The following is a 57,671-nucleotide window of genomic DNA, read 5'->3' on the forward strand; positions in this document are numbered from 1 at the left end:
GAGTACGGCGAGGGCAAGGAAGCGGATGCCGTCGACGCATGGCTGAAGGAGTACGGCGACCAGTTCGACTGGACCGTCACCAGCTGACCCGCCCTACGCAAGCGCCTCTCAGAGGTTCGCTCCGGTCGCACGTCCTGCCGCTTCCCGGTCCGCCGGGCGACAGGAAGTGCGACCGGAGCTTCTGCGTTCCGGGACCGGAGCGCCGTGGTCAGAGCGGGAGGACGATCGCGACGATCAGACCGCCGCCCTTGCGGGCGCGCAATCGCACCTCGCCGCCATGGGTCTTCGCGATGCTCTGCACGATCGCGAGCCCGAGGCCCGTCCCGTCGGGGCCGGCGGAGGTGCGGCTCGCATCGCCGCGGTAGAACGGCTCGGTGAGCAGCTCCACGGTGGCGGGAGTGATCGGCGCCCCGGTGTTCTCGACCTCGATGATCGCGCGTCCGCGCTCACGTCGGCACCGCACCCACAGTTCGCCGCCGGGCTGGTTGTGGCGGATGCCGTTCTCGAGCAGGTTGCGCACCGCCCTGGCCAGCAGCACGGCGTCACCCTCGACCGTGAGTGCGCGCAGATTCGTGTGCACCGTGATCTCCTGCGCGTCGAGGTCGTCGACCTGGTCATCGATGAGTCCGCTCACCTCGACCGGTTCGACCTCGTCCAGTCCGGTGCGGGCACGAGCGAGGGCGAGCAGAGCCGTGATGAGGCGCTCACTCTGCTCGGTGGCCCGCAGCGCCCGCTGCATGTTGGCCTGCAGGTCTGCCGGCACCGCTCCCTGTTCGAGGGGGATCTCCAGCGCCGTCCTGGTCGTGGTCAACGGGGTGCGCAGCTCGTGCGAGGCGTTCGCCACGAAGCGGTCCTGCGCGGTGAACGCCGACTGCAGCCGGTCGAGCATCCCGTCGATCGTGTCGCCCAGCTCCTTGATCTCGTCGTCGGGGCCCGGCAGGTCGAGCCGGCGTCCGAGGTCGCGCTCCGAGATGTCGCGCGCCGCGGCCGTGACCTCCCCGATGCGGTCGAGCGATCGCCGGGCGAGCCAGAACGCGATCGCGGCGGCGACTCCGGTGAAGGCCACGAGCACCACGATCGACCACAGCAGCAGACCGCTGCCGACCTCGTCCGCGAGGAACGTCGACTGCTGCAGCACTGCTCCCTCGACGGCGTCGATCGCCACGGTCTGCATCGGAGTGGCCACCTGGAAGTCGGCCGCGTCGGCGGTCTCGGCGAAGTACGCGCATCCGGTGCTGGTGGCGCCGTAGAGCAGACCGCTGCTGCCTTCGAGCGGCGAGATCCCCTCGACACCGGTCCCGTTCGTGGCGGGTGTTCCCTGCGGGAGCTGCGTGACCGAGAGCGACGGCACACAGGTCGCGGCCGTCGTGTCGATAGCGGAGGCGAACAGCGACTGCACCACCAGGTACTGCACCGTGAGCAGCGCGGCGCCCGCGGCGATGAACACTCCGGCGATGATGATCACCAGCCGGGTGCGAAAGCTCAGGCGTCTCATTCCGTCCCCACTCGATAGCCGTGCCCCGCCGCGGAGTGGATCACCGCGGGCGAGCCGAGCTTTCGTCGCAGCGTGTGCACCACGATCTTGACCACGCCGCGGGTGCGCTCGAGAGGTTCGTCCCACACCTCGTCGAGCAGATCGTCGGCGCTGACGTAGCCGCCTTCGGCTGCGAGCAGAGTCTCGAGCACCCCGAACTCCTTGAGGGTGAGCCGGATCGGCGTGCCGTCTCGCTCGACGACGCGCCGCACGACGTCGAGGCGCACGCCCGCGAACTCCAGGACCGCACTCGCCCGTGTCGACTGTCCGCGACGGCCGAGGGCGCGGAGGCGTGCGAGCAGCTCGACGTACGCGAACGGCTTGGCGAGATAGTCGTCGGCGCCGAGGTCGAGCCCCTCGACGCGGTCGTTGAGAGTGCCGGCCGCCGTGAGCATGAGGATGCGCGCCGGATACTCCTGCGCGACGAGCGTGCGGCACACGGCATCGCCGCTCAGCACGGGCAGGTCGCGGTCGAGCACGATCACGTCGACATCGTTCGACGCGGCTGCGGTCAGGGCGCTCGCCCCGTCGCGGGCGACATCGACCAGATACCCCTCACGGCGCAGACCGTCGGCGAGCGTGTCGGCCAGGTCGACCTCGTCTTCCACCAGCAGCAGTCGCATGGCACCTCCCGTCTCCGAGGGTGCGCGCTGCGCGGTTAGTTTCCGGTTAGGCGCCGTCATACCCACAGCAAACCACCGCATCCGTAGAACTGACTGCACGTCGCGGATGAGCTGCGACCGCGAGAAAGGGAAAGTCATGTTCGACTCGAAAGCACGCCGTTCCATGGTGGTGATGCCCGCTGTCGTGGCGCTCTTCGCGCTCTCCGCCTGCACCGCGCCGTCCGGGGACGACAAGGCGAAGGACGGCGCCAACGATGCGGCCGCCGCACGATTCGTGACGTGCCTCACCGGTGAGGGTCAGACGGCGAAGATCGTCGAAGGCGGCCAGGTCGGTCTGCTGATGCCCGAGGTGGCCAGTGGTGAAGGAGGGATGGGCGCGCTCAGCGACAGCTCGGCCTCGCTCAGCGCCGGTGAAGGCGAGGAGATGCCGATGACGATGATCTTCTCGGACGACGAGGGCACGTGGCTCGCCTCGACCGCGGCATCCGGCTACCCCGAGGAGGGCGGTCAGCGCGCCGCCTGGGAGAAGTGCGAGGAGGAGGTGCCCGAGTTCACGCAGCCGGAACCCGACATCTCGATGAAGGAGGGCGCGCAGACGCAGATGATCTCGCCGGAGGAACTCATCGAGGCGGGGCTCGCCTTCGCCTCGTGCGCACGGGACAACGGCTTCGCGGACTTCGCCGACCCCGACGCCGACGGCATGCTCACGCTCCCCAAGGGCATCACCGAAGACGAGGCCCGCACTCTCTTCGAGGCCTGCGCCGACACCGCGGGCGACATGCCTCCGATGTTCTCGCCGGAGAGCGTCGAGTCCGTCGACTTCGACTTCTTCGCCCTGATCGGCGAGTTCTTCGAGGGTGGATTCAGCGCGGCCACCGTCATGCCCTCCGGGGGCGACGAATGAGCCGTCGACTGACGAAGGTGCTGGTGCCGGTCGGGGTCCTGCTCATCGCCGCGGCGGTGGCGCTGGCGGTGCTGCAGCCGTGGAGCTCGGTCGCCGAGTCTCCCGACGACAGCAAGAAGCCCGTCACCGCCAAGGCCGAGCTCACCACCCTGACCTCCGACCTGCGCCTGAACGGCAACCTGAGCTACGGAGCATCCATCGCCCTGCCGGGGCGCGGCGGAACGATCACGCGCCTGCCGACCGCGGGAGACGTGATCGGCGTCGGCCAGGCGATCTACGAGGTCGACGGGAAACCGGTGATCGCGATGCGCGGCGATCGTCCGTTCTGGCGCGACCTCGGCGTCGGCGTCGAGAAGGGCCCCGACGTCCGTCAGCTGGAGCAGGCGCTCGCCGACCTCGGATTCGGCAGGAACATGACGGTGGACGACGAGTTCACCGCGGTCACCGAGACCAACGTCAAGGCCTGGCAGAAGTCGCTCGGGGTGCCGCAGGACGGCATCGTCAAGCTGGGTGACGTCGTCGCGATCACCGCCGCGTCGGTGCGCGTCGAGTCGGTGAAGGCGCAGCTGGGTGACCCGGCGGGCACGAGTCCGCTGAAGTACACCAGCACCACCCTGCGGGTCGTCGCCAAGCTCACCGATGCGCAGGCACGCGAGATCCTGCCCGCCACGCGGGTGACGGTGATCCTGCCCGATGGCACGGAGGCCCCGGCCACGGTGACGGCCGTCGATCCGGGCGGACAGCCGACCGAGAAGGAGGGCGAGACCACACCGGCCACCGCGAACGTGGAGTTCGACGATCCGGCCGTCGCCGGGGGCATCGGCCTGCGCGCGGTCAAGGTCGTGTTCGCGACCTCGGAGGTGAAAGACGCGCTGGTCGTTCCGGTGACCGCCCTGGTGGCGACGACCGACGGCGGTTACGCCGTCGATGTGCTCCGAAAGAGCGGCAAGATCGAACGCGTGGCGGTCGAGGTCGGTCTGATCGCCGACACCAAGGTGCAGGTCACGGGCGGCGACCTCGCTGCGGGCGATGCCGTGGTGGTGGCGCAATGACTCCGGACACCGTGGTCGAGCTCGTCGACGTGATCAAGGAGTATCCGGGCAGCCCGCCGCTGCGCGTCCTGCACGGCATGAGCCTCGCGATCGAGAGCGGCGAACTGGTGGCCGTGGTCGGAGCATCCGGATCGGGCAAGAGCACGATGCTCTCGATCATGGGCACCCTCGACGACCCCACCAGCGGCACCGTGCTGATCGACGGGACGGATGCCGCAGCCCTCGCCGAACGCGAGCGGGCGGTTCTGCGCGCTCGCCGCATCGGGTTCGTGTTCCAGCAGTTCTTCCTGCTGCCGGCCCTCAGCGCGGTCGACAACGTCGCACTCGGGCTCCTCTATTCGGGAGTCCCTGCGGCGGAGCGCTCGACGCGTGCGGCGGCGGCCCTGGAACGGGTCGGACTCGGCGCCCGCATGAAGCACCGGCCCGGTCAGCTCTCCGGCGGCGAGCAGCAGCGGGTAGCCATCGCCCGGGCGATCGTCGGGAATCCGTCGGTGCTGTTCGCCGACGAGCCCACCGGAGCGCTCGACTCGACCACGGGCGAGCGCATCCTCGAACTGCTCACATCGATCGCCGACTCCGGCACCGCGGTCGTGATCATCACGCACGATCCGCACATCGCGGAGCGCACCCAGCGGCAGGTCAGCATCCACGACGGACGCATCGTGAGCGACACGGGCTCACCGGAGAGAGAAGAGGTCGCGGCATGAGGCGCAGAGGAGAGCGGATGCCGCGGCTCAGCGTCGCGGACAGCATCCGTACGGCACTCATCGGCCCGCGCAGCCGCAAGATGCGTACGGCCCTGTCGGCGCTCGGCGTCGCGGTCGGCATCGCGGCGCTCACCGCGATCACCGGCATCGCCGCATCGAACCAGGCCGAGCTGTTGTCCAAGCTCGACGCCCTCGGGGCGAACATGATCGTGGTGCAGCCGGGGTACGGGCCGGACAACAAGCCGGTCGCGCTGCCCGAGACGGCCGCCGGGATGATCGAGCGGGTGAAGGGGGTCGAGCAGGTCGGGGTGCTCGAGAAGGTGCCCGACGACACCGGCGTGTACCGCAACGACCTCATGCCGAAGAGCCAGGGCAACGGATTGACCGCCTACGCGGCGAGCCCCGACTTCCTGGCATCGGTCGAGGGGTCGGTCGCGAAGGGCTCGTGGTTCGACGAGACCGACCGATCGCTGCCGGTGACCGTGCTCGGGTCTGCGGCGGCTGCGCGGATGGGCATCACCGAGCCGGGCGTGCGGGTGTGGATCGGCGAGCAGTGGTACACCGTGATCGGGATCCTGGACTCGGCAGGCCTCGCGGAGTCGATTGACGCGAGTGCGTTCATCGGCGATCACTGGGCGGCCGAGCATGTGTCGGCGAAGGGCGATGACACGATCGCCTCGATCTATGTGCGCATGGCAGACGGGGGCACGGGCGAGAAGGTCCGTGATGCGATCGCCCGTGCGGCGAATCCGTCTTCCCCGTATGTGCAGGTGACCGGACTCGGCGACCTCGCCGGGGCGCGGGACACCGCGGATGACTCGTTGTCCGGCCTCGCGGTCGGACTCGCGGCGATCGCTCTGCTGGTCGGAGGGATCGGCATCGCGAACACCATGGTGGTGGCGGTGCTGGAGCGGCGCGGCGAGATCGGACTCCGAAGAGCGCTCGGTGCGCGTTCGGGGCAGATCGCGGGTCAGTTCGTGGCGGAGGCGATCGTGCTCGGCGGCCTGGGGGGCCTCGCCGGACTGCTGCTCGGCGCGGCGGGGGTGTTCGTCTATGCCGGCATCCAGGGGCAGGCGGCGACGATCCCCCTGGTCGTGCTCGTCGGGGGCCCGGTCGTGGCGCTCGTGGTGGGAGTGATCGCGGGGCTGTATCCGGCGATCAGCGCCGCGCGGCTGTCGCCCACGGCGGCGTTGCGCACGGTCTGAGCGCGCCGGTCTGAGCGCGCCGGCGGGAGGAGATCTCGCGTTCGGGAGGAGATCTCGAGCTCGAGGCTCCTCCCGACGCGGAGAACTCCGCCCCACGCCTGGCCACCCGCGCGGCAGTCTCAGGCCTCGGCGGTCACCAGAGGGTCGGGCTGCTGGCGGGAGACGACCCCGGCCGACTCGACCTCGAACCCGTTGCGGATTCGCCAGGGGGCAAGCGAGTTTGGACTATCTTGCATCCGAATACAAGTCCTGGGGATGGCCTCAAGGAAGCACCAGCCCCAACCCTCAATGGGTACCCAAGATCCGCTCGTACTGCTTCGCGAAGGATTGGACTTGCCAGGCTGGAAGTCCGATTGACAATGCGATACACAGTTCGTATAAGTACTACATGTCGGGTCCGCGTTCGTTCGTTCAGCACATGATGACTGACTTCTCATGACCTCGACAAGCAAATGGGGACCGATTCGGCGTGTGCCACCACGTCGCTACATCGCCGCAACGCTCTGGATGGTGGCTCAAATCGCAGTCGCGTGTGGCGGCATGCTCCTCATCTATCTCACGGCAATGAGGATGGATGGGTGCGTTTCGTCGTGTAGGGATGACATCGCCAATTTTGCAGCGGATGGCCTGGAGGTTGTACTGATCGTCCTCGTCGTCTTTCAAGCTCTGCTGTTTGTCGTCGCTTTGCTGAGGAGGGCGTCGCCGCACATCATTGGTGCCGTGACCATTGGTTTGAGTCTTATTGCAATCACGATCGCATATCTGCTCATGGTCTCCGCGTACCCGGTTCCGTCCTGAGCGCTTGGCACCCGCCGAGCGCGGCGAAACGCCCCGGCAGGGTCGAATGACCCGGTCGGAGCGTCCCGTCTCGCTGGGCGAAGATCAGCTGACCTTCTTCCGGTAGGAGATGATCGCGAAGACGTAGGCGACCACGAGGATGCCGACGCACCAGGCGAGAGCGACCCAGATGTCGTTGCCGACGGGCTTCTCGGCGAACAGCGCCTGGATGGTGTTGACGATCGAGGTGACCGGCTGGTTGTCGGCGAACCACTGCACCGGAGCCGGCATGGTGTCGGTCGGCACGAACGCCGAGCTGATGAACGGCAGGAAGATCAGCGGGTACGAGAACGCGCTCGCGCCGTCGACCGTCTTGGCGTTCAGGCCCGCGATGATCGCCAGCCAGGTGAGCGCCAAGGTGAACAGCATCAGGATGCCGATGACTCCGAGCCAGGCCCAGAAGCTCGCCCCGGTGCGGAAGCCCATCAGGAATCCGACGCCGAAGATGATCGCCAGGGTGATGGCGTTCGCCGTCAGAGACGTGAGCACGTGGGCCCACAGCACGCTCGATCGGGCGATCGGCATGGAGTGGAACCGCTCGAAGATGCCGCTCTGCATGTCGGTGAACAGCCGGAACGCCGTGTAGGCGATGCCGGATGCGATCGCGATGAGCAGGATGCCGGGGAGCAGGTAGTTCACGTAGTTGTCGGTGCCGGTGCTCTGCTGGAGGGCACCGCCGAAGACGTACACGAACAGGAGCATCAGCGCGATCGGGGTGACCGCCGTGGTGATGATCGTGTCGGGGCTGCGGAAGATGTGCCGCATGGAGCGGCCGGTGAGTGTCGCCGTGTCGGCGGCGAAGTGCGTGGTCATGCTGCGTCCTCCTTCTTTTCCGAGGCCTTGGGGCCGATGAGGGTGAGGAAGATCTCCTCGAGGGTGGGCTGCTTCTCGACGTACTCGACCTTCGCGGCCGGAAGCAGCTTCTTCAGGTCGGCGAGCGTGCCGTTGGCGATGATGCGGCCCTCGTGCAGGATCGCGATGCGGTCGGCCAGCTGCTCCGCCTCGTCGAGGTACTGCGTGGTCAGGAGCACCGTGGTGCCGGTGTTCGCGAGTTCCTTGACCACGTCCCACACCTCGATGCGGGCTTCGGGGTCGAGGCCTGTGGTCGGCTCGTCGAGGTAGATGACCTCGGGGTGTCCGACCAGGCTCATCGCGATGTCGAGCCGGCGACGCATGCCGCCGGAGTACGTGCCGACCTTGCGGCCACCGGCATCCGTCAGGCGGAACTTCGCCAGCAGGTCGTCGGCGACCTTTCCGGCGTCTGGCAGGTGCCGCAGCTTCGCGACCAACACCAGGTTCTCGCGTCCGGTGAGGATCTCGTCGACGGCGGCGAACTGTCCGGTGAGGCTGATCAGTTCACGCACGCCGACCGGGTTCGCGGCGACGTCCACACCCTGCACGGTCGCCGTGCCGGCGTCCGACTTCAGCAGGGTGGAGAGGATGCGCACCATGGTGGTCTTTCCGGCGCCGTTCGAGCCGAGGAGGGCGAAGATGCTGCCCTTCTCGACCTCGAAGTCGACGCCGCGCAGCACGTGCAGATCTTTGTAGGACTTCTCGATGCCGCGCACCGAGATGGCGGGGTTCGTCATGACTCGTTCTCCTTGTTCTTCGCGTCGTCGAATGCCTTGATGAGGCGCGTGCGCTCCTTGTCGATCCACTGCCGTCCGCCGTACGCCGCTGCGTAGTTCTCGGCGAACTCGACGGGGTCGTCGCCGACGATCGCGCTGACCGGGGTGCCGTCGATGGCGGCGCGCTCCCACAGATCGGCGATGTCGAGGAACATCTGCACGATGGTGTCGCCGTCGGTGACGCCGCCGTAGTACATGTTGTAGCGCTGCTGGGCCTTCGCCACCTCGCGGTAGGGCTCGGGCAGGGCGTTGATGCGGGCCTGAGCCTGCTTGTACTGCTTCTTCTCCTCGAGCGATCCGGTGATTGCTTCGATCCACTTTGCGGCCATGATCAGTTCTCCTCGTTCGGGGTGGTGCTGTTGTCGGTGTTGGTCTGCTTCAGCTGTGCGATGTGCTGCGCGAGGAAGTCCCAGGTCTTCCAGAACTCCTCGAGCTCCTGCTGGCCCTGTGCGTTCAGGGTGTACACCTTGCGCGGCGGCCCCTTCTCGCTCGGGACCTTCTCGACGTCGACGAGGTTCTTCTGCTCGATGCGCACGAGGAGTGCGTAGATCGTGCCCTCGGCGATGTCGGTGAACCCGTGGTCGCGGATGCGTGTGGTGATCTCGTACCCGTATGCCGGCTGCTCGGCGAGGAGGGCCAGAACGATGCCCTCCAGAGTGCCCTTGAGCATCTCGGTCATCTGCTTGCCCATGAGGTCCTCCTTTCGTTTCGGTTGGTACTCAGTGTTGCTGGGTACCGGTACAAAGTAACACTGAGTACCGGTACTTAGCAACACCGAATACCAAACCTTTTCGGAGGGTCGCTCGAGAGGCTCGACGCCGCTTGATGAGAGCGCGCCAGGGGGCGTGACGGATGAAGTCAGCTGCGCAGGTACGCGAGGACGGCGAGTACGCGCCGGTGGCCGCTGTCGCTGGAGGCGAGGCCGAGCTTGGCGAAGATGTTGCCGATGTGCTTGCTCACGGCGGTCTCGGTCACGAAGAGTCGCCCGGCGATGGTGCCGTTGTCGAGTCCTTCGGCCATGAGGCCGAGCACCTCGCGCTCGCGGGGCGTGAGGGTCTGCACCGGGTCGTCGGCGCGACGCCGGCTCATCAGCTGCGAGATCACCTCGGGGTCCATCACCGTGCCGCCCGCGGCCACGCGGCGCAGGGCGTCGACGAACGATGCGACCTTGCCGACGCGCTCCTTGAGCAGGTACCCGAGGCCATCGGCTCCGGCCGCCAGCAGCTCGCCGGCATAGCGGTCCTCCACGTAGGCCGACAGCACGAGCACGGGGAACCCGGGGCGGCGGGCGCGGGCCTCGGCTGCGGCCTTCAGCCCCTCGCTCGTGAAGGTCGGCGGCATCCGCACATCGACCACCGCAGCATCCGCCTCGTCGAGCCGGGCGAGGAAGTCGACGGCGTTGTCGACGGCCGCCACCACCTCGAACCCCTCGCTGCGCAGCAGCAGCGCCAGTCCCTCGCGAAGCAGGGTGTCGTCTTCGGCGATCACGATCCGCATGGCAGCTCCGCTCTCAGGATGGTGGGTCCGCCGGCCGGACTCGTCAGCTCCAGCGCGCCCTCGAAGGCCTCGATGCGGCGGCGGATGCCGGCGACACCGCCGCCAGGGCGCTCGATCGCTCCACCCACGCCGTCGTCTTCGACCGTGATGAGGAGGATCTCACCCTCCCGAGCGACCCGCACCGCGGCCCGCGTCGCCTCGCTGTACTTGCTGACGTTCGTCAGGGCCTCGGCCACGACGAAGTAGCTGGCCGACTCGACGGCGGCCGGCACCCGTCCGACGGCGTCCGCCTCGATCGTGCACGGCACCACGCTGCGCCCGGCGAGCGACGCCAGGGCGCCCTCCAACCCGAGCTCGTCGAGGATCGGCGGATAGATGTCGTGCACCGTGCGGCGGAGCCCGGCGAGCGCATCGGTCGCCGCATCCTGCGCTCGCCGCAGCGGTTCGAGCACGTCGCCGCCGGTCTCCTGTGCGCGCTCGGCGATCCCGAGCATCATCACCACGTTCACCAGACGGTTCTGTGCGCCGTCATGCAGGTCACGCTCGATGCGGCGCAGCTCGGCCGCATGGGCGTCGAGCGCGGCGGCACGGCTGAGGGTCAGGGCATCGACGCGTGCGGCCAGGCGTGATTTCTCGGGGGTGGCGAGCAGCTTCGCCGACACGAACGACACCAGATGTGCGACGGCGGGGATGAGCAACACCGACAGGATCGCGTATCCGAGTGCGACCAGCGGCTGGGTCGCCGCGAGTTCCCACGATGTGACCGGGTAGGGCGAGCCCACCGGGTCATCGGCCGGAACGAACTGCCAATAGTAGGTGACCGCCAGCGTGTTCACCGCGGCGATGGGGAGCGAGATCGTCAACAGGGAGACGAACAGCACCGGAAGCCCCTGCACCGCCAACCACAGGGTGTCGCGGCCGGTGGCACGCGAGAGTGCGAAGCGCAGACGGTCGTCGATGGTCGAGGCCGGTGGAAGCACCCGGCCGATCGGCGTCAGCTCCTCCCCCCGGTACGCGCCGACCCGGCGACGATTCACATCGGTCCACCAGTGCAGCCCCCGCACGACCTCCGGCATGAGCAGCACGCCGCCGGTGATGATCATGAAGGGGAGCAGGACGATGCCCAGGCAGAGGAACACCACGGAGGCGATCGAGACTCCGGCCTCGACGGCCAGGTATCCCCACGCGCGCAGCCAGCGACGCCACCATCCGTCCTTCACTCTCACAGTCTGCCCGAGTGGTCGCGACGGCACGGTATAGCCAGCACCACCATCGATGCGGCAGGAGGCGGGATGGGATGCCGGATCGCCCGTCCCTAGCGTCGAATCATGACCTCCACACCACTCGCCCCGGCCGTCGACGCACGGCCCTCCGAAGCGCTGCGGCTGCAGTCCGTCGTCAAGACCTACGGTTCCGGTGCCAGCCGCGTCACCGCTCTGCGGGGCGTCGACCTCGCCATCGCGAAGGGCACCTTCACCGCGATCATGGGTCCTTCCGGATCCGGCAAGAGCACCCTGTTGCACAGCGCCGCCGGCCTCGATCGCCCGAGCAGCGGCACCGTGCGCCTCGGCGGGACAGAGATCTCGGGTATGAAGGCGCGCCAGCTCACGGCCTTCCGCCGCGACCACGTGGGATTCGTGTTCCAGGCCTACAACCTGCTGCCGGCCCTGAACGTCGAGGACAACATCACGCTGCCCCTGCGGCTCGGCGGTCGTCGGCTCGAGGCGCCGTGGTTCGACTTCCTGCTCGACGCCGTGGGTCTCACCGAGTTCCGTCGCCGTCGTCCGTCGGAACTCTCCGGCGGTCAGCAGCAGCGGGTGGCGATCGCACGCGCCCTCATCACCCGGCCGCATGTGGTGTTCGGCGACGAGCCGACCGGTGCCCTCGATTCGCGTTCGGGCAAGCAGGTGCTCGACCTGCTCGCGCACACGGCTCGGGAGCTGAATCAGACGGTCGTGGTCGTGACGCACGACCCCGTGGTGGCCGCGCATGCGGATCGCACCATCTTCCTCGCCGACGGTGCCTTCGCGGGATACCTCGACGGCGCCGACCCGGCGCAGATCAACGCCCGCATGAGCGCATTGGGGGAGTGGTGATGTCGGGGTCGCTGGGTCTGGGCCGACTCGTCGGCGCCGATCTTCGCCACCACCGCGGGAGCTTCGTCGGAGTGGCGGTCGCGGTGTTCGTCGCGAGCGCACTCGTGACGGGCCTCGGCGTGCTCGTCGAGTCCGGAATGCGCGGAGGCCTGGCGCCCGAGCGCTATGCCGCGGTCGACGTCGTGGTCGGTGCGCCGCAGCAGGTGGATGTGCCCGAGGACCTCCCCGTCCCCCTGCGGGAGCGCGCGCCGCTGCCCGCCGACGCGGCGCGTGACATCGCCGCGCTTCCGGGAGTCGAGCGCGTCGTCGCCGACGTCACGGTTCCGCTCGTCGTGCGGGCGGATGCGCAGGCAGACGTGCAGGCGGATGCGGATGGCGCCGCCGTGGTCGAGGCGCACCCCTGGCCGACCACCGCGCTGACCGGCTTCGAGCTGCGTGAGGGGCAGGAGCCCACGGGGGCGCACGAGGTGGTCGTCACCGTCGGCAGCGGTCACGCCGTGGGCGACACGGTCGTCCTGGCCCACGGCGGCGTGCCGTCGGAGTACCGCGTGGTCGGCGAGGTCGCGGCTCCGGTCGCACCCGAGCGCGGCGCGCATGTGTTCCTCAGTGAGCGTCGCATCGACGAGCTCGACCCTCACCAGGGTGCCGTGCAGGCACTCGGCGTGTTCGTCTCGGGCACGGATCCCGAGCAGACGGCCGACGCGATCCGCGAGACTTTCCCGGGCCTGATCGCCCGCACGGGTGATGCCCGAGGCGACGTGGAGTTCCTCGACTCGGGCGCCGCACGGTCCACGCTCGTGGCCATCGGCAGCGCCTTCGTCGGCACCTGCATCCTCGTGGCGATGTTCATCGTGGCGGGCACCCTCTCGTTGTCTGTGCAGTCACGCCGCCGCGACTACGCCCTGCTGCGGGCTGTCGGTGCGAGCCCCTCCCAGGTGCATGCGCTCGTCGCTCGCGAGGTGCTGTGGGTCTCGACGGTCGCCGTGCTGCTCGGCATCGTGCCGGGATACCTGCTGTCGACCGTTCTGCAGTCGGCCTTCGTGGCCGGGGGTGTGATCCCGGGCGACTTCGCCCTGGCATTCAGTCCGCTTCCCGCGGTCGGAGCGGTGCTGCTCGTGCTCGCCTCCGCCTGGGGCGCCGCGCGTATCGCGGCAGCTCGGGTCGCGAAGCTCGATCCGGTCGAGGCTCTGCGCGAGTCGGCGACGGGTGCTCCCGCCATCGGCCTGCCGCGCATCATCACGGGAATCGTGCTCGCCGCCGCGGGCATCTCGGTCTCGACCGTACCGCTCGTGGTGCGCGGGCAGATCGCTGCAGGTGCGGCGGCCGGCGCAGCCATGCTGTTGATCATCGCGCTCGCCGTGCTCGGCCCGTGGCTGGTGTCGCTGAGTGTCCGACTGATCGGAACGGTGCTGCGTCGGCTCTCCTCCGCGGGCTTCCTCGCGTCGGCGAACGCCACGGCGAACAGCAGGCGCCTCGCCTCCGCGATCCTGCCGATCGCTCTCGGCATCGGCCTGGGGCTCGTGCAGATCGGGGCGCCGTCGATCATCGCGGCCGAGGCGGCGACGCAGGCCAGCGCCGGTGTCACCGCCGACCTGCGCGTCACAGCGCCCGCGGGGCTCTCGCCCGACATGATCGACACGATCCGCGAGACACCCGGCGTGACCGAGGCGTCGGGGGTCGCCCTCAGTGCGGCGGTGGTGGACTCCTTCGATTTCGAGGGCAAGCTCGAGCGTGACGAGCACGTACTGCAGGGCATCGATCCGAAGAACATCGCGGACAGCCTCGATCTGCAGGTGCGGGAGGGGACGCTGGCGGAACTCGACGGCACCGCCACCGTTGCGGTGAGCACGGATGCCGCGCAGGCGCTGGGTCTGGACATCGGCGGCACGGTCGTCGGACACCTGGGCGATGGTTCGCCGTTCGAGGCCACGGTCGTCGCGGTGTACGAGCGGGGCCTCGGCTTCGGCGACCTCACGATGGCAGCCGACGCGGTCCGCGCCCACACCACCACCGGTCTCGATGCCTTCGCGCTCGTGGCGGTCGACGAGGGCGTGACAGACGAGGTCCGGGCCGCGCTGGGTGCGAGCGGACTGCTCGTGAGCGACGGGTCGGGGCAGGCCGCCGCAGGTGCGGGTGCGCAGTCCCAACAGGGGTGGGTGAACCTCATCGCCCTGCTGGTGATCCTCGGCTACATCGCGATCGCCGTGGTGAACACGCTCGTGATGGCGACGGGCGAGCGCTCGCGCGAACTCGCCCTGCTGCAGCTGATCGGATCCTCCCGCGGCCAGGTGCGCGCGATGATGCGGATCGAGGCCGTGCTCGTCGCGGTCATCGGCATGGTGTTCGGAGTCGTGGTCGCGATCCCTCCGCTCATCGGCGTGAGCATGGGCATCTCCGGGCAACCGCTGCCCGTGCTGCCGGTGCTCGGGTCGCTGGCGATCATCGGGGCGATGGGTGCTCTGGCCCTGGTGGCGATGTGGATCGGGACCGCCGCGACCATGCGCACGCGTCCGATCGACGAGATCGGCTCGCGCCAATAGGCGGAGTCGGAAGGGGCGCATCGGAGTCACCGGTGCGCCCCTTCTCTCGTGGGGTGAAAAGACGGGGTGAAAACTCCGGGGTCGACGGGATCGCCCGTCGTGGGCCGGGCAGGCTGGCGGTGGCCCGTGCCGGGTTCACCATGCCCGAATGGTGCTCGGCGGTCGCCTGAGGGGGCGGGGGTTTCCGTGCGCGAGTGCGCGCCGGTGAAGCGATGAATGGGGAGACAGTCATGGCGTTTCGTGTTGCCCGCGAGGACCGCACATCCGATGGCCTTCCGTCCGAGCGGCGCAGCCGCTGGCGGGGCCGTGCGAGAAAGCTGATCGGAGGGGCCGTCAGCACGGCGCTCGTCGCCTCGTCGATGGTCTTCATCGGCGGGACGCTGACCGCGGCTCCCGCGGCGGCGGCTGATCCGTTCCTCTGCACACCCGGAGCGGTGTATGTGCAGAGCGCGACCGAGGTGCGCGAGTTCGTCGTGAACGAGCAGGGCGGCACGCCCGGCAACGGCGGCACGCTGGGCTCCACCACCCTCGGCGTCGACCACTCCAACAACGCCCTCGGAATCTCTTCCAGCGGCCAGTACGCGTACACGGTCACCAACGCCGCCGGAACCAAGACGCTCGCCAAGCATGACCGTGTGACCGACGTCACGACCCGCACCACGTTCTCGCTGAACTCGACGGTGCTCCGCGGCGCCGTGCACCCCGACTCGGGCGTCTACTACTTCGCCAGCGGCACGGTCAGCGGCGCCATCAACCTGTACGCCTGGAACGAGGGCGTCACGCCGCAGACCTACGTGCAGGTCGGCACGCTCCGCCCGAGCACCGGAAGCAGCGCGTTCGGCGCCAACGGCGACATGGCCTTCAGCGCCTCGGGCCAGCTCGTCCTGGTCGCGGACAACTTCATCTACTCCGCCGACCTCCCCAAGACGCTCGAGCCGAGCACCGCCACCATCGAGGCCAAGCAGGTCCACGACATGGGTGCCGGCGTGCAGGGCAACGGCATCGCGTTCGGAAACCTCGGCCACATCTTCGTGTCGGTCGCCGGCGCCGATCCGAGGATCATCGAGGTCGACCTTCCTCGTGGACAAACGGTCAACTCGACGAAGACCCCCGGCTTCGCGCCCACCGACATGTCGAGCTGCACCTTCCCGAACACCCTCACCCTGAAGAAGGACCTCCCCGAGGGTCGGCACACGGCCACCGACCAGTTCGCGCTGCGCGTCCAGTCGCCGGCCGGATACCAGGTGCCGCAGACCGACGCCACCACGCGCGGTGAGCGCACCGGCCTGCAGCCCGACTACGCGGGACCGGTGTTCACCAACCAGGGCGACACATTCCGCCTGTCGGAGGCGGCATCGGGAACGACCGACCGCACCCGCTACGCCGAATCGCTGGACTGCGTGCAGATGAACCCCGACGGATCCACGACCCCGGTGGCCGTGACCGCCTCCGGTGAGGTGAAGCAGCCGGCGGGTTCGCGCGGCACGGATGTCACCTGCACGTTCACGAACGTCCGCCTCGTACCCGGCCTCGCTCTGCGCAAGACGTCCGATCCCGCCGATGGCCTCGCCGTGCAGGCCGGCCAGCGCCTGACCTACACGGTTGAGGCGGAGAACACCGGCAACACGCGCCTCGACCCCGTGCGCGTGACCGACGACCTGTCCGGCGTGCTCGCGTTCGCCGAGTACCAGGGCGACGTCGCCACGAAGATCGACGGCACGCCCGTCGCATCCGGGGCTGCGACCGTCACGGGCGACGACCTCGCCTGGACCGGCGCCCTCGAGCCCGGCCAGGTGATCACCGTGACCTACTCGGTGATCGTCGATGACGGCGTCGAGGGCGAGCGGATCGCCAACAGCGTCACCGCCTCGGGCACCCCGCCCGGCACTCTCCCTCCGCCCGTCACCCCGCCCGTGACCACCGAGCACCCCGTCGCGGGCTTCACCGTCGCCAAGACCTCTACCCCCGCCGCGGGAACGGTCGTGGAGCCGGGCCAGACCATCCAGTACACGGTGACCGGGACCAACACGGGCGCCACCACGCTGAACCCCGCGTCGATCGCCGACGACCTGTCCGGTGTGCTCGCGCACGCCGCCTACAACTCCGACATCTCGACCTCAGTCGCCGGCACGACGCTCACCACGGGCGCGGCGACCATCACCGGCGACGATCTCGCCTGGACCGGCTCGCTCGCGCCCGGACAGGCCGTGACGATCACGTACTCCGTGACCGTGGATGCGGAGGCCTCGGGGGAGATCCTGAAGAACTCCGTCACCGGCACCGCGACACCGACCACCCCGAAGCCCGGTGACCCCGAGGGGCCGGAGGTGCCGGGCGAGCCGATCGTCCCGCCGACCGTCACCACCGAGCACCCGGTCATCGGGTCGGGCTTCACGATCAGCAAGTCCGCCGATCCCGCCTCGGGCACGGCCGTCTCGGCTGGCGACACCATCACCTACACGATCACCGGCACCAACACCGGTGACACCGACCTCGAGCCGGCCCGGATCGTCGACGACCTCTCGGGTGTGCTCGATGACGCCGGCTACAACGACGACGTCACCGCAGACCGCGGCTCCGTCACCGTCACCGGTTCCACCCTCACCTGGACGGGCGACGTGCCCCGCGGTGCATCCGTCACCATCCGCTACTCGGTGACGGTCGACGCCGGCGTCCAGAAGGCGCTGCTGCACAACGTGGCCAACGGTACGGCCACACCGCAGATCCCGGTCGACCCGACCGACCCCGACGGTCCCACGACCCCCGGGAAGCCGATCATCCCGCCGGCCGTGGAGACGAACCACCCGGTGGTCGACACCGGCTTCGAGGTCTCGAAGTCGGCCGACCCGGCCTCCGGCACCGCTGTGCGTGCGGGTGACACGATCACCTACACGATCTCGGGCGTCAACACGGGCAACACGAGGCTCGACCCGGCGACCATCGTCGACGACCTCTCCGCCGTGCTCGCCCACGCCCAGTACGGTGGCGACGTGAAGGCCTCGACCGGAGCGATCGTCCTGAACGGCACCACGCTCACCTGGACCGGAGCACTCGCACCCGGAGCCCGCGTCGACATCACCTACACGGTGACGGTCGATGCCGATGCGACCGGGGTGCTGCTGCGCAACACCGTCACGGGCGAGGGAACTCCCCTCATCCCGGTCGACCCGACGGATCCGGGCAGCCCCACCACGCCCGGCAGCCCGGTGACGACGCCTCCTTCGACGACGGAGCACCCGGTCGCCACACCCGGCTTCACCGTCACGAAGTCGGCCGACCCCGCCACGGGAACGCGCGTCGACCCCGGCAGCGTGATCACCTACACCGTCACCGGAACCAACACGGGTGACACCGTGCTCGACCCGGCCTCGATCGCCGACGACCTGCGCGGTGCGCTGGCCCACGCGTCGTACAACGACGATGTGAAGGCCACACGCGGGGACGTCACCGTGGCACGCGGTGCCCTGGAATGGAGCGGAGTGCTGCGCCCCGGCCAGGACGTCGTCATCACCTACTCGGTGACGGTCGACCCGACCGCCGGCGGCGAGACGATCGCCAACACCGCGACCGGCACGGCGACTCCGCTGATCCCGACCGATCCGGGCGACCCCGGCAGCCCCACCACGCCGGGTACGCCGATCACCCCGCCGCCGTCGACCACGGAGCACCCGGTCAACGAGCCCGGCTTCACGTTCGCCAAGACGGTCGACCCGGCAGCGGGCACGGCCGTGGATCCCGGTGACGTGCTCACCTACACGCTGACGGCCGTCAACACCGGGCAGACCGCCCTCGACCCCGTCGGCATCACGGATGACCTCTCGAAGGTGTTGCCGTACGCGTCGTACAACGACGATGCCGCGGCCGTGATCGGCGGGTTGCCTGCGGGCGCGGTGACTGTTGCCGGCGCGAAGCTCAGCTGGTCCGGCGCGCTCGCGGTCGGACAGACCGTCACCGTCACGTACTCCGTGACGGTCGGCGCCGACGGCGTGGGATCCGTGCTCGAGAACAGCGCGAGTGCAACCGCGACCCCGCCCGGGGGATCGGTCATCACCCCGCCGCCCGGCATCACGACGAACGCCGTGAACGTGCCCGGATTCTCCGTGTCGAAGAGCGCCGACCCCGTGGCGGGCACGGCGGTCGACCCCGGCAGCGTCATCACCTACACCGTGACCGGCGTGAACACCGGTGAGACGGTCCTCGATCCTGTCGCGATCGCGGACGACCTCTCCGGAGTCCTGGCGCATGCCGACTACAACGGCGACGCGACCGCCAGGATCGGGACCACGGCGGCGAACGCCCCGGTGGTGACCGGCGACCGTCTGTCGTGGACGGGCGTGCTCCAGGTCGGCGAGACCGTCACCCTCACCTACTCCGTGACCGTTCAGGCGGATGCAGGTGGCACGATCCTCGAGAATTCGGCTTCGGGTTCGGCGACCCCGCCCGGCGGTGTTCCCCCGATCGAGACGCCTCCGGCGACGACCGAGCACCCGGTCAACGAGCCCGGCTTCGAGCTGCGCAAGTCGGCCGATCCCGCCTCCGGAACGCGGGTCGACCCCGGCAGCGTCATCACCTACACGGTGACCGGCGTGAACACCGGTGAGACGGCGCTGGCGCCCGTGAGCATCAGCGACGACCTGTCGGGTGTTCTGACCCACGCCGCCTACAACGGCGACGCCACGGCGACCATGGTCGACGGATCCGCTCCCGCGCCTGTCGTGGATGGCGACGAGCTCACCTGGACGGGCGCGCTCGCCGTGGGGCAGCGCGTCACGATCACCTACTCGGTGACCGTGAACGGCGACGCGGGTGGCGCGACGATCGCGAACAAGGTCGCCGGCACCGCCACCCCGCCCGGTGGTGGGGAGATCACGCCCCCGCCCGTGACGACGGAGAACCCGGTCGGCACCCCCGGCTTCACGTTCCTCAAGACCGTCGATCCCGGAACCGGCAAGGCCGTCGCCACGGAGAGCGTCGTCACCTACCGGCTCGTCGGCACGAACACCGGCCAGACGGGGCTCGACGAGGTCGTCATCACGGATGACCTCTCCGGAGTGCTGCCTCACGCCGATCTCCGGGCCGGTGCGACCGCCGTCATCGGCGACGGCACGGCATCCGCACGCACGGTGGCCGCTCCCACGGTAGACGGCACGCAGCTGCGCTGGTCCGGCAGCCTCGCCGAGGGCGAGACCGTCACGATCACGTACTCCGTGATCGTGCACGCCGGCGCCGCCGGGGCGAACCTGCGCAATGTCGCCGTGGGGACGGCCACGCCTCCCGGAGGTGAGACGGTCACTCCGCCGACGAGCGCGACCGAGAACCCGGTGCTGACGCCGCTCGCCCTCACCGGTGGTCTGCTGGCCCCGTGGGTGCTGGCGCTCGCGATCGCTCTGCTGCTCGGCGGTGCCGTGCTGCTGATCGTGCGTCGTCGCCGCTCGCAGGCCTAGCGGTCACAGGAAAGGCCTCGCCCGTCACGTGCGACGGGCGAGGCCTTCCGTGTCTCAGTCGGGCAGCAGGCCGTGGCGGGCGGCCTGCTCCATCGCCTCGGCACGGTTGTGGGCGCCGAGCTTGCGGTAGATGCTGCGGAGCTGGGTCTTGAGGGTGTTCGGCGAGACGCGCAGCTCGTCGGCGATCGCCGGCAGGGGAGCCCCCGACGTCAGGGCGCGCAGCACGACCTGTTCCCGGGACGACAGCCGGGGGCGGGTCGCGAACGACGGCAGCGCCGAGCGCAGCGGGAAGGGCGCGCGACCGGTCGGGTCGAGGTCGGCCCGCACGGCGCCGAAGTCCTCTGCGCTCAGGAGCACGAGCGGCGTGGTGAGCCCCCGGTCGGTGAGTTGCACGCTCAGCGCCTCGCTCGACGGCTGCGCGGCCGCAGGAGACACCCGGTGCAGGGCGGCGCTGTGCACGGCCGATGCCTCGGCGCGTTCTCGGGCGGTCGAAGGCCGCAGACGGGTCTGGCCCAGAAGCCGGACCACGTCGGCGGCCTTGCCGTCGATGAGGGCTAGGCGGGCGCGCTTGAGGACCGTGCCGAAACGATCGGGGACGGCATCCCGCTGCATGATGCTCCTGGCCGCGCTCACATCGCCGAGTGCGAGGTGCAGGAGCATCCGCGGGCGCGATAACGCGTGGCGCACGTGAGCGGCACCCGCCTCTTTTCCTCGCAGACGTGCGAACGATTCCAGGCGCTCGAGTCCTGCGGCGGCGTCGCCCTCGTGCAGGGCGATCCACGCCTCCACGGAGGCCATCGTCGTCCAGTGCTCGCTCGTCGCCCGGTACGGCTCGAAGAAGCGGATGTGCTGCTTCGCCGCAGCGAGGTCACCGTCCTCCACCGCCAGCATCGCCTCGGCCACACGATAGAACGTGCCCCGATAGCTGTCGACGAGCGCCGGGTCCCAGTCGCCGTCGCGGATGAGGGCGACGTAGTGCCGGGCATCGGGCAGATCCCCGTTCAGGGCGTGGACCCCGGCGAGGAGGCAGATCCCCTGGAAGGCGGTGGCGCTTCCGTGGGACGCGGCGAGGGCCGCGGCCTGCTCCCAGAGGTGGACGGCGTCATCCTGCTGTCCGCCGTAGTAGAGCGAGATGCCCAGGTGCGTGCACAGGAGCGGCATGTCTCGTGCGTACTGCTGCCACTGCGACTCGGGCGTCTCGTGGAACAGGGCCAGCGCCCGCGCGGCGACCTGAGCGGCACGCTCCGGTCGCCCGATGGCGCGCAGCGAGGCGCTCTCGGCGGCCCAGATGAAGATCCGCTCCGTCGCCGAGAGGGTGGTCCGGCGGGCGTTCGCCGCCGCCACCGCCGTACGAAGCAGCTGGAGCCCGCGCTGGCGCCGGAGCCGACTGGGTTTGAGGCACATCCCGAGCAGCATCGCCACGAGAGGCTCCTGCTTGAGGCGTGCGACCGGCACGTCGCCCAGCAGCTCGATGACGGCCTGTCGATCGCGGTGCAGCAGACGGTTCCACCCCGACATCGTGACGTGTGTCGCCAGGCGCAGGTCGTCGTCCTCCAGGGCGAGGCGCAGCCCCTCGAGCGGCATGTCACGGCGCACCGCACCTTCCGCCGCGACGCGCCTCAGGCGGGGGACCTCGTCCGGGAAGGTCCGACGCAGCTCACGGCGCAGCATGCCGCGGGTGAGCGTCGCGAGAGCGAAAGTGCTGCGCCCGTCGGTCGCCCAGCGACCGAAGCCGAACGTCTCGGCCTGGTCGAGGGCCGTCGCGATCTCCGGATCTCCGGTGAGTGCGATCGCGAGCGGAAGGTCGACGGAGTCGGTGACGCTGATCCGCAGCAGCCCCTGCAGAGTCTGCGGGTCGAAGGCGCATTCGGCGAGCCGGTCCTGCAGGTAGTCCTCGATCACGGTGGTCGCGGCGCGCAGCGACGCGGCATCCGTTCCGGCTCCGCGCAGTGCCAGGGCGCGGATGAGGGCAGGGAACCCTCCCGTCGCCTCCTGGACGGCGATGGCCGTGTCCTCGTCGACCTCGAGCGCGCGCCGGATCTCGTCGGTGTCGAACATGAGGTCGGCGGGAGCGATGAGCATCGTGTCGATCACGAGATCGAGTCCCTCGCTGTCGAAGGGGCTGGGGCGGTTGGTTGCGACGATCAGGCGGGTCAGTGGGGTGGCGGCGACGGCGCGGCACAGAGCGAACACCCCCTCGCGGTCGACGTCCGCCGCATCGTCGAGCACCACGACCAGAGGACCGTCCGACCTGCGCAGCCGCGAGGTCACGGCCGCCCAGCCTTCCTCCCCGGCGTCGGTGCGTGCGGGATCAGTGCGGGGAAGGGCCCTCAGCAGCGCGTGGGCGAGGGCGTCGCCCGTCGCGATGGCCGGCGACACGGTGACCCAGACGACACGGGACGCGGTGGTGGACGCCCATTCGACGAGGGCGGTCGTCTTGCCCGAGCCGGAAGCGGAACGGATGAGCGTCAGCGGAGTCTCGGTCTCGAGTGCGGCTCTCAGTCGGGGGCGGTTGACGGCGTACGCCGACACTCGCGGTATATGTCCGTCCCCCTGCGCGACAAATGCCGACACCGTACCTCCCCAGGTCCCCACCTCTACGATATTCCGAAATCCCGGAGTGGCAAGCTACGGGCAGGAGCGTCGGAGCATACCCGGGGGAGGAATGTGGTCCCCGCCGTCGCGTCGCGTCAGCGATCGGACGAGTGGCGCCACGGAGCCGTGAGCCGTGACCAGAACCTCGGAGTCGTCGAGGTCTCGTCGGGTGCGGGCAACGCGACGGCGAACTGCACGATCTCCTCGGCTCCGTGGTGCACGACGCGGTAGAGCGCGGTGCCGATGAGCACGCCGAGGGCGATCGACATGACCGAGATCAGAGCCGTCGCGAAGTCGGAGAGTCCGCCGTCGGTCGCGACCGCCTCGGTGAGCCCGACCAGGCCGGCCGCACCGGGGACCAGCAGCCAGAACGCCGGGAGGAACGTGAGCTGCGAGGGGGCGCCATGCCGGAGGGTCGCGATCCACAGCACGACCGGGGTCATCGCGACCGCGCCGACGAACCCGCCGACGGTCGCTCCGACGAACTCCGTTCCCGCCCACTGACCCGCATAGGCGACGACGAGGGCGAGGAGCACCCATCCGAACGTCGAGGGCGGGGCGGAGAAATGCAGGTAGTTTCCGAGGGCGAACACCAGGATGCCGATGAACGCCACCCACCACGGCAGCGGCGAGCCCGCGTCGAGGGCCTCGTATGACGACGAGTCGACGCCCACGACGGTGCCGGCGGCCAGGATGCCGAACGCCAGCAGAGCAAGTTGCACGAAGCCGTAGACCAACCGCGAGGCGCCGGAGATCATCTGCCCGGCGGCGAGCTCGACGGTGGCGCTGGTCAGCACGCCGCCGGGAAGAAAGGTGACCAGCGGGGCGATGAGCAGCCGGATCGGGTCTCCGATCTCGATCACCTCGGCCAGCAGGAAGACGGCGGTCGCGCACACGAACGCCGCAGCCACCGGCATGATCAGCTGCAGTGTCGGCGAGCGGACCAGTTTCAACAGGCCGATCCCCGCTCCGAGGATGAAGGCGACGATGACGCCCTGCCAGGTCGGGGCGAGCAGGAGTGCGAGTCCGGTCGTCAGCACCGCGTGGCCGAGGGTTCGGGTGATCCAGCCGAGCCTCGGCCGCATGGCCCCGATCTCGTTCAGGCGCCGAATGCCGTCCAGCGGCGGGATCGCACCGGTCTTCGCCTGCGCTATCAGCTCGTAGAGGGCGGCGATCTGGTCGAAGCGGAACGAGGCGTTCGTCGCCGAGCGGATGGCGACACGGGACTCCTCCGACTCGCCGCTCTCGATCAGGATGATCGTCGGCAGCACCACGAAGTCCGCGTCGTCGCCGCCGTAGGCCGCCGCGACCTCGGTCATGATGTCGCGGATGCGGTCCACCGACTCGGCAGAGGCGTTCATGCCCTGCGCCAACCCCAGGAGGAACTGTCGCAGTGTCGCCCGCTCGACGCTGTCGGTCATGTCGTGGACGACTGCTCGGCTCAGGTGAACAGGAACGAGAGCGGCACGCCGACGATGATCGCGACCCCCACGTAGATCAGGTTCGGCAGCTGGAACGAGTGGTCGAAGACGAACTTGCCCATCTTCGTCGTGCCCGTCTGGTCGAAGGCCACGGTAGCGACCTGGCTGCCGTTGGCCGGCAGCGTGTAGATGCCCATCGCCGCCGGCCACAGCCCCACCAGGAGAGAGGCGGGCAGGCCGATCGTGATGCCGATCGGCACGATCGCGTTCGTCGCGCTCGACTGGCTGGTGGTGAGCATGGCGACCGCGAACAGGGCCAGGGCGAACAGCAGCGCCCCGAGGAAGGCCGACGATCCGGAGACAACGGAGCCGAGGCCGTCGACGATCAGGGTCTGGTTCGCCGCGACGAAGGTGTTGGCGAGCCAGGCGATACCGAAGAGCGCGATGGCTCCGACGATGCCGGCGGGGAACGTGGGCTGCTTGGGCACATCCGCCGCCTTCACCTTGCAGAAGACGAAGATCAGGGCGGCGATGATGCCCATCACCACCTCGATGATGACCGTGACGCTGAGGCGCACCGGATCTCCGGCGTCGTCGGTCCCGATGACCGGACGCAGGTTCTCGAACAGGCCGAAGAGCACGATCACACCGACCCCGGCGAGGAACAGCGAGGCCGAGAGCACGGCCGTGGGAGGCAGCTTCTTCTCGTGCGCATCGGTCTCCGGCGGCTTGATCTGGTGGTCGGCGAGGCGCTTCTGGAACTCGGGGTCGTCTTCCAGGTCTTTGCCGTGGCGCATCATGACGAGCGCGGCGACGAAGAGCCCGACGATCGATGCCGGCCACATGATGAGCAGGAGTCCGCCGAGGTCGACGCCCTGCGGGGCGAGCAGCACCACCATCGAAGCGGTCGCGGCCGAGACGGGGGAGCAGAGGATGCCGACCTGCGAGGCGACGGCCGAGACCGAGAGCGCCCGTTCCGGACGGATCTTCTGCTGGTACGAGACGTCGTAGATGACGGGCAGCAGCGGATAGAAGATGTTTCCCGTGCCGGCGCCGACCGTGAACAGGAACGACATCGCCGGGGCGAGGAACACGACGGACTTCGGTTTGCGTCTGATGACCTTCGCCGCGACCGACACCATCCAGTCGATGCCGCCGGCCGCCTGCATGGTGGAGGCGGCGGTGATCACCGTGATGACGATGAAGACCGCATCGACCGGGGCGTTGCCCGGGGCCTCGCCGAAGAAGAAGATGAGGATGGCCACACCGACCAGTCCCCAGACGCCCAGGCCGATCCCGCTCGTGCGGGTGCCCATGTAGATGGCGCCGATGACGACGATCAGCTCGGCGATGAGGATCCACACGTTGTCGTTCATGACGACGGCCCCTTCACGATCGGGGCGTTCCCGGTGAGCACTTTCGTGGGCAGCTCGGTCTCGACGATCTTCCCGTCGATGGCCTCGACGCGCAGGGCGAGGGAGTTCTCGACGGGGCTGACAGCGGTGATGAACTCGGAGTTCTCGAAGTGCAGCGACTGGAGGTTGCCGACCGCGTACCCGGTGGAGAGCTCGCCGCTCAGCAGGGAGGCGTGGAAGAGCGGGCGGCGCTGGTCCTCGGCGTCGTAGTGCGGGCAGAAGCTCCCGTGCAGGAACCCGAGGCCTTCGGGCAGCACCTGCAGGGTCGGACCGTAGCTGTCGGTGGTGCCGCCCTCGAACCAGCAGATGCCGCCGGCGCTGCCGCCCGTGAACACCACGTTCGAGTCGGGGTCCTCCCACATCTCGCGCATGATCTCGTCGAGGCCCTGCCGCTTCCACACGTCGAGCATGTTCGCCGTGTTGCCGCCGCCGACGTGGATCACGTCGAAGCCCTTCACGAAACCGGCGAGATCGTCGACCGCGCGGTGGAAGAGGGGAAGGTGATGCGGAGCGCACTTGTCGGAGTCGTACGTGGCGTAGAAGCTCACGATGTACGCGGTGTCGTCGCCCGTGGCGGTGCCGACGAAGAGGACCCGTGGTCTCTCTTTGCCGGTGAGCCCGAGGATGTAGTCGTGCGTCGGGTCGTTCCGACGCTCCATCATGGCCTTTCCGGCCCCTGTTGCCACCACGTGAGACATGCCCCCACCTCTCCGACGACTGCGAATGCGCTCAACCTAGTGCCGCGCTGAGCGTCGCGTCCAGAGGTCTTTCGTCCACGGAGGGCGAGGGTGTCTGAGTGCCCTATCCGTTCAGTCGGGCGGTCGCGACGAGTCCCTCGAGCAGGGCGAAGGTGCGTGCGCGTGGTCCTTCGGGGCGGATGCCGAGGCCGTGCGCGAGTTCGAGTGCGAGGGCGGCGTGCCCCTCGGTGTTGGGGTGGAACGGATCGTTCATCAGCCCCCACGGCACAGCGCCGGCACCGAGCTCCGCGAACCGGGCGTACTGGTCGATGAGGATGACGTCCTCGCCGGCGGCGACCTGGCGCACGGCCTCGGCGAATTCCCCGATGCGCGCCCGTTCCGGGGCGTTGCGGATGTCGATCGCGGGCGGTGTCTGCAGCACGGGGACGGCGCCGAGCTCGCGCACACGGGCGACGAAGTCGCGCAGCGAAGCGGCGTAGTCGTCGGCCGTGATGACCTCGCGTGGTCCGCCGTCTGAGGCGTCGTTGGTGCCGATCATGAGGGTGACCACGTCGGGCCGCCATGACGCGACGCGGCGGTCCCAGTCGCCGAGGAGGTCGACGATGCGGTTGCCGCTGATCGCGGTGTTGAGCACGACGTCTCGTACGCGTTCCAGTTCGCCGCGGATCAGCTCGTGCAGGTGCTCCGGATAGCTGCGCCCGCCCTGCGTGTGCACCAGGCCGTGGGTGATCGAGTCGCCGGTGATCACCCAGTTCAGCGGTGCGGGTCCGGCGAGCGCCGCGGCGATGCGGTGCAGGTCGGATGCGGCGGAAGCGGATGCAGGGGACTCGGCGTTCGGCACGGCTCCGAGCCTATCGGCCGCGTGCGAGGTCGAACGTGCGAGGTCGAATGCGCTGCGGCGGTTTCGAGGAAAGGCGGCGATCTCGCGTCGTCCGTAATCGATCGCGGCGATCGTCGTCTTACCCCGGAGGGCTCGGTCGGGGCGATTGCGCGGACATGAACCGCGGTCCCGGGTGGCGGGGTTCCCATCTCGCCACCGCTTCCCCAGGTAGCCGACCCTCGTGCGGCGGGCTCCCCTCGCCCGCCGCACATCCCCTCCCGCCCCGGCACCAGACGAGACCTGTACGGCGCGACCGGTCACGTATGCCAGAACGCCGATATACGAAGGCGGATGAGCGCGGGGGAAGCATGTCTCCGCGGGTACTGTCGGTGCGGATCCGAGGCGTCGTCGTGGACGTTATGAGCGCCCAGCTCACGCTCGCGCGGCCCCGATCGAGGAGCGTCACCCGTCGCGCGGGGACCTCCGTCTTGGAGCTCCGCACCATGCGCTTTTGTCGGATACCTCAAAATCCGCGAGCCCGTCGTAGTGCCTTCACGGTTGCTGAGTCCTGTCTCACACAGCGTGCCAAGTCTCTGGCCGCTGCCCGCCACCGGAGGAACCATGTCGAACGACCCACCACCCGCCCGAACCCGGACATCGCGAGCCCGGACATCGCGGGCGCCGCGCCTCGCGCGCGCCGCAGGGGCGAGTCCCGTCGGGGGGAGGCGTTCGCACGCATCACGTCAGTAGGACGACCGCCCGGGGTGGGTTCGCGAGCCGACGCGGCCGACGGATTCCATCCGGTGCGAAGCACACAGGACGACTGCTCTCCGCACGTCCTGGCAATGCCCTTGGGGGAAAGGGACGATATGAGCCATCGCTACACAGACGTCGGCCGAGACGGGGACGCCGACCTCCTCGCCCGCGCGAGAACCGGAGATCAGCGCGCCTATGCGGAGCTCTGGCGGCGCTATGCGCAGATCGCCAGAGCCGTCGCCCGCACCTATTGGTGGTCTGCCGATTCGGACGACCTCGTCGCCGAGTCGTTCACGCGCATCTACCAGGCGCTCCAGGCCGGAAAGGGGCCGAAGAGCGCGTTCAAGCCGTACCTCTTCGCCACGATGAGGAACCTGGCGATCAGTTGGGGGCGCGCCCGCCGGGAGATCCCCATCGAACACATCGAGACGGTCGAGGACCCCGCCTCGACCGATGCCGCCGCAGATGCCGATTTCGATGCCTCCCTCGTCTCGAAGGCGATCCTCGCCTTGCCGGAGCGCTGGCAGGAGGTCCTCTGGTTCGGAGAGGTCGAGAACCTCTCGATGCAGGAGATCGGAAAGCGTCTCGACATCACGGAGCGCGCCGCGGCGGTGCTCGCCTTCCGAGCCAGGGAGGGGCTCCGCCAGGCATGGATCGCCGCGCATCTGACCGACCGGGCTCCGGCATCGAAGGAGTGCCGGTGGACACTGGGCAAGATCGGCGCCCATGCCCGTCGGCGCCTCACGGTCCGTGACGACGAGCGAGTCCGCGCACACCTCGAGCAGTGTGGGGACTGTCGCGCGAGAGCCGACGAGGCGCGTCAGGCGAGCTCGAGGATGCTCTCGGTCCTCTTCCCCGCCGGGATCGCGCTCGGTGGGGGCGCTCAGGTGTGGGAATCGCTCACCTCCGTCGGCGCGTCCGCGACGGCTGCCCCGATGCCGGTCTCGGTCACCGTGCCCTTCGCCTCCCTCGCCACGGCGAAGGCGGGCCTCGTGGGCATGACCCTCGTCACGACCGCGGCTCTCGGACTGGGCATGGTCAGCTCCTTCGTGAGCAACGATGTCCTGGTCTCCACGGCGTCCGCCTCGCAATCGGAAGCGGGGCTGCCGACTCCCGATCCGGCGGCCCCGCCGACCGCGCCCCCCGACCCCGCCTCCTCGACGGAACCCGCGCCCGCCCCCACCGCAGCCACCCCGGCTCCGGAGGTCGCTCCCGTGCCGGAGGCGCCGCAGAAACCCGCTCCGCCCGCCGCTGCTCCTCCGGTCGGGGTCCCTGCCGCGCCGGTGATCCTCTCCATTCCCTCGCAGGTGTCCCGGACGCAGTGGATCTACGCCTCGGTGAGATGCGAGGCGGGAGCCGATCTCAGCGTCTCCGCCTACGGCGTGACGATCGCCACCGGTACGTGCGCCGCCGACCAGACGTGGCAGGCCGCCATCGACGTCAGTTCCTCTCCGGTGCCCTCGGGCACGGCGATCAGCTTCGCGTTCGCGCAGTCCAACATCGCCGGAATCTCGGGCAGTACGGCGGCGGAGGTGGTCGTCGTGGATTGATGTGCGCCCCACGCGTAATGCCCGGGGAGATTCTCCGTCCAGTACGCGTGCGGCACTCTCGCGGTGCCCACGGACGACCAGGAACTTTGAGAGGAATCACTTTCGACATGTGGAAAAGATCGGGCTCGCTCATGCTCGGAATCCTGCTCGCCATGGGGGCGGTCGCGGTGAGCGCGGCCCCCGCCTCGGCAGCAGGGGCCGCCACCATCACGGATGCCAAGACCGGCACGTTCACTCTCGCTGACGGCACGGTCGCGACCGCGACCATCTCCGGCGACGGCGGGCGCACCTTCACCGCGAGCGGGCAGTCCCTCAGCGACTGGAGTGGGACCGACGCCATGTACGCCGACGGCGTCTCCGCCAAGGATCTCCCTGTGCTGACCGTGATGTCCGCGCAGAACTGCGGCACCGCGGACCGATGCGGAGAGGGCCGGATCACGATCCGCTTCGATCGTCCGGTCGACGACCCCGCCATCCACATCGCCGAGTTCGGTGCCGGCACCGGTTCCTCCGGCGGGTGGGCGGTGGCGGACGGCATCCGCTTCGTCTCGGCCGACGGCGGCGCCACCGCCGCGAACGTATCCGCCGGGGCGACCTTCGTGGACGGCGGTGACGGCTACCGCCGCGGCGACATCGGGATCAACTGCTCCGCGCCGAACCGACCCGGCGGTTGCGGGAGCTTCACGGTTCCGGGAACCGGGATCACCGAGATCGTGTTCGACGTCGCCCGCTTCTCTCTGAGTCCCAGCCAGACGGCCGGTCGTGAGGGCTACGCGTTCGGGGTGACCGCGGCGACGACTCCCGAGCCGACGCTTCCCGGGCTGTCGGTCTCGAAGACCGTGGACAAGGCAGCGGCCGTGCCCGGCGACGAGCTCGATTACACCATCACCGTCAGGAACACGGGTGAGGCCGATGCCCGCCAGGTGCCCGTCACCGACACCCTGCCTGCCGGATTGACCGATGTCACCGCCGACGGCGGAGGAGAGGTCGAGTCCTCCACCGTGTCGTGGACCATCGCCGACATCCCCGCAGGCGGCCAGCGTCAGCTGCACGTGCGCGGTACCGTCGACCGCTCCCTGCCGAGCACGACGCTCGTGAACCGCGTCGTCGCGAAGAACCCCGCTGATGCGCCCACCCAGACGCCGACACCGACCTACGCGACCCCGTGCGCCGACGACCGGGCTGCCGCCTGCGCCACCACCGTCGTCACCGCGCTTCCCGCTCTGTCGGTGGCGAAGACCGTCGACAAGCAGGTCGCCGGTCACGGCGAGGTGCTCACCTACACCGTGGTCGTCGCCAATTCCGGCACGACGGCGGCCGTCGGGGTGCCGGTCGTCGACGTTCTTCCTGCCGCTCTGACCCAGGTGTCCGCGGATTCTGACGGAGTCGTCGCCGACGGCGCCGTCCGCTGGAACATCCCCGAGGTTCCCGCCGGCGGTTCGGTGGAGCTGCACGTGACTGGAACGACCCCCGGTGGTCTCGACGAAGCACAGCTGCTGAACCGGGTCACGGCTCAGAATCCGACCGATGCGCCGACCGGCACGCCGGTACCGACCGCGCTCACCCCGTGCCCGGACGAGCCGCAGCAGGCGTGCGCGCTGACGGTCGTCCCCGCGCTCGCCTCGCTGGAGATCAGCAAGACCGTGAAGCAGTCGACGGCTCAGGCCGGAGCGATCCTCGACTACACCATCGCCGTCAAGAACACCGGCCCGGGCACCGCGGTGCAGATCCCCGTCGTCGACGACCTGCCGGATCGGGCGAGATTCGTCGCCGCATCCGCGGGCGGCGTCGCCGTCAAGGACCGCGTCGGCTGGATGGTCGAGGAGATCCTTCCCGGGCAGACGGTCACCATGACGATGCGAGCCGGGATCCCCGCAGACGCGACCACGACGATCGTGAACCGCGCGACAGTCGCCTACGACAAGACCATGATCGATGCCCTGCGCAGTGCTGCCGTGCAGGCGGGGATCGCGTTCCCGGAGGACCTGTCCGACCTGCCAGCTCTGCCTCCGCTCACCGCGGCCCACCCCTGCCGGGATGACGCGAGCTGGTCGTGCGCGGTGACCACCGTCACGCCTGCTCCCGCGGGGCTGGCTCAGACCGGAGGGACCTTCGCCCTCGCGATCCCGGCGGTCGCCCTCCTCGCCGGCGGAGCGTTCCTCTTCGTCAGCGGCGCTCGCCGCAAGTCCACCCACTGACCACTCATCATGTCGGCCACGGGGCGATCGCCCCGGGGGCTGATCGAGGTACCACAATGAAGCTCTCCATACCCTCCCCGGCCACCGAACTGCCGAAATCGTCGGTGATGATCGTGTTCGGCACTCGGCCCGAGATCGTCAAACTCGCCCCGCTGATCCGTCGGCTCGGCGACGCCGCATACGTCGTCCACACCGGTCAGCATTACGACCGCGGGATGTCGGCGGTCTTCCTCCAATCGTGCGGCATCGAACGCGTCCACCGTCAGCTCCATGTCGGAGGGTTGCCGCGGGCGGCGCAGATCGGGCGGGGCGCCGAGCAGATCGCCGAGGCGATCACCCAGGTCGAACCGACGTACGTCGTGGTCCAGGGCGACACGAACGCGACGTTCGCCGCCGCCCTCGCCGCGAACGCCGCCGGCGTGCGTCTGGGGCATGTCGAAGCAGGGCTGCGCGCCAACGATCGTCGGATGCCGGAGGAGCACAACCGGGTGATGGTCGATCACATCTCCGACGACCTGTTCGCCGCGACCGAGGCGAACAGGTCGAACCTCCTGGCCGAGGGGATCGCCGACGAGCGCATCCTCGTCACGGGCAACCCCGTGGTCGAAGCCGTGCACCGGCAGCGGGCCGCGGCCGCATTCGATGTCGACGAGCTCGTCCGCCTCGGGGTGTACCCCGACCGATACGTGCTGGCGACCCTGCACCGCCAGGAGAACGTCGATTCCCCTGCGAACCTGCTCGCGACGTTGCACGCGTTCAACGACATCGCGTCATCGGGGTGGCCGGTCATCTTCCCCGTGCATCCGCGGACGCGCGCGATGCTGGCCGACCTCGACGCGGAGCACCTCCTCGACGCCCTGATCGCCGAGGAGCCGCTCCCGTACGAACGGTTCCTCGCTCTCGCCGCACACGCCGCCGTCCTGGTCTCCGACTCCGGAGGCATCCAGGAGGAGGCCACGGTCCTCGGGCGTCCGGTGCTCGTCGTCCGGGACTCGACCGAGCGTCCGGAGGCGCTGGGCTCCTTCACGAAACTGGTGACACCGCAGGCTCTCGCGGCAGAGGCGGCTGCGCTGCTCGACGACGTGGAGAACACCCTCCTCGGGTTGGCATCACTGCCGTCGCCGTTCGGTGACGGCCAGGCCACCGAGCGCATCGCCGAGCACATCCACTCCGCCGTCATCCACGCCGCCGTCGTCCGTCGCGCCGCCGAGGAGTCCTGATGTACAGCAACGAGGTCTCCGCCCCGGTCGCCGTCGTCGGGACACTCGCGATGACCGGTCCCGACTCGATGATCGTCTGGGTGGTCGTCGGCGCGGTCGCCCTGGGAGGCGGCGCATTCCTCACGTGGCGACGACGGCTGCTGCGCCACGCTGCTCCCGCGCCTCGAGGTCGCCATGATCGCTGCCGCTAACGCCATCTCGTTCCTCGTGACGCTGACGTTCCTGGTGTACGTCTTCATGATCGTCGTTCCCTACCTGCGCCGCACACCGGACCCGGAAGGCCCCGTCGACGCGTTCGAGTGGCACATGTTCGTTCCCTGTCGAGATGAGGAGGTCGTGATCGGGCGCACGATCCGGATGCTCCGTACCACCGTCCCGGAGGCGCACGTCTGGGTGATCGACGACGACAGCGACGATCGGACCGCCGCGATCGTGCAGGCCGCCGCCGACGAGGATCCGTACGTGCATCTCGTCCAGAGACGACGCCCTGAGGCCCGAACCGGCAAGGGAGACGCGCTCAACGCGGCGTACTTCGAGCTGAACGAGTTCCTCCCGGTCGCCACCGACCGCTCCCGCGTGGTCGTCTGCGTGGTCGATGCCGATGGCGAGGTGGCCGAGAACATCCTGCGTCAGGCGGCCTCCCCCCACGCGTTCGGCGACCCGGAGGTGGGGGCGGCGCAGGTCACGGTGTTCATGAAGAACCGGGATGACCGGCATCCCGTCGAGGGAGCGGGGTGGGCCCGGAACACGTTCGGGCGTTTCCTCATCCGGATGCAGGACCTCGAGTTCCGCGGTCCGATCGCGGCGGTCCAGTCGCTCCGTGGCTGGACACAGACGGTCGGTCTCGGCGGCAACGGCCAGTTCACACGACTCTCCGTCCTGGACGACATCGCCGAGCGGTCAGACCGCCCCTGGCACGGATCCCTCCTGGAGGACTACGAACTGGGGATCCATGTTCTCCTCGCGGGGCACAAGAACCGCCATCTGCACGACACGTACGTCGCCCAGGAGGCGCTGCACGATTTTCGGCGGTTCACGGTCCAGCGCACCCGTTGGGCGCAGGGGAACATGCAATGCATCCGGTACATCCCGGAGATCGCCCGGTCGCCGATGCTCACCAACGCCGGGGTGCTCGAGGTCTGCTACTACCTGATGCTTCCGCTGTTCCAGGTCGTCGCCAGCCTCGCGGCCGTGCTCCTGGTGATCGGGGCCGCGATCGGCCTCTTCTCCGGGGCAGTCGTCCTGCCCCTGAGCTCGGTCATTCTCCTCGCCGTCTTCTATCTGCTGTTCGGAATCGGCCCCTTCTTCATCTGGGGCCCGCTCTACCGTCGCTACAGCGAGCCCGAGGCCGGCTTCTGGACCGGGGTGCTCTGGGGCTTCGGAATGTGGCTCTACGACTACTACGTGTACCTGACGGGAGCCCGAGCGATCTACCGCATCCTGCGGGGCAGGAACGGGTGGGCGAAGACTCGCCGCAACGGTGAGATCAACGTGGCAGGACCGATCGCGAAGGACGCCTGATGCCGACGCTCGCCCTCTCCCGAACGACGACGCCCGACCAGCACGCCCCGCGCGGCGCCCGCTTCGGACCCGCCCAGACCGGTGCCCGGTTCGGCGTCGGGATCGTGCTGGTCATCGGGGCCGTGCTGCTCGTGCTCTTCGAAGAACGGTTCCGCATCCTCGAGGCAGGAGTCGCCAGCTCCTGGCTCGCACCGTTCGTCCCCGGCGGTGTGCGTCACTACCTGAACTACTTCATCCTCGAAGTGGAGCCGGGAAGGACCATCGCCTTCATGGTGACGATCGAATGCACCATCGCGTTCCTCACCGCTCCGGTCCTGGCGCTGGGCGGGGTCATCCTCGCCACGACGCGGGTCAGCTGGGCCCAGGTCGGCAAGGCGCTGCTCTTCTCGACGGCGCTGATCTTCGTCACCAACCAGCTGCGGCTCGGGGTGATCGCGCTCGGGTCCACAGCGCTCGGATTCGAGGTGGGCTACGAGCTCACGCACCGCCTGTTCGGCTCGGTGCTGAGCATCGTGGGATTCAGCGCGGCGTACCTGGTGTTCGTGGTCGTGATCGCCGACCTGCACCTGTTCCGGAGGCAGCGCAGCGCACGTCGTAGCAGCCGGGCGTAACCGAACACCCGTTTCCCCGTCTAGTTGGCGGCGCAGCATCCCTGCTCGCCGTCACCGAATGATGAAAGGGGCTCAGGATGAACAAGATCCTCACGTCCGCATGCACCACAGGAATCGGTCTGCTGCTCGCAGGAGGGGTGGTCCTGGGAGGCCAGGCGGCCATGGCCGCCGAGCAGCCCGTGGCTCCCGACAGCGCGACGACCGCTTCCGCTCCCACCCGTCCTGCACCGGCGCAGACGGAAGATCTTCCCGATGGTCCGGTGCAGGTCCGCGGCTACCTCGGCCGAGCCACCCAGACGGCTGCTCAGGGGGTGACCCCGGAGTCGCAGATCAGCGAGGGGGCCGTCGTCCAGCTGGTCAACGACGAGCAGATCGACGGTGTCTACAAGGTGGTGCTCCCGGTTCCGGCCCACACGAGCTTCGTCTCGGCGACCGAGGGCGGAAAGCTCGTCGGCAGCAACGTGGTGTGGACCTTCAACGTCGCGCACGACGGGGGCACCCGCATCGTGCAGCCGATGGCGTCCTTCCAGGTCGAGAAGGACTACTGGGGGCCGAAGATCACCAACAGCGCTCAGGTGCTCTACACGGGCGGCGTGTTCGCCGACGACCCCCGCTACACCTACACCTACGGTCACGAGTTCGCCGAGCGTCCCGCCGTGCCGCTGATCGATCCGACCATCGGGCTCGTCGGCGCCGGCGTGCTCGCGGCGGGCGCTGCCGGGGCGATCGTGCTGCGTCGCCGCCCGTCGAACGCTCGCTGATCGATCCGTCTCCGAGAGAGAAAGAAGACACACGTGAAGAAGCCATCCCTGTTCCGGGGTGCACTGGCTGCGGGGGCGCTCATCGCCCTCGCAGCCGGTGCCCTCGCGGCTGCACCCGCGGCCACCGCCGCCGACATCAACGGCTGGACCGGCACGGGCGACACCCGCACCGCTTCCGCAGCCGGCGTCACGGCCACCATCACTACCACCGACAAGGTCCAGATCAAGAGCTCCGGCAACGCCGTCGACCTCGCCACCGTCCGCAACGGCGGTGAGCTGGGCCTGAACATCATCGGCATCAACGAGGGTTTCCCGTGCAAGAACGGGACCGAATGCGTGCGCGGCACCGTGGTCGTCGACTTCGGCCAGCAGGTGACGAACCCCAAGATCACACTCAGCAACCTCGGCGGCGACACCTACGCGATCGGCGGCATCGTCCGCAGCTCCGCGAAGTACACGCTGAAGACACCGGGGGTCACCATGAGCTCGGTCGGGGGAAACCTCGACGTGACCGGGACCACGATCACCTCCACCGACCTCGGTGCGAAGAACGGCACCGTGCAGATCAACGGCACGGTCTCGAAGGTCGAGTTCCAGGTCACGATGCGCTCCAAGGGCGCGCTCTACGGGGTCGTCCCGGTGTGGACCAAGGTTCCCAGCGATCTGCACAGCATCGACATCGACGTGGACAAGCCCAAGCCGCCCACGAAGCCCGTTCTGACGATCGACAAGGACGACAAGCAGGGCGAGGTCACGCTCGGCCAGGCGCTGTCGTACGACATCGTCGTCACGAACACCGGCGACGGCGAGGCGCTGGGCGTCGTCGTGAACGACCCGCTCCCCGCAGGTCTCGACTTCGTCTCGGGCAGCGGCCCCGCAGGGACCACGGTCACGGCGTCCGGTCGCGCGGTGACCGCCACCGTGGGCACCCTCGCCCCCGGGCAGTCGGTCACGCTGAAGGTCAACGCGAAGGTCAATCAGTCGGCCCCTCCCGGTCCGCTGGCCAACCAGGCGTGCGTCGCGGGGTCGAACGCGCCGAAGGCGTGCGACACCGACACCGACACCGTCAAACGCGAGTTCTTCCAGTACACGTTCAACTACAGCCCGACAGACCCGCAGCCGGGCCAGACGGTGACGTACCGCATGGAGTTCGCGAACAACGGCAACGTCGACTCGGCCAACAGTGAGATCGCCTACGACCTCGCCGGTGTCTTGGACGACTCGTCGTGGAACCAGGCGAGTCTCACCACCACCAGCGGCACGGCGACCGTCAACGGCAGCACCATCGACTGGAAGGGTCCGCTGGCCTCGGGGGAGACCGTCGTGATGACCTTCACCGGTGTCTGGAACGGCAACGGAGACGGTTTCGCGGTCCCGGGTGTCTCCTACTACGGCAGCGCACGCTGAGAGAGGAACGGCAATGACCGGAGGGGCCGTCCACGGGGGCGGCCCCTCCGGCATCGGCTAGGTTGGGAACCGTGAGTCCTGAGTCCGACAGACCGTAGATCGCGGGTCGAGTGCACGTCGTGCGCTCCCCGCATCCCTGTGTCGACCCTTCTCACCTGCTGTTCATCGCCCCGCGCGATTCGAGCGGCGTCTTCGTGTCTGGATTCTCCATGCCCTTCCTCATCCCCGTCCTGGCCCTGGCGATCTTCGCCCAGGGCACCAGCGAGTTCATGCTCGCCGGCCTTCTCCTTCCCCTCTCCGCCGATCTCGACGTCGACCCGTCCACGGCGGCGCTGCTGACCTCCGCATTCGCGATCGGCATGGTGATCGGCGCCCCGACGATGGCCGTGTGCGCCAGCCGCTGGGCCCCGCGGCGCACTCTCGTTCTGCTTCTGCTCGTCTTCGTCGCCGCGCATGTGGTCGGCGCCCTCGTGTCATCGTTCTGGTTGCTGCTGCTGAGCCGGGTGGTCGCCGCGCTCGCGAACGCGGGATTCCTCGCGATCGCGTTGGCGACCGTGCGGGTCATCGTCGCTCCGGCGCAGACCACTCGTGCGGTCGCCGTCCTGCTCGCTGGGACGACTCTGGCGACGATCGTCGGAGTCCCCGCCGGAGCGGCGCTGGCGAACGCCTACGGCTGGCGCTCGACGTTCTGGGCCGTCGTGCTGCTGTGCGTGCCGGCTGTGGTGGCCCTGCTGCGTGATCGCACCCTCATCGCTGTTCCGCGCTCGCCACGGGTCGCCGTTCGCGGCGAACTCGCCGAACTGCGGCGGCGGCCGGTACTGGTCGTCGTGGTGCTCGCCGTGCTCGTGAACGCCGCGACTTTCGGCGTCTTCACCTTCCTCGCCGTCATCGGTGCGGATGCGGGGGTCGACGACGCCGGGATCCCTCTTCTGCTCGCGGTCTTCGGCGTGGGAGCCTTCCTCGGAGTGTCCGCGACCGGTCGGTGGGCGGCCGGCGTCGAGCGCATCTGGATCGGGGTCGGTGCCGCGGCGACGACCGCGTGCTGGATCGGCTTCGCCCTGTTCGTCGACTCGGTTCCGGGGGTCTTCGTCGGCGCAGGTGTCGGCGGCATGCTGTCGTTCGCGGTCGGCTCTGCGCTGATCGGTCGCATCGTCGGGCAGGCGTCGGGGGCCCCGGTGCTCGGTGGCGCCTACGCCACAGCGGCGTTGAACCTCGGGGCATTCGTCGGGCCCGTGGTCGCGGGCATGGCCTATGGGCAGGCCGGGGCGGCCGGGGTGCTGATCGTGGCTGCGGGTGTCGCGGCTGTGGCGGTGCTCCTCGCTCCCCTCCTTCGTGGACGATGACCGCCCATGACCGTGATCGATGCGAAAGACTGGAGGAATGACTTCGCCTGCGCTCGACACCCTCCTGGCCCGCATCGTCGAGAGCGGGCTGCTCGAAGATCCGATCGCCGAGAACGGCCTCGTCTACGGACGGGCGAGCATCGATGCGGCGGGCACCGTGGTCAACGTCAACGTCGATCCGGAGCTGGATGAACACGGCGACGACGTCGATCACGATGCGCTGATCGCGGCGGTCTCCCGCATCCTCGCCGTGGGGGAGTCGCGCTGGCGCGCGGTGATCGACGAGGTGGCCACCGACATCGACGATGCCGTGGACGACGAGCCGGTGGTCGAGCAGATCGACCTGCGCGATGACCTCGAGGCCACGTCGGTCGTGGTGTTCGCCGATGCCGTGCTGCTCGCCTTCCTCGCGCCGAAGCAGTTCCCCGATTCGCGGATCCTGGTGCAGCTGGACGAGGAGCTCGATGTCGACGGCGTCGAGGTGCGAGAGCTCGACGGCTCCGAGACGATCGACGTCGAGACGCTCGACGAACTGCTCGACCACATCAGCGGTCCCGACGAGAACTGAGCGCGCGGCCTTCGCGTCTCGCGTAACCGAACGGGGTGATCGCACTCCTTTCTGCGGGGCAGGTATTCGACCTGTCGCAGAAAGGGAGGACTGAGTTGATCAGTCGTACGACCATCCGCCGCACCGGAGCGGTGCTCACCCTCGGCGCCTCGATCGGACTGACCGGGGTGCTGGCGGTGGTCCCCGCAGCGACGGGAGCGACAGCGCCCATCGATGACGAGGCCGCTCTGAACTGGGTCGTGAACTCCGCGCCAGGGGCTCCCACTACCGAGGCGATCGCAGCGGCGATCGCGGACGCCGGAGGAAAGACGCTCATCTCCTACCCCGAGATCGGAGTCACGGTCGCCCGTGCACCCGACGACGGTTTCCGTGCCCGCCTCCTGGAGGTCGACGGAGTGGAGTCGGTGGGCCCGACGCGTACGTCGACCGCCCCCGACCGACTGGCCGCCCCAGCCGCCTCCGCCGCCGGGGTCACGGAGGAACCGGCCTCGATGCCTGCCGAAGGCACCGCCTGGAACACGGTCGCCATCGGTGCGACGGCCCGCACGGGCGAGGGCGTCGTCGTCGGCATCGCCGACAGCGGCATCGACGCGGGGCACCCCGATCTCGCCGACCGGATCGATCCCGCGCTCTCGGTGGGATGCGGAGTCGACGGGGTGCCGGATACCAGACCGGAGGCCTGGCGGCCGTCGGCCAACCCGGGAGGTCTGCACGGCACCCACGTCGCCGGAAGCGTCGCGGGCGCCGCCGACGGGTCCGGTATCCGAGGGATGGCTCCGGGGGCGCGTGTCGCATCGATAAAGGTCGACAACCAGACCGGACACATCTATCCGGAGGCGAGCATCTGCGCCACCATGTGGGCGGTCGAGCACGAGATCCCCATCGTGAACCACAGCTACTTCGTCGACCCGTGGTATCTCTGGTGCGCTGACGCCGAGACCCAGTCGGCTGCGCTCGAGTCGCTCCGTCGCGCCTACGCCTACTCCCACGAGCAGGGGGTGCTCAGCGTCGCAGCCGTCGGCAACGAGGCGCAGGACCTCGCCACCATGACCACCGACGTGATGAGCCCTGACGATGGTGTCGCTCAGCTCCGGCCGGTGAACGCCGGGTGCGTGCAGGCTCCCGCCGGCCTCCCCGACGTCGTCTCCGTCGCCGGGGCCGACCAGGACGAGGCCACGGGGTCCCTGGTCCGTGCCGGATTCTCCAACTTCGGTGCGGGCAAAGTCACCGTCACCGCACCAGGTGTCGTGTGGTCGGCCGTTCCGCGCCAGGACGACGGTTCGATCTACGCCGCTCTCCCCGGAACATCCATGGCCAGTCCGCATGTCGCCGGTCTCGCCGCCGCACTCCTCTCCGAAGACCCGGGCCTCACCCCCGACGAGCTCACCCAGCGGATCACCCGTGCGGCCGATCCGCTGCCCGGGGTCGGCGAGGAGATGGTCGGCGCCGGCCTCATCGACGCGCGGTCGTCGGGCTCGCCTGCCGCAGTGGGCGTCTACTCGCGGATCGCGTTCACCGGTCAGCCGTTCCGGGTCAGCGGCAGCGGATACGCTCCCGACACCGTCGTGGAGCTCCGCATCGGCGACACCATCGAGCGGGTCGTCGCCGACGCCAGCGGCCGTTTCGCAACCGTCTTCCCGATTCCTGACGACGCTGTCGTCGGCGAGAGCACCCTCGATGCCGGGTCGGCGATGGCTCCGATCACCATCAGAGAGTCGGCCGTAGCTCCGATCGTCGTGGCTCCTCATCCGGGAAAGACCGTCTACGCGACGAGCACGAGCATCACGGGCACGGGTGTTCCCGGCTCGTTCGTGCGTCTTCACGTCACCGACGGGGAGCTCACCGCCTTCTTCCGCTTCGTGCGCGTCTCCGCCGACGGACGCTGGAGCGTCGTGGCCCCGCTCGCGGCGGGCGACTACGAGGTGACCGCACGCACCATCGTCGGGGACGTCACCTCGAAAGCGACGGACGCGATACGGTTCTCGGTGCACACCAAGCCCGCGATCACCTACTCCGCGCAGATCGCTCTTCGACCGGGGATGACGGACGACACCCTCGTCATCCTGGATCTCACGAACGCCGGGGCGACGACGGGCACCGGCGTCGTGGACATCGACCTCTCCAGCTATGACAGGTTCGAGACGCCCACCCCCGCCATCGGCACGATCGAGCGCACCGAACACGGGCTTCGCTGGCACCTCACGCTCGACGCCGCGCAGAAGACGCAGCTGCTGATCATCGCTCACAGCGGGGACGAGCCTTCGTTCCCGATCATCCGTGTGGAGCAGTGACCGGACGCGGTCCCTCAGGTGCGGATGCGTCTAACGTGGTCACACGGGAAGAGGGGGACGCGTGGGGGATGAAGCGGGCACCCGCATCGAGGAGTACGCGCTGCTGAGCAACTGCCGCACGGCGGCGCTCGTCTCGTCGACCGGCAGCATCGACTGGCTGTGCCTGCCGCGGCTCGACTCGGCGTCGACGTTCGCCGCCGTGCTCGGCGACGAGTCCCACGGGCGGTGGCTGCTGCGGCCGACCGACCCGGATGCGGTGAGCAGCCGACACTACGACCAGGAGACCTTCGTGCTCGTGACCCGCTGGGAGAGCGGGAGCGCGGTCGCCGAGGTGCATGACTTCATGCCGATCGGACTCGACCCCGACACGGCGATCCGCCGCACCGACCTGATCCGCCGGATCGTCGGGGTGCAGGGATCGATGAGCTTCGAGCAGCTGCTGAGCATCCGCTTCGACTACGCCAGGGTCATGCCGTGGGTGCGTCAGGTCGGATCAGCGGGGGAGCCGTGCCTGGTCGCGATGGGCGGGCCGGATGCCGTCGCGTTGCGGGGTGCTCCGCTGAGGCCGATCGATCATCAGCACCGGGGCGAGGTGACCGTGAGCGCCGGTGAGGTGCGGGATCTGCAGCTGACGTGGTTCCCCTCGCACCTCGACCTCCCGAAGACGCTCGATGTGCAGGCGGAGCTCGATGATACGAAGGCCTGGTGGCAGGACTGGGCCGACCAGATCGCGCACGACGGTCCGCACCGTGACGAGGTGGTGCGGTCGCTGCTGATCCTGCGTGCACTGACGAACCACGAGACGGGCGGCATCGCGGCCGCGGCGACCATGGCGCTGCCCGAGGAGATCGGGGGCGTGCGCAACTGGGACTACCGCTACGTGTGGCTGCGCGATGCCGCCCTCACCCTCGAGGCGCTGCTCGCCCACGGCTTCCTCGGCGTGGCAGGGCAGTGGCGGGAATGGCTGCTGCGGGCCGTGGCCGGAGACCCGGCCGACCTCCAGATCATGTACGGTCCCGCGGGAGAGCGAGATCTTCCGGAGCGGGTGCTGTCGAATCTTCCCGGGTACGAGGGATCGACACCGGTACGCATCGGCAACGGCGCGGCGGATCAGTATCAGGCGGACGTGGTCGGTGAGGTGCTGGTGACGCTGTCGGCCGCTCGGGCGGCGGGGCTCAACGAGTCGGGGTTCTCGTGGCCGCTGGAGCGGGAGCTGCTGCGTTTCGCCTCCGAGCAGATCGAGCGCCCCGATCAGGGGCTGTGGGAGATCCGCGGCGAGCCCCGGTACTTCACGCACTCTCGGGTGATGATGTGGGCGGCGTTCGATCGGGCGGTGCTCGCAGTGGAGGAGTACGGGCTCGAGGGGCCCGTCGAGCGCTGGCGCGGGCTGCGCGATCGGATGCGCGAGGAGATCGATCGCGACGGCGTCGTCGACGGACACTTCGTGCAGCACTACGAGACGACCGAGGTCGATGCCTCGCTGCTGCTCCTCCCGCAGGTGGGGTACTGCCGTCCGGACGACCCGCGGATGCTGGCGACCGTCGACCGCATCGAGCAGACGTTGCTGTCGGACGGGCTCGTGCGCCGGTATCGCACCGGAACGGGGGTCGACGGGCTCTCCGGCTCCGAGGGGGCGTTCCTCGCGTGCTCGTTCTGGCTGGTCGAGCAGTATGCCCTGACCGGTCGGCGTGCGGATGCGCATGCCCTGATGGAGAGGCTGTGCGGGCTCGCGAACGACGTGGGGATGCTGTCGGAGGAGTACGACCCCGTGGCGGGGCGGCAGCTCGGCAACACTCCGCAGGCGTTCTCGCACCTCGCGCTCGTGCGCGCCGCCGATGCCCTGGCGCGGACGGAGCCTCAGCCGCGCTGAGGAGCGCGCGGTGCCTGATCAGCACCTTCTCACGGGTGCCCGCAGTTCCTAGGATGTGGACATGGCGGAACCAGTCAAGAGGCGGGATCCTCTGGTCCAGCGCCGACGGTTCTCCGTCAACGCGGCCCTGGACGACGCGTTCTTCGTGTTCGCCGGTCTCGCCGCGATCTGGCTCGCCTATCTCATCATCACGGAGGCGTTCTCGTGGGGCTGGTGGGCCATCGGGTTCGCGGTCGCGTTCTGGCTGATCCTCGCCTACCTCGTGCTGCCGAGACTGCACTCCATCCTCACCCGCATCTACGTGCCCAGCTACTTCATCGGGCGCGCACGCACGAGCGACGGTCTGCTCGGCGACCCGGTGAATCTCGCGGTCCTCGGCACGGAGGAGCAGCTCACGCGGTGCATGGCCGATGCCGGGTGGACGCGGGCCGATGACATCACCGCGGCGTCGACGTGGCGCATCGTGCTGTCGACCCTCCTGCGACGCAGCTATGACGAGGCTCCCGTCAGCCCGCTCTTCCTGTTCGGCCGTCGGCAGGATCTCGCCTATCAGCAGGAGGTCGAGGGGAACCCCGCCAAGCGGCACCACGTCAGATTCTGGCGCTGCCCCGAGGGGTGGATGCTGCCCGGTGGGCATCGCGTGGACTGGGTGGCCGCCGGCACGTTCGACCGTGCCGTCGGATTCTCGCTGTTCACCCTGCAGGTCACGCACAAGATCGATGCGGACATCGACATCGAACGCGACCACATCGTCCGCACGCTCCGGGATGCGCACAGCGGGGTGCGCATCGTCATCATCCGCGACTTCTCCACGGGGTACCACTCGCGAAACGGCGGGGGCGACAGCATCCACACCGACGGCGACCTCCCGGTCATCGACCTCCGTCACGTCGCGGATCCGCCGGTCGATCAGGCGCCGGTCACGGAAGTGCGGGGGCTCTCGTGAAGCGTCCTCTGGCCACGGGGCTCGGGGCCGTGCTGATGTCGCTCCGCGTGGTGTGGGGGTTCATCTCGATCCTCATCTACGTGCGGAACTGGACGGCGATCCGCGAGGATCTCTTCTCCTCCGGAGACGGGGGACTGATCGTCCCTGCGGACGTGGCCGACGTGTTCCTCACCATCGGCTTCAGCGCGCTGGGCGTCTGGTACCTGTTCTACGGCGCGCTCGCCGGCCTCGTGTTCTCGGGGTCGAACTGGGCTCGCATCGTGGCGATGAGCTTCGCCTCGCTCAGCATCATCGTCGTCTTCCTCGACTGGTGGAACGCGGGCATCCCCGTCACGTTCCGTACCTCGCTCGCGAGCGTGGCCCTCGACATCCTCGTGCTGCTCGCCCTGTCGGCGCAGAGCGCGCGAAGTTTCGCCAGACGGAACGACCCGCGATTCGCCAGCACCGGTGAACCGCTCGGGTGACGCGCACGGATGCCGCGGCTCAGGGCCGCGGCATCCGCTCGCTCACAACCATTTCTTGTACTTGAACACCCCGAACAGGCCGACCGCGAAGGCCACCATCGCACCGATCGCCATCGGGTAGCCGAAGGCCCAGTGCAGCTCGGGCATCACATCGAAGTTCATGCCGTACACCGTGCCGACCAGCGTGGGGGCGAAGATGATCGCGGCCCAGGAGGAGATCTTCTTGATCTCGTCGTTCTGCGCGAGTCCGGCCTCGGTCTGTCGGCGGGCGACCAGCGCGGAGTGCACGGTCAGCGCGTTCTCGAGGATCGCCCGGAACGAGTCGATCTTCTCGTTGACGCGGATCGTGTGGTCGAGCACATCGCGCAGGGACCGCTGCAGCTCCTCGTCGATGCGGTACTTCTCCGACCCCCGACGCAGCCACTCCAGCATCCCGTTCAACGGGTGCACGGCGCGCTGGAAGTTGATGACCTCGCGGGAGAGCTCGTAGATGCGGCGGGAGAGCGCGCTGTCGTCGTCGCCGTCGCCGAAGAGCTGGTCCTCGATCTCGTCGATGTCGTTGAGGAGACCGGCCACGATCGGCTCATACCCGTCGACGACCTCATCGAGGATCGCGTAGAGCACGGCCTCGGGGCCCATCGCGAGCAGTGCGGGGTTCGCCTCCATGCGGGCGCGCACGGCGGCGAGGTTGGGCGACTCGGCGTGCCGGATGGTCACGACGAAGTCGGGCCCGACGAACAGGTGCAGCTCGCCGAACTCGATCGACTCCTGCTCGTCGCGGTAGCGCGCAGGGCGCAGCACGGCGAACAGGGTGTCTCCGTAGCGCTCCACCTTCGAGCGCTGGTGGCCGGAGAGCGCATCCTCGACGGCGAGCGGATGCAGGTCGAACTCGCGAGCGACGGACGCCACTTCCTCGGGGCTGGGTCGGTACAGACCGATCCAGGCGATGCCACCGGCGGCATCCAGCATCCGGTAGGTCTCGTCCAGGTTCTTGGGGGTCTCCACGCGACGTCCGTGGACGTACACGCCGTTGTCGATGAGCGCCATGATGCGGCTCCGTTCTCGCAGGTGCACGGCAGCAGGAAGCTCCGTGCGCGGATTCGTCAGGGGGCGGATGACGCCGCCGACGGCTGCGGAGAAGGACGTGCGAAAGCGGACCGGAAGGTCAACGAGCAAGCGCAGGGAGTCGCGACGCAGCGAAGGCGGCGTCGTAACTATCACCGGACATCGCCATCACCGCCTTTCGGGACTCTAGGGGCCGAACGACCCAACGGGTCAGCATACCCCTGTCTGCTGAGAGTCGCCTGCCGCCGGAATGCGACGCGAGGATTACGCACTCCGGACGGATGGCGGGGAGGTGCGGACAGGTGACGGGTTACACGCCCGAGCGTGAGCTCGCAGGCTGGATCGGGTGGCGCTGTCCGGCGCCTCCTGAAGCTGGGGTAGCAGCGTGCTGCAAGGGGTGTACGGGTGTTTCTGACGCGATTGAGTCTGGCGAATCGTCTGCTGGTCGGATTGGCGACCTTGGCGATCGCCGTGCTGGGGGTCTTCGTCGCCGGTGCGCTGAAGCAGGAGATGATGCCGCCTGCGACCATGCCGGCGGCGTTCGTCTCTGTGGGCGTCGACGGCGTGGCACCGGAGGAGATGTCGCGGACGGCGACCGAGCCGCTGGAAGCCGCGCTGCGCGCGGTGCCGGGTGTGACCTCGGTGTCGTCCGTGACATCGACGGGGTCTGCGAACGTGTTCGTCGAGTGGCCGTTCGAGCTCGACAGCGAGGAGACGCAGCGCGCGATACGCGCGGCGGCGGACGGCGTCAAGTCGTCGCTGCCGGCGTCGGCGCAGCTGGACATCTACTCCGGCAGCGACGATGCGGCACCGTCGATGCAGATCAGTGCGGGGTCTGCCGGTGACGAGTTCGCACTCGCGGCCGGTCTCACGCAGAAGGTGGCACCGGCGCTCAAGTCGATCCCCGGGGTGCAGAAGGTCGATGTCGCGGGGCAGCAGGAGCAGCGCATCGTCGTCGACCTGCGTCCGGCCGATGTCGAGCGTCTGAAGGTCGACCCGACGCAGATCAAAACGGCCCTCGAAGCCAAGAGCATCGTGCACCCCGCAGGGCAGGCCCCCTCGGAGACCGGTCCGACGTCGATCACGGTCGGCACCACCGTCGCCACCCTGGAAGATGTGCAGAACCTTCCCGTTCCGATCGCGTCCGGCACGGTGCCGCTCCGGGATTTCGCGGATGTGAAGGCGGAGAAGATCCCGGTCGGAAGCCTGTCACGGGTGAACGGAAAGCCGTCGCTCACGATGACGGTGACCATCGCGCCCGGAGCGAACGTCGTGCAGGTCTCGCACGCCGTCACCGCCGAGCTGACGAGGCTGGCACCTGAGCTCAAGGCCGAGTTCACCACCCTGTTCGACCAGGCGCCCATCATCGAGCAGTCCATCCATGACCTGACGGTCGAGGGAGGGCTCGGGCTGCTGTTCGCGATCCTGGTCGTGCTCGCTTTCCTGGCCTCGTGGAGGTCGACGGTGATCGCCGCGGTGTCCATCCCGCTCTCGCTGCTCATCAGTCTCATCGGGCTGTACTCCACGGGCAACACCCTGAACATGCTGACCCTCGGGGCCCTGACGATCGCGGTCGGTCGCGTCGTCGACGACTCGATCGTCGTGATCGAGAACATCAATAGGCACGCCCAGGTCGACGGCGTCAGTGTCCCGGGGATCATCGGCTCGGTGCGTCAGGTCGCCGGGGCGATCACCGCCTCGACCCTGACCACGGTGGCGGTGTTCCTGCCGATCGTGTTCGTCAGCGGGCCGACCGGGCAGCTGTACCGTCCGTTCGCGGTCACCGTGTCGATCGCTCTGCTGGCATCGCTGCTCGTCGCCCTCACGATCGTTCCCGTGCTGGCCTACTGGTTCCTGAACAGGAGATCGAGCCGTTCGTCGATCGGCGTGCACGCCATGGGTCCGGCGGCATCCGACGTGGCCCGCAGTCATCGCGACGCGGACGAGATCAATGCTCCGGAGGACCGGCTGCAGCGCGTGTTCATGCCCCGTCTGCAGGTGCTCTGGCGACGCCGGGTGCTCACCGTGACCGCTTCCGTCGTTCTCCTGGGCGTCACCGTGGGCCTCGCCACCCAGATTCCGACGGAGTTCCTCGACTCCGCCGGGAACGAGACGCTGCAGATCGACCAGTTCCCGGAGACCGCCGCGGCGCCGCCGGCGGAGGATCCGACCACCGGAGCCGCCCCGGAAGGGCAGGCCCCCGCGCCCGTCTCCGCGCCCAGTACCGCCGAGGTGATCGCGTCCGTCGAGCCCGTGGAGAAGATGCTCGGCAAAGTCGAGGGGGTCGCCGATGTCTCCGTGTCCATCCCTGTCGGGGCCCCGGACCCATCCCAGCCCCAGCTCATCTCCTACACACTGATGCTCGACCGCGGTGCCGATTCCGAAGCGGTCGGTGATCGCGTGCGGGCGCAGCTGGACAAGAGGGAGAACAGCGCGTCGTTCCAGGTCTCGTCCAAGGACTCGTTCTCCTCGGGCGGGGGCAAGAACAGTGCGATCGATCTGCGCATCCAGGGCAACGACCCGGCTGCCTTGCGTGAGGCGAGCGCGATGCTGGTCGCCACGCTGTCGACCGCCGAGAGCGTGAAGTCCGTGCGCAGCGAACTGTCCGGCGAGCAGAGCGTCGTGCGGGTGAAGCTCGACGAGGCGCGTGCTGCGACGGTGGGCATCGATCGCGCGATGGTGGCCGGTGTGGTCAAAGAAGCCCTGGAAGGCACGGAGATCGGGCGCCTGATGTTCGAGGGCGCGGAGCGGTCGATCCTGCTGCGCACCCCGGGGACCGAGCGTACGGCGGCCCAGATCGGCGAGATCCTCCTGCCGGTCACACCCCAGCAGACCGAGGCAGCGCAGAAGGCCGCGAGGGATGCGCGCCAGCAGAAGGCCGATGCGGAGGCGGCAGCCGCCAGACAGCGCACAGAGGCGGAGCAGGCGAAGCAGGTCGCCGATGCCGAACGGCAACGGAGGGCGAGCGCCGGCAGCCTCAGGGAGCTGCGCGCGCAGCTCGCCGCGCTCGCGGCCGCGCCGATCGTTCCGAGTCCGACGCCCGAGGAGCCCTCGGACCCGGGTACTCCGGAAGACGCGGGGCGTGCGCAGGCCGAGCGGGAGCGCGAGGAACAGCTCACCGCCCTTCAGAGCGCGATCGCCGATGCTGAGTCGAGCGTGACCGCGGCGGACGATCAGATCGCGCAGTCGCGGCAGGCGCAGCGCGACCAGGCCGCGGAGCTCGCCGCGCAGCAGAAGGACGCGGCGGAACAGGCCGCGATCGACAACCTGAGAGGCACGCCGCTGAAGGTCGGCGACATCGCCGCCGTGGAGAACGAACTCGTGCCCCCGGTGGTCTTCCGGGCGGAGGGGGAACGCAAGGTCTCGCTGACCATCGATCCGCGCAAGGGAAAGCTCGACGCCGCGAATGCGGCCGTGCAGGCCGCGATCGAGGAGACGACGCTGCCGGCCGGGGTGACCTTCGAGATCGGCGGGGTCAGCGCGCAGAAGGACGAGGCGTTCACCCAGCTCGGCCTGGCGATGATCCTCGCGATCATGCTCGTGCTGATCGTCATGATCGGGACCTTCCGCAACTTCCGTCAACCTCTGGTGCTGCTGGTGTCGATCCCGTTCGCCGCCACCGGGGCGATCCTCGGCCTCCAGATCACCGGTACTCCGATGGGCACGCCGGCACTGATCGGATTGCTCATGCTCGTCGGCATCGTGGTCACGAACGCGATCGTGCTCATGGACCTCATCAACAGGCTCCGCGCCGACGGTGTTCCGCTGGCCGACGCCGTCACCCACGGCACCCGGCTACGGCTGCGGCCCATCTTGATGACCGCGACGGCGACGATCTTCGCGCTGGTGCCCATGTCGCTCGGCCTCACCGGCGGCGGCGCGTTCATCTCCCGGCCGCTGGCCATCGTGGTGATCGGCGGCCTCATCTCCTCGACCCTGCTCACGCTGGTCCTGGTACCGATCATCTACACCGCCATGGAGAGCCGACGCGAGAGGCGACTCGAGCGCAGCGCAGCCATGAACGAGGATCCGGTCATCGACGAGTCTGCGATCGAGGAGCCCGCGACCTCGTGACCGATCCGACGAAGGAGCTGTACAGCGAGGACGACTTCGCGAGTGTCCGCAAGTTCGACGCGCACGTGCACGCCAACACGAGCGGCCACGCGCTCTCGGAGCAGGCGAGGGAGGACGGGTTCGAGTTGATGGTCATCAACGTCGACTCCCCCGGGTTTCCGCACATCGCCGACCAGCGCGCGGCAGCGATCGCGATGGTCGAGGCCGACCCGGAGCGGGTGCACTGGACGACGACGTTCTCGATGAGCGGCTTCGGGCTGCCGGGTTGGGTCGACCGTGTCACCGCCGGGTTGGCGGAGGCGAAGGCCGCCGGCGCCCGCGGGGTGAAGATCTGGAAGAACATCGGGATGATCGAGAGAGATGCCGATGGTCGTCTGATCACGCTGGACCACCCCGGACTGTCGCCGCTGGCCGCCCACGCCCACGCATTGGGGCTGGCCTTGATCGGTCACCAGGGCGAACCGCACAACTGCTGGCTGCCCCTGGAGCAGATGACGACGGACAACGATCGCCGGTACTTCCGCAGACGCCCGCAGCACCACATGTACCTGCATCCGGGCCGGCCCAGCTACGAAGACCTGATCACCACCCGGGATCAGTTCCTGGCAACGCATCCGGATCTCCTGTTCGTCGGTGCACATCTCGGCAGCCTGGAACATGATGTCGACCGCGTGGCCGCGTTCCTGGACCGCTTTCCGAACGCCGTCGTCGACGTGGCCGCCCGCATGAGTCATCTGCAGCACCAGTCGATCGCCGATCGTGAGCGGATGCGCGCGTTCTTCATCCGCCACCAGGACCGGATCCTCTACGGCACCGACCTGACGATCACCGCGGAGGCCGATCCGATTCGGTTCCGTCGGGCCGCCCACGCCATCTGGACCTCGGATTGGCGGTACCTGGCGACGGCGCAGAGCCAGCACGCGAAGGCACTCGACGCCGAGGTGGTCGGCCTGGCACTGCCGCGCGACGTGATCGACAAGGTGTACTACCGCAACGCCGCCCGCGTCTTCGGCACGGATGCGCGCATCCGTCAGACGTAGGGGACCCGCAGCGTCAGGGTGTACCCCTGCTGGGAGTGTTGGCGCGTGGTGAGGGATCCGCCGAGGAGTTCGGCACGTTCGCGGAGCCCGACGAGCCCGTGGCCGGCGGAGGGCAGGTTCATCGACGGCGTCGTGCCGGGGGTGTTGTGGATGGTGAGGCGGATGACGCCGCCTGCAGTGTCCGCGGTGATGGAGGCCTCGGCGCCTGGCGCATGCTTCCGGATGTTCGTGAGACCCTCCTGCACAGTGCGGTAGAGCGCCCGCTGCACTCCGGCCGGTACATCCGCGGGGAGATCCAGGGAAGTGCCGGTGGGGATGCCGGAGTCTCGGATGAGGTCGGGCAGATCGTCGAGAGTGGGTTGCGGCGCGAGCTGGCCCCCCGCGGCGCGCAGGAGGGTGACCATCTGACGCAGCTCGTCGAGCGTCTTGACGGCGAGGGAGCGCATCGTGCGTGCCGCGGTCTTGACGTCGGGGTCGGGCGTGCTGATCTGGAGCGCGCCGGCCTGGACGGCGAGGAGGCTGACCTGGTGGGAGACGACGTCGTGCATCTCGCGAGCGATCCTGGCGCGTTCTGTGGCAAGGATCTTCTCCTCGGCGTGGCGTCGTTCGCTGTCACGCACCTGCTCCAGGTCGTGCAGGCGCGCGGTGAGTTCCTTGCGGGTGCGCACGAGCAGCCCCAGGGCAATCGGGGCAGCGACCGTCATGACCGCATAGATCGCCCCCGTGACCAGGGATTCGTTGAGGGGCCCTCCCCACAGGACGCGGGTGTCGGCCGCGAAGACGACAGCACCCGCAGCCAGGGTCAACCAGCGTCGTCGCTCGACGACGGCGACGGAGTAGAGCGCGATCAGGCAGGCGACCGAGATGAACGGGATGATCAGGGTGGGGAGGGCGAGGGCGAGGGACAACCACGGCCAGCGTCGTCGGAGGGTCAGGCCGAGTGCGCCGATCACCCCGAGAAGGAGGCTGATCCGCGGATCGGGATCGATGTAGGACGCATCGATGTAGAACATCGTGTCGCCGCTGAGGGCGGCGTCGAGATAGAACAGCGTGTCGCTGAGGGCGGCGGCGATCAGGAGGGCATCGATCAAGGGCGGGGTCAGCCACCGTGGACGTGTCATCGGGGGGCGCCGGGTACGCCGTCGGTGAACCCGCCACGCTCCGCGATGAGAGCCGCTTGCAGGCGGCTGGACACGCCGAGCTTGCTGAGGATGGCGCTGACGTGGTCTTTGACGGTCCCCACGCTGAGGTGCAGGCTCGCCCCGATCTCGCTGTTGGAGTCGCCGTTCGCCAGCCGTGCCAGCACCTGCTGCTCGCGGTTCGTGAGCGTGTCGATCAGCGCCGACGACGCCCGGTCCTCGGCGCCGAGATACCCGTCGATCACGGTGCGCGAGACATGGGGGGACAGCACGATCCCGCCGGCGGCGAGCGAGCGGATCAGCGTCGGCAGCTGCTCCGGGTCGGTGTCCTTCACCAGGAAGCCGCTCGCCCCTTCTCGGAGCGCACGAGCGATGTAGTCGTCGGAGTCGAAGGTGGTGAGAACGGCCACCACCGGAGGATCCGACATCTCCCGGATGTCCTTGAGGACGTCGAGGCCGCTGCGACCCGGCATCCGGATGTCGAGCAGCACCACGTCGGGCGTGTGGCGGCGGATGGACTCGGTGGCCTCCATGCCGTCGACGGCGTCGACCACCTCGATGTCATCGGCCGCGCTGAGGATCAGCTGGAATCCCGAGCGCACCAGCGCCTCGTCGTCAACAAGCACCACGCGAATCACGGACACACCTCTCGCCTGCCTGACCGGCCTGAGCCCACGATACGCGGCCCCTCTTCAGCAAAGGGGTCGGAGCTGCGATATTCCGTCCGATGGCGGGGAAGAGCAGCCGGTCGGCCCGGCAGCCGGACCGTGATCCCGAGATGCGGGGCTACGCGAGGGCGACGACCTCGCCGCCGCGGGCTGCGGAGGCCAGGGCGGCCGTGGCGATCTCGACCGTGCGAATGCCCACGCCGGCGTCGGGCTGCGGCTGTCGCCCTTCGCGCACGGCCCGCACGAACTCGTCGAGCAGCAGAGCGTCGAGGTCGGCGCCCACGGGACTCCACGTCTCGCCGTGCGCATCGTGCCCGGCGACGCCCCGGGCGAAGGGGCTCACCGTGACGGTGCCACGCTCGGCCACCACCTGCAGGGTGAGCCCGCCCCAGGTGGGGGAGCTCATCGGCCAGCTCCAGGAGCAGTCGATCGTGGCGATGACTCCGCTCGGGTACTGGAGCGTGACCAGGCCGCCGGTCTCGACCTCGAGGTCGCGCTCGGCATGCAGGGTGCTGTTGGATACGGCGCGGACCGATCGGGCCCGCTCGCCGAGCAGTTCGTCGAGCAGGTCGGCGCAATGCACGACGTGGTCGACCAGTGCGCCGCCCCCGGCCAGCTCGGGATCGGTGAACCAGGCCCGGTCCTGCGGCAGCTTTCCGTTGTTGATCCCGGTGACACCGAGGATTCTCCCGAGGCGACCACTGCGCAGCTCGGCGATCGCGTCGCGCACGCTGGGGGCGAAGCGCACCGGGTAGGCGACCATCAGGATCACACCGGCACGCTCGCACGCCGCCCGCATGGCGATCGCGTCTTCCACGCTGGTGGCCAGCGGCTTCTCGCAGAGCACGTGCACCCCGGCGGCGGCGGCGCGCTCGACGAGGGCGCGGTGGCGGGAGTTCTCGGCGGCGATCACCACGGCATCGGGCTTCCAGGCGAAGGCCTCGTCGTAGGTCTCGACGTAGGCGACACCGAGCTCCGCAGCCAGAGCGGCTCCGCGCGGAGCGTCGTCGGGAGCGGCGGCGCCGTCAGGATCGGCGGCGATCAGCTCGACGCCCGGCATCGCCGCGAGTGCGTGCACGTAACTCAGGGCATGCGTGTGGGCGAACGAGAGCACGGCGATCCGCAGCGGGGCGGGAGCGGTCATCGGGTGGCCTCCTCGGCGTTGCGGGACGTCGCTTCGGTGGCGGCGGCTTCAGCGACGGCGGCTTCAGTGGCGACGGCTTCAGGTGCGGCGGAGGGTTCGGGCAGTGCGACGGGGGCACCGGACGCGATCGAGGCATACGCGGCCTCGGCCACGGCGACGGCCTCGATGCCGTCCGCCGGGCTGACCCTGGCTTCTCGACCCTCGCGCAGGGCGGCGACGAAGTCGGCGATCTCGGCGAAGTACGGACTCTCCTGCGGCGACATCGGCGGCAGGTAGTCGGTGTCGCCCTCGGGCAGCACGGCGTCGGTGCGCAGCGCGTTGTCCTCGGCGCTGTCGTAGCGTAGGCGTCCCTCGGAGCCCGCGACCTCGACGCTCGTGCGGAACGGCATCCCGGGCGCGACCCAGCTGCCGTGGATGTGGCTGATGACGCCGTTGCGGTGGGTGAGCACGACGTGCGCGGTCACCGGTGCGGGCACGTGGTCGTCGACCGTCGGCGGGTTCTGCACCGCGTAGACGGTCGCGACGGGGCCGGCGAACCAGACCGCCTGGTCGATGTCGTGGATCATCAGATCGCGGATCACTCCGCCGCCCGCGCTCTCCGAGAAGAACCACGGGGTCTGCGGCGCGGAGCCGGCGCGACTGAACCGCTGCACGGCGAGCGTGCCGATGCGACCGGCGTCGATGCCGGCCTTGATCTGGGCGTACTCGCCCATGTACCGCACCACGTGAGCCGGGAAGAGTCGCACTCCGGCCTCTTCGGCGGCTCGGGCGACGGTGGCCGCGACAGCGGCGGTCGCGGCGAGCGGCTTCTCGCAGATCACGTCGAGTCCTCGGGCGATGGCCCGCTGCGCGAAGTCGGCGTGCGTGCTGCTGGGGGTCACGATGTCGACGATGTCGACCAGCCCGATGAGGGTGTCGACGTCGGCGACGAGCTCGAACCCGTACTCCTCGGCGATCTCCTCGGCCCCGACGAGGGAGGTGACGAAGCCTTCCGCGCCGAGCGCTCGCCACGCGTCGGCGTGCACGCGGGAGATCCCGCCGGCGCCGATGAGTCCGACCTTCAACGTGCTCACTGCTTCTCCTCGGTGGTCGTGTCGTCTGTCCCCGCCGGCTCGACGGGCAGCGGTGTGATCGGCGGGGCCGGCATGTCCTCGATGCCGTAGATCTCGCCGGCATGGCGCTGGAACGCGTGCACGACGGCTCCATGGGCTGCGGCCTCGGCACCCAGGCGCGCTTCGGCGATCGGCACCTGGAACGGCAGGCCGAGGTGGCCGGGCAGAGCGGCGCGCAGGGGGTCGAGCAGCTGCTCGTGCGCGGCGGAGAGCCCGCCGCCGATCACGATCATGGCCGGATCGACCGTCATGGTCAGGGTGGCGATGCCGTGGGCGAGCTCATCGATGAAGCCGTCGAGCTCGTGCCGGGCGGCGTCATCGCCCTCGCGTGCCAGCGCGAACACCTCGGCCGCGGTCGGAGCGGTGCGCCACGAGATCTGACCCGTCTCGGTGTTCAGCCCGCGGAAGGCGAGACGGCCGATGTCACCGGCGGCGTTGTGGATGCCGCGGCGCGGACGTCCGCCGAGGATGAGGCCCATCGCGATGCGGTTGCCGACCGAGAGGTAGATCACGTCGTCGACGAGCTGCGCGACACCCAGATGGTGCTCGGCGACGGCGGCCAGACGCACGCCGTTGTCGACCGCGACCGGGCAGCCGAAGGCGTGCCGCAGCTGGGAGCCGATGTCGATTCCCGACCATTCGGGGATGACGACCGAGGTGGTCACGCGCCCCGCGTCATCGACGATGCCGGGGAGCGAGACGCCCACCGCGCGCACTCTCGAGGTGGGGAGGGAGATGGCGGAGAGGGTGCGGCGCACGTCGTCGATCACGGCCGAGAGCTTCGAGGCGCCGTCGGGCTGCTCGGCCACGCCGGAGTAGCTGCGCTGCGCGATGACGAGCCCTGACAGGTCGGCGAGTACGACGCGCACGCTCGCGACGCCGATGTCGACGCCGACCACGGTCCCGGCGGCGGCGTGGAAGGAGTAGCGACGGGCCGGGCGTCCTGCCCCGCCGCCGTTCTGCACGGGGGCGTCGACGATCAGGCCCGAGTCGGCCAGCACGGTCACCGCGTTCTCGACCGACGTGCGCGAGATCTCGAGCGAACGCGACAGATCGTTCACGGTCGCGGGCCCGGTATCACGCAGCTGCAGAGCGGATCGCGCGACGATCGAGAGCGGGCTGTTCACGGCCATGTGCGGTCCCTTCCTCTTCTCCGTCGTCGGGTGCGATCAAATTAGCACACCCAATTCTCAGATCAAGCTTTGTTGTTCTCGAACGAGAAACACGGCTGAAACACGGGTCTGAGAACTTGTACTTGACGAATTATCCCATTGCAGTGTCATAATGAACCGTACTCAGCACGGTATAAGCAAAGGAGCACCATGCGCGTCAGCAAGTTCACCGGCGTCGTCGCGGGAATCGCGGCCGCCACCCTGTTGGCCGGATGTTCGGCCGGCGGAGGCAACACCGCAGAGGGTGAGCAGGACATCACTGTCTGGCTCTACCCGGTCATCGCCGACGAGGCGGTGCACAAGGACTTCTGGGACTCGACGATCGCCGACTTCGAGAAGCAGAACGAGAACATCAACGTGAAGTACGAGATCTTCCCGTGGGCGAACCGTGACGAGGCTCTCCAGACCGCGATCGCGGCCGGCAAGGGCCCCGACGTCGTCTACCTCATCCCCGACCAGCTCGCGGCGTACCAGAAGTCGATCGCCCCCCTCAACGACCTGCTGAGCACGGAGCGCCAGGACGACCTGCTGCCGAACGTGAAGAAGTCGGTCACGCTCGACGGCGACATCCTCGGAGCCCCGATCCTCACCAGCGCCCAGCCCCTCATCTGCAACGCCGCCGCGTTCGAGGCCGCCGGCGTCACCGAGTATCCCGAGACCTGGGACGACATCACCGCGATGGCCCCCAAGTTCACCGAGAAGGGCATGTACGCCCTGAACTACCCGGCATCGGCCGAGAACACCCTCAACCTCACCTACTACCCGCTGCTGTGGCAGGCCGGCGGCGAGGTCTACACGAAGGACGGCGACGTCGGGTTCGACAGCAAGGAGGGCGTGCAGGCGCTCACCTTCCTCACCGACCTGGCCGAGGCGGGCGCCCTCGACCCCGAGGCGCTCACCACCAACGTCCCGCTCGAGCAGACCGCGGTGGCCCAGGGCAAGGTCGCGTGCACGTGGAACAACGCGGTCAACGAGGTCGTGCCCTTCTGGGGCGAGGAGAACGTCAAGGTCATGGCGCCGCTCACCGAGAAGGAGTCGGTGGCCTACGGCACGGTCGGCTCGCTCTCGGTGCTCAAGGGTTCCCAGGCGCAGGACGCCGCGGCGAAGTTCGTCGAGTACGCCACCGGCGCCGACGTGGTCGAGCCGTACCTCAAGGCGGCAGGCTACTTCTCCGCTCTCAGCACCACCGCGCCGCTGTACGCGGACGACCCGCTGCTCGGCGAGGTCGAGAAGTACGTTCCCGACACCACGGTGGGCGAACTCAACGCCTCGTCGCGCGCGCTGATGGGCGTGCTCGCGCCGGAGATCCAGGCCGCACTCCTCGGAGACAAGTCTCCGGAGGACGCGCTGAAGGATGCCGCGACAGCTGCGGCACCCCTGATCAAGAAGTAGCTGGTCGAGAAATAACACCCGGGGGCATGCGGAGCCCGAACTCCGCATGCCCCCGCACCCCTTCACTCCCCCCACGTGAGGTACCACTGATGACGACGGCAACCACGGCGAAGAAGCCCGCAGGGCGGGTCACCCGGGTGCTCGCACGACGAGAGGCGCGGATCGCGTTCCTGTTCGTGCTCCCCGCCTTCCTCCTGTTCATCGCCTTCCGCTTCGGCCCGAGCATCGCCGGAGTGGCTCTGAGCTTCTTCGACTACGACATCACGGGTGAGATCTCGTGGCGGGGTCTCGACCACTTCCAGCGCATGGTCGCCGACCCGCTGTTCTGGCGGGCGATGGGCAC

At 69.1% G+C, this 57,671-nt stretch carries 46 protein-coding genes (2 of these 46 only partly in view); 27 read left to right on the top strand and 19 right to left on the bottom strand.

The features are described 5' to 3' along the window. Positions 1–87: the end of a glycine betaine ABC transporter substrate-binding protein gene (locus tag ACFVWL_RS07675; protein ID WP_387180579.1), read on the top strand. It extends 822 nt beyond the left edge of the window; 87 of the gene's 909 nt are visible here — the last part of the coding sequence; its start codon lies off the left edge, out of view; it ends in the stop codon at positions 85–87. 121 nt (positions 88–208) lie between these two features. Here ACFVWL_RS07675 and ACFVWL_RS07680 read toward each other — a convergent pair whose 3' ends face one another. Both ACFVWL_RS07680 and ACFVWL_RS07685 read right to left on the bottom strand, forming a co-directional pair. Then, the gene (locus ACFVWL_RS07680; RefSeq protein WP_387180582.1) at positions 209–1,495 is read right to left on the bottom strand and encodes a sensor histidine kinase; all 1,287 of its coding nucleotides are present in this window, start codon (positions 1,493–1,495) and stop codon (positions 209–211) included. Further along, the gene (locus tag ACFVWL_RS07685) at positions 1,492–2,157 is read right to left on the bottom strand and encodes a response regulator transcription factor (protein WP_387180584.1); all 666 of its coding nucleotides are present in this window, start codon (positions 2,155–2,157) and stop codon (positions 1,492–1,494) included. Before ACFVWL_RS07685 ends, ACFVWL_RS07680 begins: the two co-directional genes overlap by 4 nt. A gap of 136 nt (positions 2,158–2,293) precedes the next feature. Here ACFVWL_RS07685 and ACFVWL_RS07690 point away from each other — a divergent pair, with 136 nt between their 5' ends. The 5 genes from ACFVWL_RS07690 to ACFVWL_RS07710 all read left to right on the top strand — a co-directional run bounded on the left by ACFVWL_RS07690 (position 2,294) and on the right by ACFVWL_RS07710 (position 6,823). Continuing rightward, the gene (locus ACFVWL_RS07690; protein ID WP_387180587.1) at positions 2,294–3,061 is read left to right on the top strand and encodes a hypothetical protein; all 768 of its coding nucleotides are present in this window, start codon (positions 2,294–2,296) and stop codon (positions 3,059–3,061) included. Beyond that, a complete protein-coding gene (locus ACFVWL_RS07695; RefSeq protein ID WP_387180590.1) occupies positions 3,058–4,113 on the top strand; it encodes a peptidoglycan-binding protein in 1,056 nt (351 codons plus the stop codon). Before ACFVWL_RS07690 ends, ACFVWL_RS07695 begins: the two co-directional genes overlap by 4 nt. Next, positions 4,110–4,820: an ABC transporter ATP-binding protein gene (locus tag ACFVWL_RS07700; RefSeq protein ID WP_387180594.1), complete on the top strand. Its 711-nt coding sequence runs from the start codon at positions 4,110–4,112 to the stop codon at positions 4,818–4,820. Before ACFVWL_RS07695 ends, ACFVWL_RS07700 begins: the two co-directional genes overlap by 4 nt. A 17-nt stretch (positions 4,821–4,837) precedes the next feature. Continuing rightward, positions 4,838–6,025 carry an ABC transporter permease gene (locus ACFVWL_RS07705; RefSeq protein ID WP_387180597.1) on the top strand — a complete coding sequence of 396 codons (1,188 nt, stop codon included), beginning with the start codon at positions 4,838–4,840 and terminating at the stop codon, positions 6,023–6,025. A 510-nt stretch (positions 6,026–6,535) separates the two neighbouring features. Then, entirely contained in the window at positions 6,536–6,823 is a 288-nt protein-coding gene (locus ACFVWL_RS07710) for a hypothetical protein (protein ID WP_387180598.1), read from the top strand. 84 nt (positions 6,824–6,907) lie between these two features. On the opposite strand, the gene ACFVWL_RS07715 is transcribed toward ACFVWL_RS07710, so the two are convergent. The 6 genes from ACFVWL_RS07715 to ACFVWL_RS07740 all read right to left on the bottom strand — a co-directional run bounded on the left by ACFVWL_RS07715 (position 6,908) and on the right by ACFVWL_RS07740 (position 11,207). Then, complete coding sequence (locus tag ACFVWL_RS07715) at positions 6,908–7,675, bottom strand: ABC transporter permease (protein ID WP_028501359.1); 768 nt, start codon at positions 7,673–7,675, stop codon at positions 6,908–6,910. Continuing rightward, on the bottom strand, positions 7,672–8,451 hold the full coding sequence (locus ACFVWL_RS07720) for an ABC transporter ATP-binding protein (RefSeq protein WP_387180602.1): 780 nt from the start codon (positions 8,449–8,451) through the stop codon (positions 7,672–7,674). Before ACFVWL_RS07720 ends, ACFVWL_RS07715 begins: the two co-directional genes overlap by 4 nt. Next, the gene (locus ACFVWL_RS07725; RefSeq protein ID WP_387180604.1) at positions 8,448–8,819 is read right to left on the bottom strand and encodes a DUF1048 domain-containing protein; all 372 of its coding nucleotides are present in this window, start codon (positions 8,817–8,819) and stop codon (positions 8,448–8,450) included. The genes ACFVWL_RS07720 and ACFVWL_RS07725 overlap by 4 nt, the downstream gene beginning before the upstream one ends. A gap of 2 nt (positions 8,820–8,821) precedes the next feature. Continuing rightward, entirely contained in the window at positions 8,822–9,181 is a 360-nt protein-coding gene (locus ACFVWL_RS07730) for a PadR family transcriptional regulator (protein ID WP_387180607.1), read from the bottom strand. 167 nt (positions 9,182–9,348) lie between these two features. Continuing rightward, complete coding sequence (locus tag ACFVWL_RS07735) at positions 9,349–9,987, bottom strand: response regulator (RefSeq protein WP_387180609.1); 639 nt, start codon at positions 9,985–9,987, stop codon at positions 9,349–9,351. Further along, positions 9,975–11,207 carry a sensor histidine kinase gene (locus ACFVWL_RS07740; protein ID WP_387180612.1) on the bottom strand — a complete coding sequence of 411 codons (1,233 nt, stop codon included), beginning with the start codon at positions 11,205–11,207 and terminating at the stop codon, positions 9,975–9,977. Before ACFVWL_RS07740 ends, ACFVWL_RS07735 begins: the two co-directional genes overlap by 13 nt. A gap of 108 nt (positions 11,208–11,315) precedes the next feature. Between ACFVWL_RS07740 and ACFVWL_RS07745 the strand changes: the two genes are divergently transcribed. The 3 genes from ACFVWL_RS07745 to ACFVWL_RS07755 all read left to right on the top strand — a co-directional run bounded on the left by ACFVWL_RS07745 (position 11,316) and on the right by ACFVWL_RS07755 (position 20,067). After that, a complete protein-coding gene (locus tag ACFVWL_RS07745; RefSeq protein WP_387180615.1) occupies positions 11,316–12,083 on the top strand; it encodes an ABC transporter ATP-binding protein in 768 nt (255 codons plus the stop codon). Further along, positions 12,083–14,623, top strand: a complete 2,541-nt coding sequence (locus tag ACFVWL_RS07750; RefSeq protein ID WP_387180617.1) for an FtsX-like permease family protein — start codon at positions 12,083–12,085, stop codon at positions 14,621–14,623. Before ACFVWL_RS07745 ends, ACFVWL_RS07750 begins: the two co-directional genes overlap by 1 nt. 230 nt (positions 14,624–14,853) lie before the next feature. Further along, positions 14,854–20,067, top strand: a complete 5,214-nt coding sequence (locus ACFVWL_RS07755; RefSeq protein WP_387180620.1) for a beta strand repeat-containing protein — start codon at positions 14,854–14,856, stop codon at positions 20,065–20,067. A gap of 54 nt (positions 20,068–20,121) precedes the next feature. Here the strand turns inward: ACFVWL_RS07755 and ACFVWL_RS07760 are convergent, their stop codons facing one another. The 5 genes from ACFVWL_RS07760 to ACFVWL_RS07780 all read right to left on the bottom strand — a co-directional run bounded on the left by ACFVWL_RS07760 (position 20,122) and on the right by ACFVWL_RS07780 (position 27,037). Further along, the gene (locus ACFVWL_RS07760) at positions 20,122–22,641 is read right to left on the bottom strand and encodes a LuxR C-terminal-related transcriptional regulator (RefSeq protein WP_387180622.1); all 2,520 of its coding nucleotides are present in this window, start codon (positions 22,639–22,641) and stop codon (positions 20,122–20,124) included. 116 nt (positions 22,642–22,757) lie between these two features. Next, entirely contained in the window at positions 22,758–24,083 is a 1,326-nt protein-coding gene (locus tag ACFVWL_RS07765; protein WP_387180625.1) for a threonine/serine exporter ThrE family protein, read from the bottom strand. A 20-nt stretch (positions 24,084–24,103) separates the two neighbouring features. Continuing rightward, positions 24,104–25,459: an anaerobic C4-dicarboxylate transporter family protein gene (locus ACFVWL_RS07770; RefSeq protein ID WP_387180628.1), complete on the bottom strand. Its 1,356-nt coding sequence runs from the start codon at positions 25,457–25,459 to the stop codon at positions 24,104–24,106. Next, the gene (locus ACFVWL_RS07775) at positions 25,456–26,196 is read right to left on the bottom strand and encodes a Type 1 glutamine amidotransferase-like domain-containing protein (RefSeq protein WP_387180630.1); all 741 of its coding nucleotides are present in this window, start codon (positions 26,194–26,196) and stop codon (positions 25,456–25,458) included. The genes ACFVWL_RS07770 and ACFVWL_RS07775 overlap by 4 nt, the downstream gene beginning before the upstream one ends. 103 nt (positions 26,197–26,299) lie before the next feature. Continuing rightward, positions 26,300–27,037 carry an SGNH/GDSL hydrolase family protein gene (locus ACFVWL_RS07780; protein ID WP_387180632.1) on the bottom strand — a complete coding sequence of 246 codons (738 nt, stop codon included), beginning with the start codon at positions 27,035–27,037 and terminating at the stop codon, positions 26,300–26,302. A gap of 848 nt (positions 27,038–27,885) precedes the next feature. Here ACFVWL_RS07780 and ACFVWL_RS07785 point away from each other — a divergent pair. From ACFVWL_RS07785 to ACFVWL_RS07850, 14 genes are all read left to right on the top strand, one after another. Then, positions 27,886–29,322, top strand: coding sequence for a sigma-70 family RNA polymerase sigma factor (locus tag ACFVWL_RS07785; protein ID WP_387180635.1), 1,437 nt, complete (start codon positions 27,886–27,888; stop codon positions 29,320–29,322). Between the two features lie 107 nt (positions 29,323–29,429). Next, positions 29,430–31,520 carry a DUF11 domain-containing protein gene (locus ACFVWL_RS07790; RefSeq protein WP_387180638.1) on the top strand — a complete coding sequence of 697 codons (2,091 nt, stop codon included), beginning with the start codon at positions 29,430–29,432 and terminating at the stop codon, positions 31,518–31,520. A 56-nt stretch (positions 31,521–31,576) separates the two neighbouring features. Next, a complete protein-coding gene (wecB, locus tag ACFVWL_RS07795; protein ID WP_387180640.1) occupies positions 31,577–32,740 on the top strand; it encodes a non-hydrolyzing UDP-N-acetylglucosamine 2-epimerase in 1,164 nt (387 codons plus the stop codon). Further along, complete coding sequence (locus ACFVWL_RS07800) at positions 32,740–32,931, top strand: LPXTG cell wall anchor domain-containing protein (RefSeq protein WP_387180642.1); 192 nt, start codon at positions 32,740–32,742, stop codon at positions 32,929–32,931. The genes wecB and ACFVWL_RS07800 overlap by 1 nt, the downstream gene beginning before the upstream one ends. After that, on the top strand, positions 32,915–34,261 hold the full coding sequence (locus ACFVWL_RS07805; RefSeq protein WP_387180645.1) for a glycosyltransferase: 1,347 nt from the start codon (positions 32,915–32,917) through the stop codon (positions 34,259–34,261). The genes ACFVWL_RS07800 and ACFVWL_RS07805 overlap by 17 nt, the downstream gene beginning before the upstream one ends. Continuing rightward, entirely contained in the window at positions 34,261–34,872 is a 612-nt protein-coding gene (locus ACFVWL_RS07810) for a hypothetical protein (protein WP_387180649.1), read from the top strand. The genes ACFVWL_RS07805 and ACFVWL_RS07810 overlap by 1 nt, the downstream gene beginning before the upstream one ends. 77 nt (positions 34,873–34,949) lie before the next feature. Beyond that, positions 34,950–35,633 carry a hypothetical protein gene (locus tag ACFVWL_RS07815; protein WP_387180652.1) on the top strand — a complete coding sequence of 228 codons (684 nt, stop codon included), beginning with the start codon at positions 34,950–34,952 and terminating at the stop codon, positions 35,631–35,633. Between the two features lie 33 nt (positions 35,634–35,666). Continuing rightward, on the top strand, positions 35,667–37,040 hold the full coding sequence (locus tag ACFVWL_RS07820; protein WP_387180655.1) for a DUF11 domain-containing protein: 1,374 nt from the start codon (positions 35,667–35,669) through the stop codon (positions 37,038–37,040). A 209-nt stretch (positions 37,041–37,249) separates the two neighbouring features. After that, entirely contained in the window at positions 37,250–38,383 is a 1,134-nt protein-coding gene (locus tag ACFVWL_RS07825) for an MFS transporter (RefSeq protein WP_387180658.1), read from the top strand. A 37-nt stretch (positions 38,384–38,420) separates the two neighbouring features. Then, positions 38,421–38,951, top strand: a complete 531-nt coding sequence (locus tag ACFVWL_RS07830; protein WP_387180661.1) for a cytochrome C5 — start codon at positions 38,421–38,423, stop codon at positions 38,949–38,951. Positions 38,952–39,046: 95 nt separating this feature from the next. Continuing rightward, positions 39,047–41,242 carry a S8 family serine peptidase gene (locus ACFVWL_RS07835; protein WP_387180664.1) on the top strand — a complete coding sequence of 732 codons (2,196 nt, stop codon included), beginning with the start codon at positions 39,047–39,049 and terminating at the stop codon, positions 41,240–41,242. A gap of 61 nt (positions 41,243–41,303) precedes the next feature. Beyond that, positions 41,304–43,112, top strand: coding sequence for a glycoside hydrolase family 15 protein (locus ACFVWL_RS07840; RefSeq protein ID WP_387180667.1), 1,809 nt, complete (start codon positions 41,304–41,306; stop codon positions 43,110–43,112). A 61-nt stretch (positions 43,113–43,173) separates the two neighbouring features. Further along, the gene (locus tag ACFVWL_RS07845) at positions 43,174–44,058 is read left to right on the top strand and encodes an LssY C-terminal domain-containing protein (RefSeq protein ID WP_387180670.1); all 885 of its coding nucleotides are present in this window, start codon (positions 43,174–43,176) and stop codon (positions 44,056–44,058) included. Continuing rightward, a complete protein-coding gene (locus ACFVWL_RS07850) occupies positions 44,055–44,522 on the top strand; it encodes a hypothetical protein (RefSeq protein ID WP_387180673.1) in 468 nt (155 codons plus the stop codon). The genes ACFVWL_RS07845 and ACFVWL_RS07850 overlap by 4 nt, the downstream gene beginning before the upstream one ends. A gap of 42 nt (positions 44,523–44,564) precedes the next feature. On the opposite strand, the gene ACFVWL_RS07855 is transcribed toward ACFVWL_RS07850, so the two are convergent. Beyond that, a complete protein-coding gene (locus ACFVWL_RS07855) occupies positions 44,565–45,569 on the bottom strand; it encodes a magnesium and cobalt transport protein CorA (protein ID WP_387180676.1) in 1,005 nt (334 codons plus the stop codon). A gap of 423 nt (positions 45,570–45,992) precedes the next feature. Between ACFVWL_RS07855 and ACFVWL_RS07860 the strand changes: the two genes are divergently transcribed. Continuing rightward, positions 45,993–49,661 carry an efflux RND transporter permease subunit gene (locus ACFVWL_RS07860; RefSeq protein ID WP_387180679.1) on the top strand — a complete coding sequence of 1,223 codons (3,669 nt, stop codon included), beginning with the start codon at positions 45,993–45,995 and terminating at the stop codon, positions 49,659–49,661. Continuing rightward, positions 49,658–50,701: an amidohydrolase family protein gene (locus ACFVWL_RS07865; RefSeq protein ID WP_387180682.1), complete on the top strand. Its 1,044-nt coding sequence runs from the start codon at positions 49,658–49,660 to the stop codon at positions 50,699–50,701. The genes ACFVWL_RS07860 and ACFVWL_RS07865 overlap by 4 nt, the downstream gene beginning before the upstream one ends. Here ACFVWL_RS07865 and ACFVWL_RS07870 read toward each other — a convergent pair. From ACFVWL_RS07870 to ACFVWL_RS07890, 5 genes are all read right to left on the bottom strand, one after another. After that, complete coding sequence (locus ACFVWL_RS07870; protein ID WP_387180685.1) at positions 50,692–51,822, bottom strand: sensor histidine kinase; 1,131 nt, start codon at positions 51,820–51,822, stop codon at positions 50,692–50,694. The genes ACFVWL_RS07865 and ACFVWL_RS07870 overlap by 10 nt on opposite strands. Further along, positions 51,819–52,484, bottom strand: coding sequence for a response regulator (locus tag ACFVWL_RS07875; RefSeq protein WP_387180688.1), 666 nt, complete (start codon positions 52,482–52,484; stop codon positions 51,819–51,821). The genes ACFVWL_RS07870 and ACFVWL_RS07875 overlap by 4 nt, the downstream gene beginning before the upstream one ends. Positions 52,485–52,626: 142 nt before the next feature. Continuing rightward, positions 52,627–53,652 (bottom strand): Gfo/Idh/MocA family protein, encoded by a 1,026-nt coding sequence (locus ACFVWL_RS07880; protein ID WP_387180690.1) that lies wholly within the window; start codon positions 53,650–53,652, stop codon positions 52,627–52,629. Beyond that, a complete protein-coding gene (locus tag ACFVWL_RS07885; protein ID WP_387180693.1) occupies positions 53,649–54,725 on the bottom strand; it encodes a Gfo/Idh/MocA family protein in 1,077 nt (358 codons plus the stop codon). Before ACFVWL_RS07885 ends, ACFVWL_RS07880 begins: the two co-directional genes overlap by 4 nt. Beyond that, positions 54,722–55,897 carry an ROK family protein gene (locus ACFVWL_RS07890; RefSeq protein WP_387180696.1) on the bottom strand — a complete coding sequence of 392 codons (1,176 nt, stop codon included), beginning with the start codon at positions 55,895–55,897 and terminating at the stop codon, positions 54,722–54,724. Before ACFVWL_RS07890 ends, ACFVWL_RS07885 begins: the two co-directional genes overlap by 4 nt. 189 nt (positions 55,898–56,086) lie before the next feature. Between ACFVWL_RS07890 and ACFVWL_RS07895 the strand changes: the two genes are divergently transcribed. Together ACFVWL_RS07895 and ACFVWL_RS07900 are read left to right on the top strand one after the other, a co-directional pair. Next, positions 56,087–57,328, top strand: a complete 1,242-nt coding sequence (locus ACFVWL_RS07895; RefSeq protein WP_387180699.1) for an ABC transporter substrate-binding protein — start codon at positions 56,087–56,089, stop codon at positions 57,326–57,328. An 89-nt stretch (positions 57,329–57,417) separates the two neighbouring features. Further along, on the top strand, positions 57,418–57,671 hold the 5' end (the start) of the coding sequence (locus ACFVWL_RS07900; protein ID WP_387180702.1) for a carbohydrate ABC transporter permease. Its footprint extends 652 nt past the window's final position; only the first 254 of its 906 coding nucleotides appear in the window; the start codon lies at positions 57,418–57,420; its stop codon lies off the right edge, out of view.

The organism is Microbacterium sp. NPDC058269 (genome assembly GCF_042881445.1).
In the GTDB taxonomy this organism is placed as follows: domain Bacteria; phylum Actinomycetota; class Actinomycetes; order Actinomycetales; family Microbacteriaceae; genus Microbacterium.

What these genes read in the sequence shown, in the direction of transcription:
- ACFVWL_RS07720 (WP_387180602.1), bottom strand. Translation starts at nt 8,451, where the DNA reads ATGACGAACCCCGCCATCTCGGTGCGCGGCATCGAGAAGTCCTACAAA.
- ACFVWL_RS07715 (WP_028501359.1), bottom strand. Translation starts at nt 7,675, where the DNA reads ATGACCACGCACTTCGCCGCCGACACGGCGACACTCACCGGCCGCTCC.
- ACFVWL_RS07730 (WP_387180607.1), bottom strand. Translation starts at nt 9,181, where the DNA reads ATGGGCAAGCAGATGACCGAGATGCTCAAGGGCACTCTGGAGGGCATC.
- ACFVWL_RS07830 (WP_387180661.1), top strand. Translation starts at nt 38,421, where the DNA reads ATGACTTCGCCTGCGCTCGACACCCTCCTGGCCCGCATCGTCGAGAGC.
- ACFVWL_RS07855 (WP_387180676.1), bottom strand. Translation starts at nt 45,569, where the DNA reads ATGGCGCTCATCGACAACGGCGTGTACGTCCACGGACGTCGCGTGGAG.
- ACFVWL_RS07790 (WP_387180638.1), top strand. Translation starts at nt 29,430, where the DNA reads ATGTGGAAAAGATCGGGCTCGCTCATGCTCGGAATCCTGCTCGCCATG.
- ACFVWL_RS07895 (WP_387180699.1), top strand. Translation starts at nt 56,087, where the DNA reads ATGCGCGTCAGCAAGTTCACCGGCGTCGTCGCGGGAATCGCGGCCGCC.
- ACFVWL_RS07690 (WP_387180587.1), top strand. Translation starts at nt 2,294, where the DNA reads ATGTTCGACTCGAAAGCACGCCGTTCCATGGTGGTGATGCCCGCTGTC.
- wecB (WP_387180640.1), top strand. Translation starts at nt 31,577, where the DNA reads ATGAAGCTCTCCATACCCTCCCCGGCCACCGAACTGCCGAAATCGTCG.
- ACFVWL_RS07705 (WP_387180597.1), top strand. Translation starts at nt 4,838, where the DNA reads ATGCCGCGGCTCAGCGTCGCGGACAGCATCCGTACGGCACTCATCGGC.
- ACFVWL_RS07765 (WP_387180625.1), bottom strand. Translation starts at nt 24,083, where the DNA reads ATGACCGACAGCGTCGAGCGGGCGACACTGCGACAGTTCCTCCTGGGG.
- ACFVWL_RS07745 (WP_387180615.1), top strand. Translation starts at nt 11,316, where the DNA reads ATGACCTCCACACCACTCGCCCCGGCCGTCGACGCACGGCCCTCCGAA.
- ACFVWL_RS07785 (WP_387180635.1), top strand. Translation starts at nt 27,886, where the DNA reads ATGAGCCATCGCTACACAGACGTCGGCCGAGACGGGGACGCCGACCTC.
- ACFVWL_RS07845 (WP_387180670.1), top strand. Translation starts at nt 43,174, where the DNA reads ATGGCGGAACCAGTCAAGAGGCGGGATCCTCTGGTCCAGCGCCGACGG.
- ACFVWL_RS07755 (WP_387180620.1), top strand. Translation starts at nt 14,854, where the DNA reads ATGGCGTTTCGTGTTGCCCGCGAGGACCGCACATCCGATGGCCTTCCG.
- ACFVWL_RS07775 (WP_387180630.1), bottom strand. Translation starts at nt 26,196, where the DNA reads ATGTCTCACGTGGTGGCAACAGGGGCCGGAAAGGCCATGATGGAGCGT.
- ACFVWL_RS07800 (WP_387180642.1), top strand. Translation starts at nt 32,740, where the DNA reads ATGTACAGCAACGAGGTCTCCGCCCCGGTCGCCGTCGTCGGGACACTC.
- ACFVWL_RS07870 (WP_387180685.1), bottom strand. Translation starts at nt 51,822, where the DNA reads ATGACACGTCCACGGTGGCTGACCCCGCCCTTGATCGATGCCCTCCTG.
- ACFVWL_RS07695 (WP_387180590.1), top strand. Translation starts at nt 3,058, where the DNA reads ATGAGCCGTCGACTGACGAAGGTGCTGGTGCCGGTCGGGGTCCTGCTC.
- ACFVWL_RS07750 (WP_387180617.1), top strand. Translation starts at nt 12,083, where the DNA reads ATGTCGGGGTCGCTGGGTCTGGGCCGACTCGTCGGCGCCGATCTTCGC.
- ACFVWL_RS07685 (WP_387180584.1), bottom strand. Translation starts at nt 2,157, where the DNA reads ATGCGACTGCTGCTGGTGGAAGACGAGGTCGACCTGGCCGACACGCTC.
- ACFVWL_RS07735 (WP_387180609.1), bottom strand. Translation starts at nt 9,987, where the DNA reads ATGCGGATCGTGATCGCCGAAGACGACACCCTGCTTCGCGAGGGACTG.
- ACFVWL_RS07815 (WP_387180652.1), top strand. Translation starts at nt 34,950, where the DNA reads ATGAACAAGATCCTCACGTCCGCATGCACCACAGGAATCGGTCTGCTG.
- ACFVWL_RS07680 (WP_387180582.1), bottom strand. Translation starts at nt 1,495, where the DNA reads ATGAGACGCCTGAGCTTTCGCACCCGGCTGGTGATCATCATCGCCGGA.
- ACFVWL_RS07700 (WP_387180594.1), top strand. Translation starts at nt 4,110, where the DNA reads ATGACTCCGGACACCGTGGTCGAGCTCGTCGACGTGATCAAGGAGTAT.
- ACFVWL_RS07810 (WP_387180649.1), top strand. Translation starts at nt 34,261, where the DNA reads ATGCCGACGCTCGCCCTCTCCCGAACGACGACGCCCGACCAGCACGCC.
- ACFVWL_RS07805 (WP_387180645.1), top strand. Translation starts at nt 32,915, where the DNA reads ATGATCGCTGCCGCTAACGCCATCTCGTTCCTCGTGACGCTGACGTTC.
- ACFVWL_RS07770 (WP_387180628.1), bottom strand. Translation starts at nt 25,459, where the DNA reads ATGAACGACAACGTGTGGATCCTCATCGCCGAGCTGATCGTCGTCATC.
- ACFVWL_RS07825 (WP_387180658.1), top strand. Translation starts at nt 37,250, where the DNA reads ATGCCCTTCCTCATCCCCGTCCTGGCCCTGGCGATCTTCGCCCAGGGC.
- ACFVWL_RS07890 (WP_387180696.1), bottom strand. Translation starts at nt 55,897, where the DNA reads ATGGCCGTGAACAGCCCGCTCTCGATCGTCGCGCGATCCGCTCTGCAG.
- ACFVWL_RS07880 (WP_387180690.1), bottom strand. Translation starts at nt 53,652, where the DNA reads ATGACCGCTCCCGCCCCGCTGCGGATCGCCGTGCTCTCGTTCGCCCAC.
- ACFVWL_RS07725 (WP_387180604.1), bottom strand. Translation starts at nt 8,819, where the DNA reads ATGGCCGCAAAGTGGATCGAAGCAATCACCGGATCGCTCGAGGAGAAG.